Below are 55,612 nucleotides of genomic sequence, written 5' to 3' on the forward strand. Positions count from 1 at the left end.
GCCTGTGGGTCGGTAACGGCAGCCTCGCGCAAGTGGCCAGCCTGACTCAGCAGATCGCCGACCAGCATGCTGAGAATGAGGTATTGCTGGAGCGTAACCGTGTGCTGGATGCCGAGGTTCTGGAACTGAAAAAAGGTCTGGAAACCGTTGAAGAGCGCGCCCGGCATGAGCTGGGCATGGTCAAGGACGGCGAAACCCTCTACCAGCTCGCGCAATAACAACTCGTCCAATAAAACAATTCGCCCAATAACAAGCAGGTGCGATGAAAGACTTTCTTCCTGCCTTCTGGGCAGTGATTCCTGCAGCGGGCATCGGTGCTCGCATGGCAGCCGACCGTCCCAAGCAGTATCTGCAACTGGGCGGCCTGACCATTCTCGAACACAGCCTGCTTTGCTTTCTCGATCACCCCCGACTCAAGGGGCTGGTGATCAGCCTGGCGGTGGACGATCCGTACTGGGCGGATTTGCCTTGTGCGCATGATTCACGCATTCAGCGAGTGGATGGCGGTAGCGAACGTTCCGGGTCGGTGCTCAGCGCGCTGCTGCATCTGCACGCGCAAGGGGCCAGCGACAACGATTGGGTGCTGGTGCATGATGCGGCGCGTCCGAACCTGGCGCGCAGCGATCTGGACAACCTGCTCGGCGAACTGGCTGACGATCCGGTCGGTGGCCTGCTGGCGGTACCGGCGCGCGATACGCTCAAGCGCGCAGACAGCAGCGGCCGTGTGCTGGAAACCGTGGACCGGAGCCTGATCTGGCAAGCGTTCACGCCGCAGATGTTTCGTCTGGGCGCGTTGCATCGCGCGCTCGCGGACAGTCTGGTTTCGAATGTGAGCATTACCGACGAGGCGTCGGCCATCGAGTGGGCAGGGCAGTCGCCCCGGCTGATCGAAGGGCGCTCGGATAACATCAAGGTCACGCGTCCCGAAGACCTGGAATGGCTGCGTCAGCGCCGTAGCGAGTTCGGCCGCTAAACGTCTGTTACTGGCGATACTCATCGCGCATCGCCAGCGCTTCTTTCAGGTAATCCACCAGCTTGCGCACTTTGGGCGACAGGTGCCTTTGTTGCGGGTACAGCGCCCAGACGGCGGTGTTGGGCGGCTGATGCGCCTCCAGCAGGGACACCAGCGTGCCGTCCTTGAGATGTTTCTGCACGTAATAATCCGGTAACTGACACAGGCCTATGCCTTGCAACGCGGCGTCCAGCACCGCTTGCCCGCTGTTGCAACGCCAGTTGCCTTGCACCCGCTGCGAAAACTCGCGACCGTTCTGCTGCAAGAGCCAGGTATCACTTCCGCCGATCAGGCAGTTGTGCCGACTCAGTTCCGAGAGGCTGTGCGGCCGGCCATAACGCTGAATGTAGGAGGGCGATGCGCACAGGTACATCTGGCGCGGTGCAAGGCGCGTCGCGACCAGTCGAGAGTCTTGTAGCCGTCCCAGCCGAATCGCCAGATCCATGCCTTCGTGCACCAGATCAAGCGTGTCGTTGCTCAGCTCGATGTCCACGCGCAGGTGCGGATACAGGCCCATGAATCGCGTGACCAGCGGCGTGATGAAGCGCTCGCCGTAGGCCACCGCGCAGGTCATGCGCAACAAGCCTTTCGGCTCACTGGCCAGATCCCCCACCGCACGCAGCGCTTCTTCGCGCCCATCCTGCAGGCGCTGGCAGTGATGCAGAAAGGTCTGGCCGGCTTCGGTCAGCGCGACCTTGCGCGTGCTGCGGTAGAGGAGGCGGGTTTGCAGGCGTTCTTCAAGGCGTGCGATCTGGCGGCTGACGTGCGAAGACGACACGCCCAGGCGTTGCGCGGCGGCTGTGAACTGGCCGCACTCGGCAACGGCGACGAACTCATCCAGACCTTCCCAGCGATTGGTGTACATCGATTATCCCTGCACAGCATTAATGTTTTGCTTTTGGCTGTATTACTCGCCAATTCGCACTGTACTACACTGCAAACCTTGTTTTTACTCGCCGGAGAAGATTGATGATCAAGTCACGCGCTGCAGTGGCCTTTGAAGCCAAAAAGCCATTGGAAATCGTCGAAGTCGACGTCGCCATGCCCAAGGCTGGCGAAGTGCTGCTCAAGGTGGTGGCATCCGGTGTCTGCCATACCGACGCTTACACGCTGTCCGGCGCTGACCCTGAAGGCATTTTCCCGTCGATTCTCGGCCACGAAGGCGGTGCGATCGTCGAAGCGGTTGGTGAGGGCGTTACCTCGGTGGCGGTCGGCGATCACGTGATTCCGCTGTACACCCCGGAATGCCGCCAGTGCAAATTCTGCCGCTCGGGCAAGACCAACCTGTGTCAGGCGATTCGGTCTACTCAGGGCAAGGGCCTGATGCCGGATGGCACTACACGCTTTTCCTACAAGGGCGAGCCGATCTTTCATTACATGGGCACCTCGACCTTCTCTGAATACACCGTATTGCCTGAGATTTCCGTCGCCAAAATCGACAAGAAAGCGCCGCTGGAAAAGGTCTGCCTGCTCGGCTGTGGCGTCACCACCGGTATCGGTGCCGTGCTCAATACGGCCAAGGTCAAGCCAGGCGACACCGTGGCCATTTTCGGTCTGGGCGGTATCGGCCTGTCGGCGGTAATTGGCGCTGTAAAGGCCAAGGCTGCGCGAATCATCGCTATCGACATCAATCCGGCCAAGTTCGAGATCGCCAAGCAGCTAGGTGCCACCGATTGCGTCAACCCGAAGGATTTCGATCGTCCGATTCAGGAAGTCATCGTCGACATGACAGATGGCGGCGTTGACTTCTCGTTCGAATGCATCGGTAACGTGCAATTGATGCGCTCGGCGCTGGAGTCCTGCCACAAAGGCTGGGGCGAGTCGGTGATCATCGGCGTGGCCGGTGCAGGCCAGGAAATTGCCACCCGTCCTTTCCAGCTGGTAACCGGGCGCGTCTGGCGTGGTTCGGCGTTTGGCGGCGTGCGTGGACGTACCGAGCTGCCAAGCTATGTCGACATGGCGCAGACCGGCGAAATCCCGCTGGATACTTTCATCACCCACACCATGGGCCTGGAAGACATCAACAAGGCGTTCGACCTGATGCACGAAGGCAAAAGCATTCGCACCGTCATTCATTTTTGAGGAGCAGCTGGAGTAAACGACATGCCTTTGGAAAATATTTCCTGTCAGAAAAGCTTTGGTGGCTGGCATAAGCGTTACAGGCACCACTCGCAAGTGCTGGGCTGCGACATGGTGTTTGCGGTGTATTTGCCGCCGCAGGCTGAGCAGGGCGGCAAATTGCCAGTGCTGTACTGGTTGTCCGGGCTGACCTGCACGGATGAAAACTTCATGCAGAAAGCGGCGGCGCATCGGCTCGCGGCCGAGTTGGGCATCATTATCGTGGCGCCCGACACCAGCCCGCGCGGTGCCGATGTCGCCGATGACCCGGACGGTGCCTGGGATTTCGGTCAAGGCGCGGGTTTTTATCTGAATGCCACCGAAGCGCCGTATGCCCGGCATTATCAGATGCACGATTATGTGGTCAAAGAGCTGCCTGCGCTGATCGAAGGGCATTTCCCGGCGTCACAGGCCCGCAGCATCAGTGGCCACTCGATGGGTGGCCACGGCGCGCTGGTGTGTGCGTTACGCAATCCCGGCCGTTACAAGTCGGTGTCGGCGTTTTCGCCAATCAGCAACCCGATTGATTGCCCGTGGGGGCAGAAAGCCTTTTCTCGCTACTTGGGCGAAGACCGTTCGCGGTGGCGTGAGTGGGATGCCAGCGTGCTGATGTCCGACGCTGCAGAGAAGCTGCCGACCCTGGTCGATCAAGGCGATCGGGATGATTTCCTGGTCAATCAGCTCAAGCCCGAGGCTTTGCTTCAGGCCGCCAAAGCCGCCGACTATCCGCTGACCCTGCGGATGCAGCCAGGCTATGACCACAGCTACTTCTTCATTGCCAGTTTCATAGAAGACCATTTACGGCATCACGCCGAAGCCTTGAACAGCTAACCGGCGCCAAAGCAGGTAGAATCACGCCCTGTCTTTTTTCAGGGCGTTTTTCTATGCGTATTGGCCATGGCTACGATGTGCACCGTTTCGCTGAAGGCGATTTCATAACCTTGGGCGGGGTGCGGATTGCACACGGTTTCGGCCTGCTGGCCCACTCCGATGGCGATGTCCTGCTGCACGCCCTCAGTGATGCGCTGCTGGGCGCCGCTGCACTGGGCGACATCGGCAAGCATTTTCCCGACACCGATCCGCAATTCAAGGGCGCTGACAGCCGTGTGCTACTGCGCCATGTGCTCAAACAGGTCCACGACAAGGGCTGGAAGGTCGGTAATGTCGACGCCACGATCGTCGCCCAGGCGCCGAAGATGGCTCCGCACATCGACGCCATGCGTGCGTTGATCGCCGAGGACCTGAACGTAGAGCTGGATCAGGTGAACGTGAAAGCCACCACCACGGAAAAGCTCGGTTTTACCGGCCGTGAAGAAGGCATCGCGGTGCACGCCGTCGCGTTGTTGCTGCGCGCATGACCGAACTCGAACTGCTGGGCCCGAGGGCCTGGGGCGATGCGTTGGGTCGTGCTGTGCTCAAGGCTGTCGCCGAAGACTTTCAGGTTGATGAAGTGCTGGATATCCCGCTGTCCGGTGATGGCGAGCACCTGTGGCTGTGGGTCGAAAAACGCGGCCTGAACACCGAGGAAGCGGCCCGCCGGTTGGCACGTGCCGCGGGTGTTCCGTTGCGTACCGTCAGTTATGCAGGATTGAAAGACCGCCAGGCGCTGACCCGCCAATGGTTCAGCCTTCAGTTGCCAGGCAAGGCCGATCCTGATCTTTCGGCGGCCCAGGACGAAACGCTGCAGATTCTCGACAGCGGCCGCCACAAGCGCAAATTGCAGCGCGGTGCTCATGCGGCCAACGGTTTCACGCTCAGGCTGACGCAACTGGACGCCGACAAGGAAGCCTTGAACCAACGCCTTGAAATAATTGCCCGGCAGGGCATTCCCAACTACTTTGGCGCTCAGCGTTTCGGTTATCAGGGCGGCAACCTGGGTGAAGCTCGCGAATACGCAGCCCGTCAGGCGCTGCCGGAACAGCGAGCGGTGCGTTCGCGGCTGTTATCCACGGCGCGCAGTTATCTGTTCAATCGAGTGCTGGCGGCGCGTGTTGCCGACGGCAGTTGGCAGCAGGCCCAAGTAGGTGATCTGCTGGCATTCACCGACAGCCGCAGTTTTTTCCCGGCTGGTATCGCCGAGTGTAGCGATCCTCGCTTGGCGATTCTCGATCTTCATCCCACCGGCCCGCAATGGGGGGAAGGTCCTTCGCCAGCGACCGGCGCGACCGCAGCGCTTGAAAATGCGATCACCGCTGCTGAGTCCTCACTGCGTGACTGGCTGGTCAAAGCGGGCATGGAGCACGAACGGCGCATCCTGCGGCTGCCCATTGGGCGGCTGACGTGGCATTATCCCGAGCCTGACATTCTGCAACTGGAATTCGTCCTTCCGCCCGGATGCTTCGCCACTGTGTTAGTGCGCGAACTCGTTGATCTGGCGCCGGTTGGGCAGACGGACAGCTCATGCGTATTCTGATATCAAATGACGACGGGGTCACTGCACCCGGTCTTGCGGCGCTGCATGCGGCGCTGGCGGACTATGCCGAGTGCGTGGTGATCGCCCCTGACCAGGACAAAAGTGGTGCCAGCAGTTCGCTGACACTCGACCGGCCCCTGCACCCGCATACCCTCGATAACGGTTTCATCAGCGTCAACGGTACGCCGACCGATTGCGTGCATCTGGGCCTGCACGGGCTTCTGGAGCGTGAGCCGGACATGGTGGTGTCGGGGATCAACCTTGGCGCCAACCTGGGCGATGACGTGCTGTATTCCGGCACCGTTGCCGCCGCGCTCGAAGGCCGCTTCCTGCAGCGTCCCTCATTTGCCTTTTCGTTTCTGTCACGTCAGCCGGATAATCTGGCGACGGCGGCCCATTATGCGCGTTTGCTGGTAGAGGCCCACGAGCAACTCGATCTGCCACCGCGCACGGTACTGAACGTGAACATTCCGAATTTGCCGCTTGAACATATTCGGGGCATTCAACTGACCCGTCTGGGCCACCGTGCCCGCGCTGCCGCCCCGGTCAGAGTGGTTGATCCGCGTGGCCGGCCCGGTTACTGGATCGCTGCTGCCGGTGATGCCGAGGATGGCGGTGCCGGAACCGATTTTCATGCCGTCATGCAGGGCTACGTATCGATTACGCCGCTGCAACTGGACCGAACCTTTCAGGATGGTTTCAGCAGCCTGAACAACTGGCTGGAGGACCTGCGCTGATGTCGCGTGAGCAGGATGATCTATTGCGTCGCGGGATCGGGATGACCTCGCAACGAACACGCGAGCGCTTGATTCAGCGTCTCTGTGAGGAAGGCATTACCAACGATCGAGTGCTGGACGTCATTCGCAAGACGCCCCGGCACCTGTTCGTCGATGAAGCGCTGGCGCACCGCGCCTACGAAGACACCGCCTTGCCGATCGGCCACAACCAGACCATCTCCCAGCCTTATATGGTTGCGCGGATGAGTGAGCTGTTGCTGGCCGCTGGCCCGCTCGACAAGGTCATGGAAATCGGCACCGGTTCCGGCTACCAGACTGCAGTGCTGTCGCAGCTGGTCGAGCGGGTATTTTCGGTGGAGCGCATCAAGGTCCTTCAGGACCGGGCCAAGGAGCGGCTGGTCGAACTCAACCTGCGCAACGTGGTTTTTCGCTGGGGCGACGGCTGGGAAGGATGGCCGGCGCTGGCACCTTACAACGGCATCATCGTCACGGCGGTGGCGACCGACGTGCCGCAGGCGCTGCTCGATCAACTGGCCCCGGGAGGGCGGTTGGTCATCCCGGTGGGCTCGGGCGAAGTACAGCAATTGATGCTGATCATTCGCGAAGAAAACGGATTTTCCCGACACGTATTGGGTGCCGTGCGCTTCGTGCCTTTGCTCAACGGGCCGATCGCCTGAAGATTGTCCGCATCGATGAGTGAATTCTGGCGTCACTCATCGGTCTACAGCGGTCAGTCCACAATGATAAATAGCTAAATGGCATCATTTCACGTAGCTGACTGATCTATAACAGCGATTTCAGCAGTTAATCACTGGCTGCCCGCCGCGCTTGCGGCACAATAGGCATCTTTTTCGAATTCAGTCACCAGTAAAGGGAGTGGCGGGTGAGTCTCACAGTCATTCAGCAGCTCAGGTCCTCAAGAATTTATCAGCGTCTGGTGATTGGCATTGCTCTCGGTGTCCTTCTGGTCGGCTGTTCCAGCACGCCGCCAGGTGGCGTTCGCGTGGTCGATCGTAATGGCAACGTGGTCGCGCAACGGCCCACAGTGACCACCGGCCAATACGTCGTCAGGCGCGGCGATACGCTGTTTTCCATTGCGTTTCGTTACGGCTGGGACTGGAAAGCACTGGCTGCCCGTAATCAGATCCCAGAGCCGTTTACCATCAAACCAGGTCAGACAATTCGCTTTGACGGGCGCTCCTCTTCAACATCCGGTGTAGCGTCGACCCCTGTTGGAGGGCGTCCAAACACGACAACTTCTACGACGACCAGCAGCTCGGGCTCAGTGAAAACCACTGTCATGTCCAAGCCGGTGGCGGTTGTGCCGGTGGTGATACCGCCGTCGGCAACGACCGGCACAGGCCCGGCTGGCAAGTCTCCGTCGGGTTGGACGTGGCCTTCTAGTGGCATTTTGATAGGAAAGTTTTCCTCAAACGGCAGTTTGAATAAAGGAATTGATATCGCTGGTGATTTGGGACAGCCTGTTTTGGCAGCGTCTGATGGTTCGGTCGTCTACGCCGGAAGCGGATTACGTGGCTACGGCGAATTGATCATCATCAAACACAGCGATACCTACGTCAGTGCCTACGGTCATAATCGCAGGTTATTGGTTCGGGAAGGGCAGCAGGTCAAGGCAGGGCAGACAATTGCCGAAATGGGGTCAACAGGAACTGACCGGGTGAAACTGCATTTTGAGATTCGCCGCCAAGGGAAACCTGTAGATCCATTGGAATTTTTGCCACGTCGTTGATAGTTGCCAGCCTGTTCCTGGCGTAAATAGGAACAGGCTCAAGCGATGCCATGGAACCAGGCGCCGCTGGAGCTTGAGGTCGAACTCACCAAAGGACTAAAAACAATGGCTCTTGGCAACGAAGCGCCGGAGTTTGACATCGATGATGAAGTGCTCCTTATGGAAGCCGGCATTGTCCTGACGGAGGCGTCAAACGATAAGCAGCCAGCCGCTGCTGTGTCGGGACGCGTCAAGGCCAAGCATTCAACATCGCTCAAACAACACAAATACATCGACTACACCCGAGCGCTCGACGCTACCCAGCTGTATCTCAACGAGATCGGGTTCTCTCCTCTGTTGTCCCCGGAAGAAGAAGTGCATTTTGCACGTCTGTCGCAAAGTGGCGATCCGGCCGGACGCAAGCGCATGATTGAAAGCAATCTGCGACTGGTGGTTAAAATCGCCAGGCGCTATGTCAATCGTGGTCTGTCATTGCTGGACCTGATCGAAGAGGGCAACCTGGGGCTCATCCGGGCGGTCGAAAAATTCGATCCTGAACGTGGCTTCCGTTTCTCGACGTACGCCACCTGGTGGATCCGTCAGACCATTGAGCGCGCGATCATGAATCAGACCCGGACGATCCGGTTGCCGATTCACGTCGTCAAGGAACTGAACGTCTACCTGCGTGCGGCCAGAGAGCTGACCCAGAAGCTCGACCATGAGCCTTCCCCTGAAGAAATCGCCAACCTGCTGGAACGACCGGTCGGTGAGGTCAAGCGCATGCTTGGCTTGAACGAGCGAGTCTCTTCGGTGGATGTGTCATTGGGGCCTGACTCGGACAAGACCCTGCTCGATACCTTGACCGACGACCGTCCTACCGACCCGTGCGAATTGCTGCAGGACGATGATCTGTCCCAAAGCATCGACCAGTGGCTGTCCGAACTGACCGAGAAGCAGCGCGAGGTGGTGATACGCCGCTTTGGCCTGCGCGGGCATGAAAGCAGCACACTGGAAGACGTAGGGCTGGAAATCGGACTGACCCGTGAGCGTGTGCGTCAGATACAGGTTGAAGGACTCAAGCGCCTGCGCGAGATTCTTGAAAAGAACGGCCTGTCCAGCGAGTCACTCTTCCGATAAATCCCTTCCGCAAACCGCATCATCCCAAGGCCGATATAACACTTGATGTGTGTATCGGCTTTTTTATATGTCCTTCGTAATGTCACCGCTACTTTTGCAATGGGATAGCGATACGGTTGCTGTTCTTCAGCGCTCGTAAAATACGGCTGTGGGATCCCAGGTTGTGTAAGTCATTGCGTACAGATGCTGTAAGTCATCAAGGCATTACGGGTGAGTTTTTTTGCATTCCGTAAAAGGCTAAGCAGTCAACTAACTGATATTAAAGATTTTTCGTTCTTGATGCAGGTTGACCTGGAAATATTCTGCTGCGTTTCGGGTGTTGCTCTGCCGGGTTAAATCTCTAATATCGAAGCTGTGCCAACGGACAGGCGCAGGCCATCAAGGATGAAGGTCATGGACATCGCAGGATGCGATTCATCAGGATGATGACAAGGGAATACAGGGATTAGGGAGAAAATGTGGGCGGGTCAAACCGCCCCTTTTTTTGTCTGAAATTCGCCGAATTCAGCGTAATGAAAAGGCCCTCGCGAGGGCCTTTTGTCTGCCTGGAATCTAGCGTTCCAGTTCAGCGATCTTGCCAGGCTTGCCATCCCATTCTGCAGCGTCAGGCATGGCGTCTTTCTTCTCGGTGATATTGGGCCAGACTTCGGCAAGCTCAGCGTTCAGCTCGATGAAGTTTTCCATACCCGCAGGTATCTCGTCTTCCGAGTAAATAGCCACAGCAGGGCACTCAGGCTCGCAGAGCGCGCAGTCGATGCACTCGTCCGGGTGAATGACCAGAAAGTTCGGGCCTTCGTAGAAGCAGTCCACCGGACAGACTTCTACACAATCGGTGTATTTGCACTTGATGCAGTTGTCGGTGACGACGAAGGTCATTTCTAATTTTCTCCTCAGGCGGCTGCAGCAGAGCCCTTCCAGACAGGGTTGCCAGGTTCGGGAGGTTTCCCGGCCCTGTGAAAACACGTGCTTGTGGTGAGTGGCCTTGATGCAGTCCGACCGCATCGCTTGCCACACACCCTTGGTTCGCTGCGTTTTCACGCGGCTCGAAAACAACCCGGCCAGGCTAAAAGCCGGGAGCATCCCAAACCGCGCGGGATTCTAACAGCTTGTAACGGTTCGCGTCACAGACGTGTTTGCAATGTGTACAGCAAATCCAGAGCCTGCCGCGGGGTCATGTCGTCAACCTTGATCTTCGACAGTTCATCAAGCACCGGATGCGGCAGACTGGCGAACATATCGCTCTGTTGCGGAACCGCAGGTTTGCCGGGTTTGGCGCGCGGCTGTTCGTGGGGCAGGCTGGTAGTCTCCAGGCGCTGCAAGTGCTCCTTGGCGCGCGTGATGACTTTCGCTGGAACGCCCGCCAGTTGCGCCACGGCCAGGCCATAGCTCTGGCTGGCAGGCCCTGGCAGCACACGGTGCAGGAATACGATTCGCTCGTTGTGTTCGGTGGCGTTCAAATGCACGTTGGTAACCAGCGGCTCGCTTTCCGGCAGCACCGTCAGTTCGAAATAATGTGTCGCGAACAGCGTGTAGGCGCGCAGTTGCGCCAGGCATTCAGCGGCCGCCCAGGCGAGTGACAGGCCGTCGAAGGTGCTTGTCCCACGTCCGACCTCGTCCATCAGCACCAGGCTTTTGTCGCTGGCGTTATGCAGAATGTTGGCGGTCTCGCTCATTTCCACCATGAACGTCGAGCGTCCACCGGCAAGGTCGTCGCTGGAGCCGATCCGGGTGAAGATCCGGTCAACCAGCGACAGTTCGCACGTGGCGGCCGGCACGAAGCTGCCAATGTGGGCCAGCAGCACGATCAATGCCGTCTGGCGCATGTAAGTCGACTTACCGCCCATGTTCGGGCCAGTGATGACCAGCATCCGCGTGTTGTCGTCGAGGGCCAGGTCGTTGGCAACGAACGGTGTGCTCAACACCTGCTCGACCACCGGATGGCGACCCTGCTCGATGCGCATGCAGGGCTCGGCGACGAAGCGTGGGCAATTCAGGTCCAGATTCAGGGCGCGCTCTGCAAGATTGCTCAACACGTCCAGCTCGGCCAATGCCGCCGCAGTGTCCTGCAGCGGGGCCAGATGGCTGATAAGGTCTTCAAGCAAGGCCTCGTAGAGCATTTTTTCACGCGCCAGCGCACGGCTTTTCGCTGACAGCGCCTTGTCTTCGAACTCTTTGAGTTCCGGCGTGATGAAGCGCTCGGCGCCCTTGAGGGTCTGGCGGCGAATGTAGTCGGCCGGTGCCTGTTCAGCCTGCTTGCTCGGTAACTCGATGAAGTAGCCGTGCACGCGGTTGTAACCGACTTTCAGATGGCTCAGTCCGGTACGGGATTTTTCGCGCGCTTCCAGATCGATCAGGAACTGGCCGGCGTTTTCGCTCAGTGATTGCAGCTCGTCCAGCTCTGCGTCGTAGCCGGTCTTCAGTACGCCACCGTCACGAATCACGGCGGGCGGGTTGTCGTTGATCGCGCGTTGCAGCAGGTCGGCAAGCTCTGGGTATGTGCTGGCGGTCTGCGCAAGTTGCTGCAGGTGCGGCGCGTCAAGGTCGGTCATCGCCTGTTGCAGCTCGGGCAGTGCGCTCAGGGCATCGCGCAGTCGGGCGAGATCGCGCGGCCGAGCATTGCGCAGGCCGATCCGCGCCAGAATCCGCTCGATGTCACCGATTTCCTTGAGCTGCGGTTGCAGGTTCTCGAAACGATAGCGTTCCAGGAAGCAACCGATCGAGGTCTGACGTGCCTGCAACACGGCAAGGTCGCGCAGCGGGCGATTCAGCCAGCGAGTCAGCAAGCGCGTGCCCATCGCGGTCTGGCAGCGATCCATGACGGACTGCAGCGTGTTGTCGCGTCCGCCCGAGAGGTTGGTGTCCAGTTCCAGGTTGCGCCGACTGGCGGCGTCGAGGATCACGGTATCGTCGAGACGCTCGTGGCGCAGGCTACGCAAGTGCGGCAGGGCAGTGCGCTGTGTTTCCTTGGCGTAGCTCAGCAGGCAGCCTGCGGCGCCAATGGCCAGGGTCAGGTTTTCGCAGCCGAAACCCTTGAGGTCTTGGGTCGCAAACTGCTGACAGAGACTTTTGTGCGCGGAGTCGCGTTCGAAATCCCACGGCGCGCGACGTCTGGCACCGCGGCGCTTTTCCGCTGGCAAACCTTGTGGCCAATCGTCAGGAATCAACAGCTCGACCGGGTTGATGCGCTCAAGCTCGGCGAGCAGATTTTCCCAGCCCTTGATCTCCAGCACACTGAAGTTGCCACTGGTGATGTCCAGCACCGCGAGGCCGAACAGCCGCTCGTCCCCCAGCACGGCGGCGATCAGGTTGTCCCGGCGCTCATCGAGCAACGCTTCATCGCTGATGGTCCCGGGCGTGATGATGCGCACCACCTGACGGTCCACCGGGCCTTTGCTGGTGGCCGGATCGCCGATCTGTTCACAGATCACCACCGACTCGCCAAGCTTTACCAGTTTGGCCAGATAGCCCTCGGCCGCATGATAGGGAATCCCGCACATGGGAATGCTCTGGCCTGCCGACTGGCCGCGCGCAGTCAGGGTGATATCCAGCAATTTGGCGGCTTTCTTCGCATCTTCGTAGAAAATTTCGTAGAAGTCGCCCATGCGATAGAACATCAACTGGTCCGGGTGCTGATTTTTCAGCTTCCAGTACTGCTGCATCATGGGCGTGTGTGAGGAGAGATCGGAAATTGCTTTATTCATCAGAGGTTTAGGCAAGTTCTTTAGGGGGGGTGAGGCAAACTTCAGGCATGACACGCGTTCCCTCTTTGAATGGAGGGGCGTCTGCCAGTAGTTTGCGATGGGCATAAGGTTATCACGCACGACAGAGCGTTGCAGTGAGGACATGACACTTGCTGATTGGTGACCAAGCATTTCCCGGCGGCCATGGAGGTCGATTTGCCGTATAGACTTTCAGCGCTGCCACTCGATAGCCGAAGGGCACTCTAAAAAAAAGGACCTTTATATGAAAAATCACATGAAAAGCAAACGAGCGAGGGATTCTGTCAGCGGGCGCTTCATTCCTCTGGAGGAAGCCAGAAAAAGACCGAGAGAAACCACGGTGGAAACGGTCAAAAAGCCCGTACGCAAGAAAAGCGACTGATTATTCAGCAGGTGACGAACGGCCGTTCATCGGTCTTTGTGCCTCTGTAATCGGTTTCACAAGGTCATAACGTTTGAACAGGATGATCCCGTGGATGAAATAACCCGGCTTGCCGACACGCTCGGCGGCCTGCTCAAGGCCGTCGATGCTCAGGTCACGACTGCCGAATCCTGCACGGGCGGCGGCATCGCCGAAGCCATTACCCGCATCGGCGGCAGCTCCGCCTGGTTCGAAGCGGGTTACGTGACGTATTCCAATGCCCAGAAAACACGCCAACTCGGCGTGCCTGACGCGTTGTTCGAGCAATTTGGGGCGGTCAGTCAGCCGGTCGTGGAAGCCATGGTGCGGGGTGCGCTGCATGAAAGTGCTGCGCGCTTCGCAGTCGCAGTCAGCGGTGTTGCGGGGCCTGGCGGCGGTTCGGTCGACAAGCCCGTTGGTACAGTGTGGCTGTGCTGGGGCGATGGAGTCACGATCATCGCCCAGCGCCACTGGTTCGCGGGTAATCGGGATGAGGTCCGTCGGCAGACGGTACTGATCGCGCTGCAAGGGCTGATACAACTGGCTCGTGGAGAAATCCCGAAACAGGGGTAGGCGCGCGGCCGTTGCTGTGGAATAATACTGTCTACTTATACAGGTGTTGTGGCCATCAAGGCCCCTGATTGAATTTGATAACGTGAGGACTTCAATGGACGACAACAAGAAGAAAGCCTTGGCTGCGGCCTTGGGTCAGATCGAGCGTCAGTTCGGTAAAGGTGCCGTGATGCGCATGGGCGATCACGATCGCCAGGCGATTCCTGCCATCTCCACCGGTTCGCTGGGTCTGGACATCGCACTCGGTATTGGCGGTCTGCCTAAAGGCCGGATCGTGGAAATCTACGGTCCCGAGTCTTCCGGTAAAACCACGCTTACCCTGTCGGTCATCGCGCAAGCCCAGAAAATGGGCGCGACGTGCGCATTCGTCGATGCGGAACACGCACTCGATCCGGAATATGCAGGCAAGCTGGGCGTCAATGTCGACGACCTTTTGGTCTCGCAGCCGGACACCGGCGAGCAGGCGCTGGAAATCACCGACATGCTGGTGCGTTCCAATGCCATTGACGTCATCGTCGTCGACTCCGTTGCCGCGCTGGTGCCGAAGGCCGAGATCGAAGGCGAGATGGGTGACATGCACGTGGGTCTGCAGGCGCGCCTGATGTCGCAGGCACTGCGCAAGATCACCGGTAATATCAAGAACGCCAACTGCCTGGTCATCTTCATCAACCAGATCCGTATGAAGATCGGTGTGATGTTCGGTAGCCCGGAAACCACCACCGGTGGTAATGCACTGAAGTTCTACGCTTCGGTACGTCTGGACATCCGTCGTACCGGCGCCGTGAAAGAAGGCGACGAAGTGGTAGGCAGCGAAACCCGCGTCAAGGTCGTGAAGAACAAGGTAGCTCCGCCGTTCCGTCAGGCAGAGTTCCAGATTCTCTATGGCAAGGGTATCTACCTGAACGGCGAAATCGTCGACCTCGCCGTACTGCACGGTTTTGTCGAGAAATCCGGCGCATGGTACAGCTACCAGGGCAGCAAGATCGGTCAGGGTAAAGCCAACTCGGCCAAGTTCCTGGCGGACAACCCGGAAATCTGCAAAGCGCTTGAGAAGCAGATTCGCGACAAGTTGCTTACCCCGGGTGTCGACACCAAGGCTGTAGGCTCTCGTGAAGCAGTGGTTGCCGATGATGTGGCCGAAGCAGACGCCGATATCTGATAGCCATGTCTGCCGTGCTCGATACACCTGTCGCCGTACGGCGAGCTGCAATGGACCTGCTCGCACGCCGCGAGCATGGTCGAGTCGAGCTGACGCGCAAGCTGCGTCAGCGCGGCGCTCCCCCCGAGCTGATAGAGCCTGCACTCGACCGTCTGGTCGAGGAAGGCCTGCTCTCTGAATCGCGTTATCTCGAAAGCTTTGTTTCCTACCGCGCCCGTTCGGGTTACGGTCCTGTTCGTATCCGTGAAGAGCTGACTCAGCGCGGTCTGCAACGAGCCGATATCGAACAGGCGCTAAGAGAGTGCGGGGTTGATTGGCAAGAAAAACTCGAGGAAATCTGGCAGCGCAAGTTTGCCGGTGCGTTACCGATCGATTCTCGCGAGCGTGCAAAGCAGGGACGGTTTCTGAGCTACCGCGGGTATCCGCTGGACATGATCGGCCGCCTGTTGAGCGGCCGTAATCATCGGGACGATTGAAATCGGGGCGGTTTCATACCGCACCCCGTTTATCTTTTCGTTTTAAGCGCGTGTCCAGTTTTCTTGCAGATTGATGTAATCCACCAACTCCCGAAGTCGACCCTGATTGCGCCCGGTAAAGGTGAACGCCAGTCGTGTCAGGTGACTGAATTGCGCCTCATCGTGCTCTTCGCCCTGATAACCATGCTGATGAAAGTTTTCACTGATGCACAGGTCGGCGAAGGCTTCCTGCAGATGCTCAAGTGCCTGTTCACTCAGCGCGTGATGCATGCGGATCACGAACTTGTTCTTCAGCCAGCGGCTGGAGTGGAAGTTGCTGTAGAACTGATTGATCTCTTGCACTGCCTCGTCAGCGCTATAGACCAGCCGCATGAGCTTCATGTCCGCGGGCAGGATGTAATGGTTTTCCTGTAGCTGGTTCTTGATGAAGTCCAGCGCGCCTTGCCAGAAGCTGCCGCCAGGAGTGTCCAGCAATACGACCGGCACCAGTGGGCTTTTACCGGTTTGTATCAAGGTCAGCACTTCCAGCGCTTCATCCAGGGTGCCGAAACCGCCCGGGCAGAGCACCAGCGCATCGGCTTCCTTGACGAAGAACAGCTTGCGGGTGAAGAAGAAGTGGAAGGGCAGCAGGTTCTCGGTGCCGTCCACGGTCGGGTTGGCATGTTGCTCGAAGGGCAGGGTGATGTTGAACCCCAGGCTGTGTTTAAGGCCCGCACCGGCGTGTGCTGCGGCCATGATGCCGCCGCCGGCGCCGGTGATGACCATCATGTCGGATTGCGCCAGTTTCTCGCCAAGCTCCGTGGCCTGCGCGTAAAGCGGATGTTCCACGGGGGTACGAGCCGAACCGAATACGGTGACCTTACGGCGCCCCTTGAAGCGTTCCAGCACCCGAAAGGCTTTATCCAGCTCGCGCAGGGTCTGCAGCGTTATCTTGACGTCCCAGCGATTGCGGTCGTCCTGAGCCATGCGCAGGACGGTCAGGATCATGTCTCTATACAGCGGCAGATTTCGGGTATCGGGGGCAACCTGTTGAATATGCTCTTCGACCTTGCGGGTCAGGTCGAGGCCATCACTCTGGAAGTGTCGGGATAGAAGATCGTCAGGTACATACGGCATTCAGGATTTCTCCTCCTGCAAAATCAATGACCCGGTAGGGCGTGTCGAATCGATGATGTGCTGGTTTGCAGAGAAAGGCTATTGGTCCCTGTGGGTTTTCAAGGTTAATGAGTTGCTGAATGTCTAAAAGCCGAACGCGCCTGAAGGGCAGGCGCGTGGCGTATGGTGACGTTTGGAGCGGCTTACTTCTTGGGTTTTACAGTGCAGTCCGAAGCCTGAAAAGTCTGGGTCGCGACCGGGCGGTTGGTTTTGTACTCGGTGAACTGGTACTTGAGTACAGCGCCTTTGGTCATCAACTGGCGGAAACCGTTGTTGTGGCAAACGCTGTTACCCAGCTGGTTGCGCATCACGTCAGGGTTGGCGCGCATTTGCTGAGCCTGGCCTTCACGTACGCTGAGGTGGTTGATCAGTTCGTTGCCGCTGGCGGTATAACCCTGATCCAGAATGTCTTCGTTGATCGCCCGTGGGGTTCCGACACTGCTTTCCTTCGCGACTTTTTCCAGCATCTTGCTGAGTTCGAACTCCTGTTTCGACGCCGCCTGGGCGCACAACGGAGCAACGAGCAACAACGTAAGGGTAGGGGCGATAAGGCGCAGCATTAAACTCTCCTGATTAAGTAGCTGGCCGTTGGACCAGCGACTGCAACGTGCGTTCCGGTCAGCCCGCCGATAACGCGGGTTGCAATGGCGCGGGAGTATAGAGCAGGAGTCTGGCCCGGGCCTAGGCCGAAAGCAGGTTGAAGCGCCGGGGCTCTGATAAACTGCGCGCACTTTATTCCTGTCGAGTCTTCGTGGTGTCGATGTTTTTTCTCTGCTGGTGTGTCTTGCCATGAGTCACGCCGTCTCCCGTTTGCGCGACGAACGCCTGGCACGCGCCATCAAGCCTTTCACTGCGCGGGGTTCGCGCGCGCCGCGGTGCCCGGATTGCCGGGTCATTTCCAGCTATTGCCTGTGCGCGTGGCGCCCCACGGTTGCTGCCGAGTCGGGCATGTGCCTGTTGATGTACGACACCGAGCCATTGAAGCCGACCAACACGGGCTGGCTGATCGCCGATGTCATCGAAGACACGCACGCATTCGGCTGGTCGCGAGTGGATGTCGACGAGCGCTTGCTGGCTTTGCTGGACGATCCGCAATGGCAGCCGTACATCGTCTTCCCGGGCGAGTTCGTCGCCGAAGAGCGGGTGGTGACCACGGTGTCGCGCAAAAACGGCAAGCGTCCATTGTTCATCCTGCTCGACGCCACCTGGAATGAAGCGCGCAAGATGTTTCGCAAAAGCCCGTATCTGGAGCGGTTTCCGGTTCTCAGCCTGGAGCCCGAGCAGATCTCGCGTTATCGCCTGCGGCGTTCCAAGCGTGACGACCACTTCTGCACGGCGGAAGTTGCCGCGCTATGCCTGGAGCTGGCAGATGATTGTGCTGCCAGCGGCGTACTGGATGCGTATCTGGATGTTTTCAGCGCGCACTATCTGGGCGCGAAGTTTCAGAATCCGATTGATCCGGACGACGCGGCGCACACTCATTTGAAGGCTTTTCTTTAGCGATGTGGCTAATTGCTGTCTCTGCCCACGGACAGCGGCGCTTCGCGCTTGACCGTCATGGTGTTGCTGGGCATGCTTGGCGCCGCCTGGAAGCCGATTCATCTGGTCTGGCGTAGTGCTTGCTGCCGTTTTCCGGCGCCGTGCGAATTTGTCAGGCCTGGAGCGGCCGATTGTGTCGGCCCTCTCTATAAAAAACGGGATCACTACATGACCTACGACATCCTGATCGCTGATGATCATCCCCTGTTTCGCAGTGCGCTGCATCAGGCGTTGACCATCGGCCTGGGGCCTGCAGCACGGTTGGTCGAGGCAGAAAGCATTGCACAACTGGAATCGCGCCTGGCCGAAAAGGCCGACTGGGATCTGGTCTTGCTGGACCTGAACATGCCGGGCGCCTATGGCTTCTCCGGATTGGTCCTGCTGCGCGGGCAGTATCCGCAGATTCCGGTGGTGATGGTCTCGGCTCAGGAAGAGGCGTCGATTGTCGTGCGCTCCCGTGAGTTCGGGGCCAGCGGCTTCATTCCCAAATCCAGTTCGCTTGAGGTCATTCAGCAGGCGGTACGCACCGTGCTGGATGGCGACGTCTGGTGGCCGCCGCAAGTCAATGAGGTGATCAGCGTGTCGGACGAAGCGAAAGCGGCCAGCGCAGGGCTCGCCAGCCTGACGCCCCAGCAGTTTCGAGTGTTGACCATGGTCTGCGAGGGGCTGTTGAACAAGCAGATCGCCTCCGAGCTCAGTGTGTCCGAGGCAACCATCAAAGCTCACGTGACTGCCATTTTCCGCAAGCTCGGGGTGCGCACGCGTACTCAGGCTGCGTTGCTGTTGCAGCAGCTGGAGTCGATTTCCTCCCATTGAAGCAAGTCAGCCAAGCGTATTCACGCTTTTTTGACCTTTGGTGCCTTAGCTTTCCTCATCTTTTTTTGCACGGCAGCCCTCTATGTCGCCCTTCAAAGGCCAGACCGGTCTTAAACGTATTCTCAACGCTGCAGGTTATTCCCTTGACGGTCTGTCCGCTGCCTTCAAAGGTGAAGCTGCGTTCCGTCAGTTGGTGCTGCTCAATGTCGTGCTGATCCCGCTTTCGTTCTTTCTGAACGTCAGCAAAGGCGAGCACGCCTTGCTGGTTGCCGTGTGCCTGCTGGCGCTCATCGTCGAACTGCTCAACTCGGCGGTCGAGGCAGCCATTGACCGAATTTCCCTGGACCTGCATCCGCTGTCCAAGAACGCCAAAGACATGGGCAGCGCCGCGCAATTCATTGCCCTGAGCATGATCGCGCTGGTATGGGGCATCGTTCTGCTGTGCTGATCGCGCTCAGTACAGACTGGGCAGCACGATTTCGTCGCTGCGCTGTGCACCGGCCGTGAAGGCGCGACACAGGTCGAGAAACTCGCGCATGGCGGAAGTCTGGTACTTCTGTTTATGCCAGATGAAGTAGAACTGCCGCGCCAGGTCCAGCTCGGGCGTGGCCAGCTCTACCAGATTGCCGCGGCGAAAGGCATCGCGCAGTGCCAGTCTGGAAATGCAGCCAATCCCCAGTCCGGACTCCACCGCACGCTTGATCGCCTCGGTGTGTTCCAGTTCCAGCCGCACATTCAACCCGTTGCGGTGATGACGCATGGCCTGATCGAAGGTCAGCCGTGTGCCAGAACCCTGTTCGCGCAAGATCCAGGCTTCGTGGGTCAGCTCTTCCAGCGACGCCTTTCCGCTTTTCGCCAGCGGATGTTGTGGCGCGCAGAACACCACCAGCTCATCCTTTACCCAGGGCTGCACCTCGATGTCCGGGTGGCTGCAATCGCCTTCGATCAGGCCCAGGTCGATTTCGTAGTGCGCCACTTGCTGCACGATGTTCGCGGTGTTCTGGACATGAAGCTTGACCTGGCTTTCCGGGTGGCGCTGCATGTAGCCGCCGATCAGCAGGGTTGCCAGATAATTGCCGATGGTCAGCGTTGCGCCTACCGCCAGCGAGCCGAAACCGGATTTGCCGTTGAGCAGGTCTTCGATTTCCTTGGCTTGATCGAGCAGCGCTACGGCCTGCGGCAACAGCTGCCTGCCGGTCGCATTGAGGCTCAGGCGTTTGCCGGCGCGATCGAATAGCTGGCAGCTCGACTGACGTTCCAGTTCGGTAATGGAGGTGCTGGCCGCCGACTGCGAAAGGGACAGCAGCACGGCGGCTCTGGAGACGCTTTCCTGCTGGGCAACGGCGACAAACACTTGAAGCTGACGGAGAGTAAATCGCATATCTATATAACCGATAACCTATATCTTGATAATTCATTTAACAGATATTGTGTCTGCCACTAGAATGGCGCGCAATAGCGCAATGCCCCTGCGCGCATGAATTTTTCAGGAGTTCCTACGTACATGAGCAACATGAACCACGAGCGTGTCCTCAGCGTCCACCACTGGAACGACACCCTCTTCAGTTTCAAGTGCACCCGCGACCCTGGCTTGCGCTTCGAGAACGGTCAGTTCGTCATGATCGGTCTGCAGCAGCCCAATGGTCGTCCGCTCATGCGCGCCTACTCGATTGCCAGCCCGAACTGGGAAGAGCATCTGGAGTTCTTCAGCATCAAGGTGCCGGACGGCCCGCTGACCTCGCAGCTGCAACACCTGAAGGAAGGCGATGAGATCATCATCAGCAAGAAGCCTACCGGTACGCTGGTGCTGGACGACCTCAAGCCAGGCAAGCATCTTTACCTGCTCAGCACCGGCACCGGTCTGGCGCCGTTCATGAGCGTGATCCAGGACCCCGAAACCTACGAGCGTTTCGAAAAAGTGATCCTCTGCCACGGCGTGCGTTATGTGAACGAAGTCGCGTACCGCGAATTCATCACCGAGCATCTGCCGCAGAACGAGTTTTTCGGTGAAGCGCTGCGTGACAAGCTGATCTACTACCCGACAGTCACCCGTGAGCCGTTCGAGAATGAAGGTCGCCTGACCGATCTGATGCGCAGCGGCAAGCTGTTCAGCGACATCGGTCTGCCGCCGATTAACCCTCAGGATGACCGCGCCATGCTGTGCGGCAGCCCGAGCATGCTCGACGAAACCAGTGAAGTGCTCAACAGCTTCGGCCTGACCGTTTCGCCACGGATGCGCGAGCCGGGCGATTACCTGATCGAGCGGGCATTCGTCGAGAAGTAAATCGATTCACAGAAACCCGCCTCATCCTTGAAAGGATCAGGCGGGTTTTTTAATGCGCGGGATTTGTTGCCAGCATGACTTCAAGCACGCAGATGACGCCGGCCTGCGGGTAATGCCAGCGAACGTTCAGATCCCAGAACCGGGCACCGTAGCGACGCTCCGGCGTGGGCAGCTGGTAGGCCGGGCGCGGGTCTTGCGCTAGGCACTGTTCGATCAGCTCGATCAATGGCTCGTTCAGGCGCAGTGCGTGTTCACGTGCCTGCACCAGTGCACTGTCCTGCCAGTGCACTGGGATTAGCTCGGGTGCCGCGCTGGCAATGTCGTTGCGGGCGTCGCTGACTGCATCGGCGTAAGGCACGTAAGGCTTGATGTCCAGCACCGGCGTGCCGTCCAGCAGATCGATACCCGACAGCCAGAGACGGCCGGGTTCGACCTTGTCCAGTTTGACCACCGATTGCCCGATGCCGTTGGGGCGATGTGTCGCGCGTGTAGCGAACACGCCCATCGACTGATTGCCGCCAAGGCGGGGCGGGCGCACTTTGAGGCGCGGCTTGTCTTCCAGCGCCAGGTGAAAAAGAAACAGCAGCCAGACATGGCTGACCTGCTCCAGACCCTGAACAGCGTCGCCCTGATCGAAAGGTGCCACCAGCTCCAGCACCCCGCGTGCTGCTGGCGCCAGCTGCGGCTGGCGCGGTATGGCGAACTTCTCCTTGAAGCAGGAACGCACGAAACCTACAGGGGAGACGTCGTAACTCATGGTCTCAACCGGTTCAGCCACGAACGCGCAGGGTCAGACCCTTGAGGAAGTTGCGCAGCAGTTGATCGCCGCACGCGCGGTAATTGGTATGCCCGACCTTGCGGAACAGCGCACTCAATTCCGGCTTGGAGACCGGAAAGTCAGCGGACTTGAGGATGGCGTGCATGTCGTCTTCTTTCAGCTCGAACGCGACGCGCAGTTTTTTCAAAACAATGTTGTTGGTGATCGGCAGTTCGATCGGCTGCGGCGGACGGCTGTCGTCCTTGCCACGCTTGAAATAGACCAGGCCGTCAAGAAAGTGCGCCATGATTTCATCGCTGCAATCGAGGTAGCCTTCTTCTTCCTCTTTTTTCATGAAGGCGATGACGTCGCTTTTCGACACTTCATAGCCAGTCAGAGCGGTGATTTCGACGATCTTGCTGTCGCTGATATCGAGCATGTAGCGCACGCTGCGCAATACATCGTTGTTCATCATGAGGCGTGAGTCCTGGTAGTCGTATGGCGGCGCGGGAAGATGATCACGCGCGCTGTAATGAGGTGGTGTGCGGCGGTCAGAACTTTTCCTTGCTCGTCATGTAGCGCCATTGACCTTCTGGCAACTTGCCCATGGACACACCGCCAATGCGGATGCGCCGGATAGAGACGATCTTCAATCCGACGGCTTCGCACAATTGCGCGATAATGCCGGGCTGCGGGTTTTTCATGGCAAAGCGCAGGCGGTTTTCGTTCTGCCAGCTGGCCTTGACGGCCGGCAATTCCTTGCCTTTGTACGTCAGACCATGGTTAAGGCGATTCAGGCCGTGGGCAACCATGTCGCCCGTGATTTCCACCACGTATTCCTGCTCGATCTTGCTACGGTCGTCGGTGAGCTTGCGCAGGATTTTCCAGTCCTGGCTGAACACCATCAGGCCGCTGGCATCGGCCTGCAGGCTCGAAATCGGCTCGAGACGCATGAAGTGGCCTTTGAGCGGGCGCTTGCTGTAGCTGTGCTCTTCGGACAGGGTGCCAGGCGTGATCATCTGCAAGGCGCTTTCGGCACTGGCGGAGGCCGGCTTGTGCAGGATGATCGTCACCGGTTCCGGAGAATCGGCCTTGGCGTCCGGGCTCAGCTCGACTTTCTGAGTGCTGACCTTGAAATGCGGCTCTTCGATAACCACGCCATCCACAGTGACCCAGCCACCTTCGATAAACAGTTCGGCCTCCCGGCGGGAGCAGCCCACCAGTTCGATAAGGCGTTTGGAGAGGCGAATGGGGTCTGTCATGACAAAAAAGCCGCTTACTGATGAGAAAGGCACCATTGTAACCGCCTGCGCCCGGTTAATCGCGGCAACATTGCAATTGTGCCGCAATCGGCCTCAATCCCGGCCGTCGAGGCGCATCCGGAGCATGGGGTAGGGGTTTCCAAGACCATCCATTGCCGAGCGACCGACGATTTTGAAACCATGCTTGCAATAGAAGCCGAACGCCCGCGGATTCTGCTCGTTGACGTCCAGCTCGACGATGCCGAAGTGCCGTATGGCGTGCTGCAGCAGGTACGTCCCGAGGCCCTGACGCCGATGCTCCGGAGCGATGAACAACATGTCCAGCTTGTCTTTGTTGACGCCCGCAAAGCCGGTGATGCTCGAGTTATCATCGCGGGTGCAGAACAGCGTCACGCTGTCCAGATACTGGCTCAACAAGCCTTTTAGCCTGACGATGTACGCTTCCGGCATGAAGTCATGGGTGGCGCGTACCGAGCGCTCCCAGACGTCAGTCAGTTCCGGATAATCCTCTTGGCGCGGTGCATATAGTCGCATCTCGGTAGCTCCTTGTTGCCGATTCTGCATAGACAACAGCCGCGCACAAAAAAGCCCTGCCATTTCAGAGGGCAGGGCTTTTTCAGGCAGCGCTTTTCAGCCATATATGCGCGAGCTTAAAGCACCTCGGCCCACAGGTCGTATTCGTCGGCATCGGTCACGCGGCACATGATCTTGTCGCCGGGCTGGACAGTGCTGCCATCTTCCAGACCGATAAAAACGTTGCCGTCGATTTCCGGCGCGTCGAAGAAGCAACGGCCCACCGCGCCGCGCTCGTCCACTTCGTCGATCAGCACTTCGATTTCCTTGCCGATCTTCATTTGCAGGCGGGCGGCACTGATTGCCTGTTGATGGGCCATGAAGCGGTCCCAGCGATCCTGTTTGACATCATCCGGCACGATGGCCGCGTCCAGCAGGTTGGCGGGCGCGCCCTCGACCGGCGAGTACTGGAAGCAGCCGACGCGGTCCAGCTGGGCTTCGGTCAGCCAGTCCAGCAGGTACTGGAAATCTTCTTCGGTTTCGCCGGGAAAGCCGACAATGAACGTCGAACGGATGATCAGATCAGGGCACTGCTCGCGCCAGTTCTTGATCCGCGCCAGGGTCTTGTCTTCGAAGGCCGGGCGCTTCATCAGCTTGAGGATCTTCGGGCTGGCGTGCTGGAACGGGATGTCCAGGTACGGCAGGATCTTGCCGGCGGCCATCAGCGGGATCAGTTCGTCGACGTGCGGGTACGGGTAGACATAGTGCAAGCGAACCCAGACGCCCATCGAACCGAGCGCCTGACACAGCTCGGTCATGCGGGTCTTGATCGGCTGACCGTCCCAGAAACCGGTGCGGTATTTGACATCGACGCCATAGGCGCTGGTGTCCTGAGAAATCACCAACAGCTCTTTTACGCCGGATTTGACCAAGCGCTTGGCTTCGTCCAGCACATCACCGACCGGGCGGCTGACCAGCTTGCCGCGCATCGACGGGATGATGCAGAAACTGCAACTGTGGTTGCAGCCTTCGGAGATTTTCAGGTAAGCGTAATGGCGCGGCGTCAGCTTGATGCCCTGCGGCGGCACCAGGTCGATCAGCGGATTGTGATCATGGCGTGGCGGCACTACGTCGTGGACCGCATTGACCACCTGCTCGTATTGCTGCGGGCCGGTCACCGACAGCACGCTTGGGTGCACATTGCGAATGACACTCGCATCGACGCCCATGCAGCCGGTGACGATCACCTTGCCGTTCTCCTTGATCGCTTCACCGATCACTTCCAGCGACTCGGCCTTGGCCGTGTCGATGAAGCCACAGGTATTGACCACGACCACGTCGGCGTCCTCGTAGGTCGCCACGACTTCGTAACCTTCCATGCGCAGTTGGGTCAGGATGCGTTCGGAATCAACGAGCGCCTTCGGGCAACCCAGAGAAACGAATCCGACCTTGGGGGCGGACGGCGTGGTAACGGTGGACATGGCAAACCTCGGCGTGAAGGGCGCTCGTGCGCAAAGCGCAGGCACCGACTGGGCGCTGGGTGCGCCTCTGATCAAAAAGTGCGCAATTCTAGCGGTGAGTGGGCGCGATGACCAGCGTTTGGGTGAGAATTGCGATGGGTGTGGGGCAGGAAAATCAGAAGCAAGCGAATTTATCGGGTTCCTGATGCTTTTGACGCTCAGTCGCCCTCGCCATTACTGACCCGCACGTCACCTCACGTATTCTTTTTTCGTTAATGCTCGGAGGTGCTGCGTGCGGCGGAACAGGAGAATACAAGTGGAGCCCCGGTCAGTTTAGGTGCCCTGTTTCTCCGTACTCCTCGCCGCCGAAGCTCAGTGCTGCAAGAACATGCTTTGGGTCATTATGTATCGCGCGAAGTAGAGCGCGTTGGCCCCTCAGGTTCGCGTCGGCCTTGTTCCCAATTACGAAGAGTTCCGACTGCTACATCGATGCGCTTGGCAAAGGTTGCCTGAGAGAGGCCCGTCGCTTGTCGAATTTTTTTACCACGCAAGCCGTCCGGGTTCGCGTTCAGGTCCACAGTCTTTCCAGTCAGTGCGACCAGCTCTGCGGAGACCGGGACGACACTCCGGACTGCCGGGTAGTCGCGCACCTTCCACGCCGATCAGTTTGATGGCGAGCCCGCGCGGTGTTGAGACCTTGTCGTCGAGCATGTCGCCGGGGTTGGTCGAGAATCGCATGACGAGCGGAAGGCTGCCGGGCGTCGATGCGGTTCTGATGACCCTGAGAGCGGCAGGCTTATCCAGATGACCGGGCGCTGCGGGCGCCGTTCATTAAAAGTCGTCCGTGAGACGTGTGGGCAGGCCTGGTCACACGCTTGACTTGCGTTTCACCAAGAATTACATCCAGTGCTGCGTTATGCTTCGCGCCTTCGAGGTCAGGCGTGTCAATGTCTGGCGCAATCTGAATTGTTACGCGTTGTGATGTTCACAGTTTGCTGAACCTCATGTCTGGTTTCCGGGAGTAGTGGATGAGTCAAACAAACAGTCATGCCGAGGCCGGAGGCACTGCGAAGCCCATCGGGCTGCTGATCGCGGCAGTCGGGGTCGTTTATGGCGACATCGGCACCAGCCCGCTGTACACCCTCAAAGAGGTGTTTCAAGGTGGTTACGGGGTGGAAGTGACCCACGATGCAATACTTGGCGTGCTGTCGCTGATCTTCTGGTCGCTGATCTGGGTGGTGTCCTTCAAGTACATGGCGTTTGTGCTGCGTGCCGATAACCAGGGCGAGGGCGGCATCATGGCGTTGATGGCGCTGGCGCGGCGGGCATCTGCGAAACATCCCAAACTGCAAATGATGATGGTGGTGTTCGGGCTGTTCGGTGCGGCGTTGTTCTACGGCGACAGCATGATCACCCCGGCCGTCTCGGTACTCTCGGCGATGGAAGGGCTGGAGCTGGCCTTCGACGGCCTTGATCACTGGATCGTGCCCATGGCGCTGATCGTGCTGGTCGGGCTGTTTCTGATTCAGCGCCATGGCACGGCGCGCATCGGAGTGCTGTTCGGGCCGGTGATGGTGGTCTGGTTTCTGGTGCTGGGTGCGCTGGGCGTATACGGCATCATGCAGTCGCCCGAAGTGCTGAAAGCAGTCAATCCGGCATGGGGTCTGAATTTTTTCATCATCCATCCGGGGATCGGCGTTGCCATTCTGGGCGCCGTGGTTCTGGCGCTGACCGGCGCCGAAGCGCTTTATGCCGATATGGGGCACTTTGGTCGCAAGCCGATCTCGCGCGCCTGGTTCATCCTCGTATTGCCCGCGCTGCTGCTCAACTATTTCGGGCAGGGCGCGCTGGTGCTGGGCAATCCTGAAGCGGTACGTAACCCGTTCTACCTGCTCGCGCCGGGCTGGGCGCTGCTGCCGCTGATCGGGCTGTCGACGATGGCGACGATCATTGCGTCTCAGGCGGTGATCTCTGGCGCGTTCTCGATGACGTTGCAGGCGATTCAATTGGGTTACATCCCGCGCATGCACATTCAGCACACCTCAAGTGACGCGCAAGGGCAGATCTATATCGGTGCCGTGAACTGGGCGCTGATGGCCGGTGTGATCATGCTGGTGATCGGTTTCGAGTCGTCTGGGGCGCTGGCCTCCGCCTATGGCGTGGCGGTTACCGGGACCATGCTCTGCACCACGATTCTGGTGTCGACGGTCATGCTGATGCTCTGGAAATGGCCACCGCTGCTGGCCGTACCGCTGTTGATCTGCCTGTTGCTGGTGGACGGTCTGTTCTTCGCCGCCAACGTGCCGAAAATCTTTCAAGGCGGGGCGTTTCCGGTGCTGGCGGGTGCGGTGCTGTTTATCCTCATGACCACCTGGAAGCGTGGCAAGCAGCTGCTGGCCGAGCGAATCGACGAAGGCGGGCTGCCATTGCCGATCTTCATCGGTAGCATTCGCGTGCAGCCGCCGCATCGTGTGCAGGGCACGGCAGTGTTTCTGACCGCACGCTCGGACGCTGTTCCCCATGCGCTGCTGCACAACATGCTGCATAACCAGGTACTGCATGAGCAGGTGGTGTTGCTGACCGTGGTGTATGAAGACTCCCCGCGGGTGCCTGCCGCACAGCGCTTCGAAGTGGAATCCTATGGCGAAGGCTTCTATCGGGTGATCCTGCACTTCGGCTTCATCGACGAGCCGGATGTGCCTGCTGCGCTGGCACTGTGTCACTTGGCCGAGCTGGACTTCAGTCCGATGCGCACCACGTACTTCCTCAGTCGCGAGACAGTCATCCCGTCGAAAATGGATGGCATGGCGCGCTGGCGCGAAGCGTTGTTCGCCTTCATGCTCAAGAACGCCAATGGCAACCTGCGCTTCTTCAAGCTGCCTTTCAACCGGGTGATCGAACTGGGTACGCAGGTCGAGATGTAAACGTGCAGGCATGAGCCCTGACGCATAAAAAAATCCCGGCAACCTTACGGTGCCGGGATTTTTTTTGCCTTCAGATGTGCCCAGCCATACGCTTATTGGGCAGTGGCTTTGCCCTGACGCTTGTTGATGGCGTCAATCAGGCGTTTGGCCAGCGCCGGGTAGTCTTCATCGAAATGATGACCGCCTGGCAACTGTAAGGCCTCGCCGACTGCGGTGGTATCGGTGCAGCCGCTGTCCTTCTTCTCTTCGAGGCCGTAGACGCAGAACACCTTGGCGGCTGGCAGCTTGGCCATTTCCTGTCCGGTAGTGGCTTCTTTACCCGCGTTGCCGAGCCAGCCGTCAACGTGAATCTCGAAGCTGCCGGTGCGGGCGAAGGCCAGCAGAATGATCGCGTCGACCCGGTTCTGGTCTTCCGCCGCCAGGCGGTTATAGATCGCCGGCATTACGTCCGCGCCGAATGAGTAACCGGCCAGGATGAAGCGCTTGGTGCCCCATTTCTGCCGATAGTGGTTCATCAGATCGGTGAGGTCGACGGCGGTCTGCTCCGGGGTCTTGTGTTCCCAGTAGTAGCGCAGCACGTCGATGCCGACGACCGGATAGCCCATTTTGGCCATGTCACCCGCGACGACCTTGTCCAGGTCGCGCCAGCCGCCGTCGCCGGACATGAACAGTGTCACGGTATCGGATGGTTGGCTGGCCGGGACTTCAACGACCGGAATACCCAGGCCGCCGCTGTCGTTCTCGCCCAGCAGCAGATGGCGCAGTTCAGTGTTGAGAACCTGCGGCAGGGGAATATCGTAGTCACTGATGCTGGTGTCGGCGTTGGTCTGATCGCGCACGAAGGCCGCACTCGGATCATCCGGAGCGTCGTTCCACGCCGCCAGCCAGTGCCCATGAGGCGCTTTCTGTGGCAGTGGCACGTCGCAGATCTGTGGCGGTTTCTCGTCTTCCTCCAGAACAGGTGGAGGATTGGAGACGTGCTCAAGCTCGAAACCTACCGAAATGGCCTGCGCCTTGTCATCGGTCTGCGCGGCCAGCCAGCGCCATGCCAGGGTTGCGCCAGGGCCTATACCGCCGACCACCTTTGCCGGTCCGTCGAGTTTCTGCAGCGCGGCCTGAAAGGTCTTCTGTTGCAGAACGCAATCGTCTTTGGGCAGCACCACCTGAATGATGTGCGCCGACGCGTCTTTGCTGATCGCCAGCAATTGCTTGTCGGTGAGCATTTCTTCAGCGGTGACGGCCAGGACGATGCGAGTCTTGACGGTGGTCGCCGGAGTCACGCTGGTCAGCGGCGCTCCGCCTTCCAGGTTCAGGTGTTCCAGCGATGCAGGTGGAGCGGGGCGGTTCCAGATCCATATTCCCAAAGCTACGGCTAAAAGAACAATTACCAGTGCTGCAAGCAACAGGCGCCAGGAGCGTCGAATCATCAGCGTTTCACCAATCCAGTCAGGCCGCCCGCAATCAGGGCGGCGGTGTCAGTCAGTGCCACAAGCGGATCGAGTCCGGCAGGCACGGCCATATAACGAGGTTCCCAATCGGGCTGAAACTTGTCCTTGAAGCGGCGCAGCCCCTGGAAATTGTAGAGCTGTTCGCCACGACGGAAGATCATCGAGCCCAAGCGCTGGGTGATCGGCGCGCCCCGTCGTGGTTGCAGGCCGGATAACGGCACCATGCCCAGGCTGAAGCGGGCATAGCCCTGGGCTTTATAATGCAGAATCAGGCCGACCATCATGAATTCCATGGTCAGTTTCGGCGCGTCCGGGTGAGAGCGCATCAGGTCCAGGCTGGCCAGTTCCAGGCTTGTGGTTTCCAGCAGGTTGGAAAAGGCGACCGGCTTGCCCTGAAAGTGGACGATGGCAATGCGGAAATATTTCAGGTACTCGGGGCTGAAGCGACCCAGCGAAAAGCCTTTTTCGCGCACATTCTTGCCGGTCAGCCAGGCATCGGAAATCACTTTCAGTTCGTCGATGGGCGCCTGGCCCGGTTCGTAGATTTCCAGCGAAAGACCGTCACGCCCACCCCGATTCCAGGTGTAGCGCAGGTCTTTCATTTCCTTGCCCTTGGCTTCCATGTCGAAGCGTCGCAAATCCACACGCGCTTCTTCGCCGAGCTTAATCGCCGTCAGGCCAATGTCCATATAGAACGGCAGGTTTTCCGCGCGCACCTGGTAGAACACCGGGCGAGCATGGTGCACATCGCACAGGTCACGGAACTGCCAGATCAGCTCGGCGCGCTGCTGGGTCGGGCCGATCGGGTCGTAAAGCGCAACCAGACTGCGTCCGCGATGCGAGTACATCAGAAACGCGTTGCCCGCCGGGTGAAACAGGATGGCCTTGTCGCCGGTCAGCACCAGCCCGCCATCGGGCTGGCTGGAGGCCTTGAGAATTTCGGCGGCCTTGTCCAGATCGGCCGCGTCGGGCAGCTTGATCACCGGCCTTGCGGTGCGCAGCAGCCAGGTCAGCGAGACCACCACCAGCAGCACCGCGCTGCCCAGCGCCGAGCGCAGGCCACGTGGCGCGTCGGCATCGAGGGTGAACTGCCACCAGAGCTGATGGCTGTAGGGCACGTCTTGATAGGCGAACAACAGCAACCAGATCGAGGCACCGACGACGCAGATGCTGGCGATCAGATAGAGCGGCGAGAACGGCAATTCCAGCAGGCGACTTGGACGGTAGAACGAACGGCGGAAGGTCAGCAGCAGGCAGGCAGTCAGCAGCAGCATACTGGCTTCTTCCCAGTCGAAGCCCTTGAGCATCGACAGCACTGCACCCACCAGCAGCAAAATAGACGTCAGCATCCAGGCGGCAGACAGCCTGCGGCGCAAGCCTTGGGCGAGCAACAGGCACAGCACGCCGACCAGACTGGCACCAAAGTGCGAGGCATCGATCAGTCGATGCGGAATCATGAAGCCGACGTTTTCCAGCCGGGTATCGATTTCAGGGGTGGCACCAGAGAAGAGCAGCACCACCCCCGACAAGAAAACCAGCAGTGCCAGAATCGGCGCTGCCAACCCGGACGCGACGCGCATGGCCTGCTTGGTGGGCAACAGGCGCTGGGCTTCGGTGAACAACAGGGTCAGACAGGCCAGCAGCAGCGGCAGTACCACGTAAATCAAGCGATACAGCAGCAGCGCAGCGGCCAGAGGTGCAGCGCCCAGTTCGTTGGCAAACGCGGCCAGCAGGATCGCCTCGAACACGCCGACGCCGCCCGGTACATGGCTGAGCACCCCCGCAGCGAGGGCCAGCAGGTAGATCAGGATGAACGCGCCGAGCGGTGGCGCATGCGGCAGCAACAAATAAAGCACCATGGCTGCGGCGGCGACGTCCAGCGCGGTGATCAACAACTGGATCAACGTCAGCTTGAGGTCCGGCAGACGCAGGGTGCGGCGCCCGAGGCGGACCAGAATGTTGTGCGGGATATCCTGTTCCGGCAAGCGGCGGCGATAGATGAAAAGCGCCAGCATCAGGCTGCCAGCCAGTACCGCTGTGGCGACGACTGCCAGTACTTCCACCGGAAGCTTGAGCGCCAGGGAAGCGCCGGACAGGTTGCTCAACGTGGCCAGTGCAGCCAGCGGCGGCAGAGCGCAGCCCAGTGAAAGGCTGGCAAATACCGTCATCCTGGCAATTTCGATCGCGCCCACGCCATAGCGTGAATAGAGGCGGTAACGCACCGATCCGCCAGACAGCATCGAGAGGCCGACCGCATTGCCGATGGCAAATGAGGTGAAACCGCCGAGAAGCAGGGTTTTGACGGGCAGATCGACGTTGGCATAGCGACTGGCGGACAGTTCATAGCCCATCAGGATGATGTAACCGATCACTGCAGCAAGCAGTGCGCCGCCCAGAGCGGGCAGGGGGACTGCGAACAGCGAGTCGTGCAGCGCGTACCAGTCCATTTCGACCAGCATGTGGCGGCAGGCGATCAGGGCCAGACCGAACAACAGCAACATCACCGCCAGCCCGATAGGCTGTCGGTATTTGCTTAGCAGCTCCCGCCAGTGCAGGCGCGGTGGGGTGCTGGATTGTTCGGCATCAACTGCTTTATGGGAATCTGACGTGTTGTCGCGCATCAATCACTCCTTGGATCGTGCGCGACAGGATGGAGGTATACAGCCAAGTTACCAATCCCTACGCAAAAAATATTTCAGGATGTTAGCGCGTCAACGTCTAACGAGCGAATAACGATTCAAGCCGGGTGAAGCTGTTCAGCTGTGGTTCAGTAGTGATTCAGCTTAGTAACAGCCTATCGGCAGCGCCTGCAAAAACTGTCGTCGCCGAGCACATTACGTTACAGCTGTGATGACAGGGTTTCAAAGGGCGTAGCAAAAAGTCTTTTTTGTCAGACAGTTAGCTGTCGCCTGGAGAGGTTTTCGACCGGAAACAAAAAAGGCCACTCTTTCGAGTAGCCTTTCTTGATGTTTGGTTGCGGGAGCCGGATTTGAACCGACGACCTTCGGGTTATGAGCCCGACGAGCTACCAGACTGCTCCATCCCGCGTCTGTGTGGCGGCATTCTACAGCCGAACGCCGAAGTGTCAACCCTTAATACAAAAAACAGATAAATGAGAGGGTTGGCGAGAGCAGTGCAGCGCAGTCATGGTCACACGCTCCGTATCCCAAATTTTCGCTGCGCCGCGAAGTCAGTGCAGCAAAACAAATACGGAGCGGTGCTTTTCAGGCGTTGTCTAGTCCTGAAATAGGTTTACACCTGTTTCACGCTCAAAAACGCCCGATGCACCGCATCGGGCGTTTTGTATTTCAGGGATAAGTGTGGTCGCTCCCCATTGTAGATCTGCACCGATTCATCCACCATTTTCACTGCATCTGCCAAGTCTTTAGGCCGATGGAGTAGAAACTCGGTCTTCAAAATCCCGTTTATTCGCTCGGCCATAGCGTTCTGGTAACAGTCATAGCCATCAGTCATCGAGCACCGGATTTCATGCCTGGTATGCAGCCGCTGATAGAGGTCGGAACAGTACTGGGCACCGCGATCTGAATGATGAATCAGCATCTGATCGGTTTTTCGCTCTCCTACCGCTTTTTCCAGTGCCTTCATCACCGACTGGGTATGCAGGCTTTCATGCACATGATGACCAACGATCTTGCGTGAGTACGCATCTGTCACAAGGCTCACGTAGGCCACGCTTTCCTGTGTAGGCAGATAGGTTATGTCTGCAACCCAGACCTGTTCGGGTCCATTGGCCACGACTTGTTCAGGACCTGCTTTGAGCAGGTTGGGGTGGCGGCGAAAGCGATGATGACTATGAGTGGTCTTGTGATAAGCCCGTTTGCGCGAAACCAGCTCGCGCGCATCACGAAGGATGCTAAACAGACGGTCTCTACCCACGCACAACGACGCAGGAGCTTCGACGCTCATCAAGTAGTGCAGCTTGCGCGTTCCCAGCCTCGGCTGGCGCCGACGCTTTTCCAGAACGAAGTCCACCACCTCTTGGTCTTGGCGGACTTTCGCGTCAAAAGCGCGATTGCGCTTGTAATATGCTTGGCGCGAAATACCCATGAACAGGCAAGCCCTGGTAATGCTCAGGTCTTGGATTTGCCCTTGCGAGAGGACTTGCCGGGTCGCTTTTTTACGATGGAAACACCGTAGTCATTTTTCAAGACGTTCACGACAGCTTCAAAGAACTGGGCCTTCTGATTGCTCAGTACCAGCTGTTCTTCAAGCTCTTTAATCCGCTGCTCAGGTGTTGGCGGGAGTGTTGGCTCGGTCATGGACCTGCTCCTCGGCTCTCGAATTGATGCGCCTTGGCTCCAATCCTGTCGACCGTGCTTTCGTAACCAGACCAGCACCGTCGACCGGCCTTGGATGCCATAGCGTCGCTGGGCTTCTTTATAACTCAACTCGCCTTTTTCAACCTGATCTACGACCGATAATTTAAAGGCTAGCGTGTAATCGCGCTGGCTGCGCCTTTTGCCCGAATCCATTGAGTCCTCCTGAGGAAAGGTCAGAAGGTGTAAACCTTATTCAGGACGGGANTCTGTGTGGCGGCATTCTACAGAGAGATGGCGGAGTGTCAATGGTTAGTTTTAAAAAAGTGCTTTTTCTTCAATCGGTTAGCATACGGTTAGCCGGGCGGCCCAGCGTGTCGATAAGGGTTTGACGCCCGTATGACGGGATCATCCCGCCCTGTGCAGGGCGTCGACCGGCGGATAACACACTTTTTCAGCGGCCTTTCGCATCATTAAGTGTTACTTGGCGATACGGGTGAGATACTGCGCGACCATGGATTTCCGAAACGCATCAGGTCATGACGCAGCGCAAGATCATCCACATCGACTGTGACTGCTTTTATGCAGCCATTGAAATGCGCGACGAGCCCGATCTCGCGGGCAAGCCTCTGGCAGTGGGCGGCTCGGCAGATCGACGCGGGGTGGTCGCCACCTGCAATTATGAGGCGCGCGCTTACGGCGTGCGGTCGGCCATGTCCTCCCGGCATGCGCTCAAGCTCTGCCCGGACCTGACTATCGTCAAGCCACGCATGGACGCCTATAAAGAAGCATCGCGTGAAATCCATACCATCTTTCGTGATTACACCGATCTGATCGAGCCATTGTCGCTGGACGAGGCGTTCCTGGATGTATCGGATGCCAGCCACTTTTCCGGCAGTGCGACGCGCATTGCTCAGGACATCCGCCGTCGCGTCTCGAATCAGCTGCATATCACGGTCTCGGCGGGCGTGGCGCCCAACAAGTTTCTGGCCAAGATCGCCAGTGACTGGAAGAAACCCAACGGGTTGTTTGTGATTACCCCGGATCAGGTCGAGGATTTTGTCGCTTCGCTGCCGGTCACCAAATTGCATGGCGTGGGCAAGGTCACCGCAGACAAGCTGGGTCGCCTGGGGATCGTTGACTGCGCCGACCTGCGCAGCCGCAGCAAACTGGCCCTGGTGCGCGAGTTCGGCAGTTTTGGCGAGCGTCTCTGGAGTCTGGCGCACGGGATTGATGACCGTCCGGTGCAGAACGACAGTCGTCGTCAGTCAGTCAGCGTGGAAAATACCTACGATAACGACCTGCCCGATCTGGCTGCCTGCCTCGAAAAGCTGCCCGTCTTGCTGGAAACCCTGACCACGCGCATGGAGCGAATGGAAGGCCAGTACCGGCCTGGCAAACCGTTCGTCAAAGTGAAATTTCATGATTTCACGCAGACGACGCTGGAGCAGTCCGGAGCCGGCAGGGATCTTGGCAGTTACGAGCAACTGCTGACCCAGGCATTCGCCCGAGGCGGCAAGCCGGTCCGACTGCTGGGGGTCGGGGTGCGTCTGCACGATCTGCGTGCAGCGCATGAGCAACTGGAGTTGTTTTCGCGTTAGTGGCCGACCGCGCCAGGCGTTGCACAGCCAGACGCATTATTCGCTTTGAGCAGGAACAGCGACCAGTCGGCCCGCGTCTCTAGCCAGTGACTTGAGAAACTCGCGTTGCAACTGGGGATCGTTGCGCGTCAGCTCGATCAGGCTTTGTTCAAGCTCACTGGCTTCCTCTTCCAGACCCATGTCGGAAAGGCGTTTGACCCGATGCACCCACTGACTGACCTCATCATCTTCCAGATCGTCATAAATCAGTGCGTGAGCTTCCAGCAACTTGCCACGCAACGAGTGGCTGATCGGCAAGCTGGCGCTGGCATGCGCGCTGTCCTGATCGTCCTCGACACTGATGTACAGGCGGGTGATGCGGCTCAGGTCCTGCTCGGCGAACGGGCTGTCCAGCAGATTCAGACGCAATACGCCGTTGCGGTCCGTGCTCAGCTCATGGGTTTCAGCCCCGGCCTTGACGATCACCGGTCGCTCGTTCCAGGGCAGGTCCGAGTTTTCGATGCGTTTGTCTTTCTGGACTTCGTCGATGCTCGCCAGGTTCTGCTCGGCGCGCCCGTGCGAAGGTGCATTCATGAACGGGTTGAGGCCGGCAACGCCATAGTGAATCCAGTCCTTGGTCATGCTTTCCGGCAAATTACCCAGTGCAACGACATTGACGACGTTCGCGCCGACTCCGGCGACCACTGCTACCGCGCCAAGGGGGATTTCGTAGATTTCCCGCCACGGCTGATAAGGCGTGTAACGGTCATAGTGACGCGTAACCTCGAAGTCGGTGACCTCAAAGGATTTATGTTCGTGTATGCGGATACGGCGTTGTGGCAATTCCAGCGTTTTTGGTTCGCCGATGTCGACCTGCAGCGTATGTTCGAGCAGTTTGCGCTCGACGCGCTCTTCGTGTTCGTTGCGTTGCGACAACTGGTTGGCACAGCCGCCGACGAGAAAAGTGCCGCACAGTACGACACTGCCGAGGCTTAAGGTGCTTCGTTTGAACATGATATCTCGGATGTGGAGTGGGCGAGTGATGAGCGGCGCACCCTGTGCAGCAAGGATGCGCCTTTAGGCTCAGCGTTTCACGCGACCCTGGATGAACGACAGTACATCCGCCACAGCAATGGCTTGCGGTTGCGACTCGGTACGGCTCTTGTATTCCAGATTGCCTTCGGCCAGCCCGCGATCACTGACCACGATGCGATGCGGAATACCGATCAGCTCCATGTCGGCGAACTTGATGCCCGGGCTGGTTTTCTTGTCGCGATCATCGAGCAGCACTTCGAAGCCTGCGGCAGTCAGCTCGGCATACAGCCGGTCGGTCGCTTCGCGGACGGCGTCTGTCTCGTAACGCAGCGGGATCAGTGCGACCTGGAAAGGGGCCAGTGTATCGTTCCAGATGATGCCGTTCTCATCGCTGTTCTGCTCGATGGCAGCAGCAACCACGCGGGAAACACCGATGCCGTAGCAACCCATTGCCAGATTGACCGGTTTGCCGTTCTCGCCCAGTACCTGACACTTCATTGCTTCGCTGTATTTGGTGCCCAGCTGGAAAATGTGCCCGACTTCGATGCCGCGCTTGATTTCCAGCGTTCCCTTGCCATCCGGGCTTGGATCGCCGGCCACCACGTTGCGCAGGTCGGCAACGGTCGGTACTGGCAGATCGCGCTCCCAGTTGACGCCGAAATAGTGCTTGTCATCGATATTGGCACCGACGCTGAAGTCACTCATCAGCTCGACAGAACGGTCGATGATGCAAGGCAGCGGCAGATTCAGCGGGCCCAGCGAGCCTGCGCCCGCGCCGATCGCATCACGCAGCTCGGCTTCGGAAGCCATGACCAGCGGGCTGGCGACCAATTCTTGCTGGCTTGCCTTGATTTCGTTTAGCTCGTGATCGCCACGAATGATCAGCGCGATCAGCTTGCCTTCTTCGGCTGCGTGGACCACCAGCGTTTTGACAGTTTTTTCAATCGGCAGACCAAAGCCTTCGACCAGTTGCGCAATGGTCTTGGCATTTGGCGTGTCGACCAGGCGCAGCTCTTCGGTCGCGGCCGGGCGGGAGGTCTCGCGTGGGACCGCTTCGGCTTTTTCGATATTGGCCGCGTAATCGGAGCCATTGCTGAACACGATATCGTCTTCGCCGGATTCGGCCAGTACGTGAAACTCGTGAGAACCCGCACCGCCAATCGAACCGTTGTCAGCTTCGACCGGGCGGAATTTCAGGCCCAGGCGACTGAAAATATTGCTGTACGCGAGGTGCATGCGGTCGTAAGTGATCTGCAGCGATGCGTTGTCGGCATGGAACGAGTAGGCGTCTTTCATGACGAACTCGCGGCCACGCATCAGGCCGAAACGCGGGCGGATTTCGTCACGGAATTTGGTCTGGATCTGGTACATGTTGATCGGCAGCTGTTTATAGCTGTTGAGCTCGTTACGGGCCAGATCTGTAATGACTTCTTCGTGGGTCGGGCCCAGGCAGAATTCACGGTTGTGGCGGTCGACCAGGCGCATCAGCTCGGGGCCGTACTGCTCCCAGCGTCCGGATTCCTGCCACAACTCCGCAGGCTGGATGCCGGGCATCAGAATTTCGAGTGCTCCAGCGGCGTCCATTTCTTCACGCACGATGGCTTCGACCTTGCGCAGTACACGCAGGCCCATGGGCAGCCAGGTATAAAGACCGGATGCCAGTTTGCGAATCATGCCGGCACGCAGCATCAGCTGATGGCTGACCACGACCGCATCGGAAGGAGTTTCTTTCTGTGTGGCGAGCAAAAATTGACTGGTGCGCATGGTAGGCCGTTGTCGGTTGCTGAGACTGAATAAGACTTGGCATTGTACGGCGCTGATCCAGTGGCGTACAGGGCAGGGCGGGCTTGCAGGGGGTTGCAAGCAGGCTTTGAAGGCTTGAATGAAAAAGCCCGGCGTGTGCCGGGCTTCTTCTATTAACGAGTACTGAGTTGCGATTACAGGATCGAAATCGGGTAATCGACGATCAGACGGAACTCGTTGACGTCGCCTTCGCCCTCGTCGGCATTGGCGCGGTGCCATGCTTGACGAGCGCGGAAGGACAAGTCCTTGGCCGGGCCGTTTTGCACAACGTACTTGGCTTCAAGGTTGGTCTCGTGGTGTTCACCATCAGCACCGTACAGGCCAGCATAAGCACTATTGACCGGAGTGTTGGTGCCGTCGATGTCAGTACCCTTGATGTAGCGGGTCATGAAGCTCAGACCAGGAATACCATAAGGCGTCATGTTCAGGTCGTAACGAACTTGCCAGGATTTCTCGCCCGGACCGTTGAAGTCGGAGTACTGGATCGAGTTGTTCAGGAAGATCGAGTCGCCACCGCGGTTGTTGTCACCGATACCGATGTAGTCAAACGGGGTGTCGCCGTTGATCTTCTGGAACGCCAGGGTCACGGTATGTGCAGCGAGGAACGAATAGGCTGCGGAACCCGAGAACGCGGTGTTGCTGATCGAGCCGGCTTTGGCGCTGCCTTCATCAACGGTGCGGTAGATGTTCGCATCGAATGCCAGAGACTGGTCGTTGCCCAGCGGCAATGCGTAGTTCACGTTACCGTAGTATTGATCCCAGATGTCTTCGAGCTTGGCGGCATAGAATGCAACGCCCAGGCTGTCGTTGATAGCGTATTTGCCGCCTGCGAAATCAGCGGTTTTGGCTTCTACGCCAGCATAAGTTGCAAAGATGCCACCGCTGTGGCTGGTGTCATCCTGGCTGGTGCCCGAGTAGAAATGACCGGCTTCAACATCGAGGCCGGTAATTTCGCTGCTTTGCAGGCTCAGACCACTGGCTGTCTGAGGCAGCAGACGCGAACCGCCAACGGCGAAGACCGGGCTGGTGGGCTGCATGTCGCCGACTTTCAGTTCGGTTTTCGAAACGCGGAACTTGACTGCGCCGCCCAGTTTGCCTTGAGTGTTTTCGTTGTCGCCGCTCGAGTCGGTGACAAGGTTGCCAGAGCCCGAATATTTGTCAGGACCCCAGAGTTTCACACCGCCGTAACCGAAAGCTTCAACACCGACGCCGACGGTGCCTTGAGTGTAACCGCTGCTGAAATTGGCCCAGATACCCTGGGTCCAGTCGCGATCATCAACAGCGCCATCTTTCTTGTCGCGGTTGTAGTAATAGTTGCGCAATTTCAGGTCAAAGGTGCTGCCTTCAACAAAGCCTTTGGCATCAGCCTGATCGCTGACGAAAGGTGCCGCTGTTGCCAGTTGGGCGCTGGCTGCAGTAACGGCCAGTGCGATTGCGCTCCACTTCATCACTCTCATCGTGATTGCTCCTTTGGTTTTTAGAAGATTTTTTGCCGTCCCACCTGGTTTTTTATCTGGGCGGCTCTTTCTATTTTTTGGTCCGCGAAATCTACATTACGCTGACTTTGCTTGCGATAGGTACCGCTCTATCCTTTCAGAATCTTTACGGTGTTACTCGTGGCGAACCGTCCATGATGCAGCAGTAACGTTGCACTCAGGCTTTCCAGGCTTCTGTATCGACCGTATGCGCCTGACCGGATCGGTCCGTGCGCAGCCTGCCAGAAACTTTCCCCGGGGTCGCGAGACGTTTTCCCTTGATCCTGCCGCCGCTGTTTTCCGCCAGAGGCATCGTGATCATATGGGTAATAAAGCAACAAGCGTGCACAAAGGTCCTGAAAATGAAAAAAATTTGTGAAAAATCAGAATCAGCATCGAGTTTTGTTCGCAAGCTTTTGTTTTTTAGAGATTTTATTCAATTTGCGTAATCCAGCCAGCGTAGGGGTACGTTCCGCCAAGCTCAAGGCTTTTTTTCAAAAGCGTTACCCGTAGCCGCATCCAGTGTGTAAAAAACGAACCCGCAGTGTTGCTGTCGCAACATCAGTGTGTTGTTTTGGTGCAACCTGCGCCGCGAATGCCTGAACCTGGAGCATTGCGTGCGCGCTGGCCTATGGTGAGCATCGGGTTGTTTCATTTTCATGTACTTGAGCCATCTTTTCCCGGATGGGCTATCTGCCAGCGCATTTTTTGCGGCTCCGCGATTGCACAATCTGGCGTCAAGTCGGTGCGTTTGCAGTCGGTCCGGCTGCATGCTGGTGCGCGGAACGGTTTGGGGGTGAAGCGGCCTTTGATCACGCGTATCCTTCAAGTGTTGCGCTACGGCCCGCCAATGGTGGGCTGGCCGACATTCATTTGGAATCAGGAGCTATTTATCGTGTTCGTTCTGGATTCACGTCTTCAACAAGACACCCTGCCGATTGGCGACTTCCCGCTGTGCCGGCTGCTGCTGTCCAACGATGCGAATTATCCATGGTTCATCCTGGTGCCGCGTCGCGCCGATATCAGTGAAATCTTTCAGCTTGAGGATGCTGATCAGCTGAAGCTGTGGCAAGAGACAACCGAGCTGTCGAGGGTGCTGAAAGAGGCGTTTGCCGCGGATAAACTCAACGTCGCGGCATTGGGTAACGTGGTCAGCCAACTGCATATGCATGTCATCGTGCGCAAGCGCTCGGATGTCGCCTGGCCCGCGCCGGTGTGGGGCAAGCATCCTGCGCTTGCCTATACTGATGAGCAGTTCGCCGAAATCCGGCGGCAGCTCAAGCCATTGTTGACTACTGATTTTCGATTCGAGGAGGAATGATCATGAACCTTGATGAGCGAGTCATGGAGCTGGAAAGCCGCATGGCGTTTCAGGATGACACCATTCAGGCACTCAATGATGTGCTGGTGACGCAACGTCGTGAGCTGGACCATCTGCAATTGCAAATGACTGCGATGCTCAAGCGTCAAGAGGAGATGGGCAGTCAGTTTGAAACATTCGAAGAAGAGGCACCGCCACCTCACTATTGATCTGGCCCAAAAAAAATCGCGACGTCCGTGAGGGCGTCGCGATTTTTTTATATCGGCTGGTTCCAACGGCGAATGTGCCTCAGACGAATCAGCGGCGCGGCAGCGCTGCAATGACGTCTTCGGCCTGCAGGCCTTTGTCTCGGTTCATCACGGAGAATTCGACACGCTGGCCTTCGACCAGTACACGATGACCTTCACCGCGAATGGCACGAAAATGCACAAAAATATCGTCGCCCGAATCCCGGGAAATAAAGCCGAAGCCTTTGGACGTGTTGAACCACTTCACGGTGCCTGTATCGCGATTGCCCATGTCATGGCTTTGAGTAGCAGGTGCTGGTGAGTAAGACCTGTAAAAACTGACTGCGAGGTGCAATGCAACGGCCACAACCGCAATAATCAGGCTCACCATAATGGCCGGCTGGCCTGCGATGAATGGCAGTGGAACGAGCAACACCAGGGTTTGTATGACGACAGCAATGACGAGTAGAGCGCTGACCAGATTTTGCAGATTATGCCGTGGGCCTCGGTTCCAGTAGGGAATCACCGGAGCGAGTACCAGGTTGAGCAACCCGAAAAAAGCCAGACCAAGTGCATCGGGCTGTTGCAGGTAGGGAGACAGGGTTTCACTGCGCAGGCTAGGTATGAAAGAAAGCAGCAAGGCCGCCGCTCCCGTTACCAAATGGACGATTTTCAACATTTTAAAAAGCTCACATGCAAGAAGGATTACAAGAAATAGCGGGTAACGCCCGGTACGCTTCAGAACAAGAGGAGGCGTGATGCACGAACGTTTGGCCAGCCTATGCGCCAACGCTGGATGGCAACTCATTGGCGACACGGCGTGTATTTAACAGCAAAGCCTGATGCTACTCAAATCAGCAATTGATGACGACCGGAGTGTTTCGCTGCTGTCAGCGTTCACTTTATCGACGCTGACTCTGTAGCCGCCGCGCCAGAGCACTCCAGCCATGGATCGGGGTTTTCCTCACGAGGTGCGCGGAATGTGCATCCAGGTGGGGTGCGCCCAGGTCGGGCCATTGCGCTGCCAGATTTTCATCCGGCAGTACCCGCCTGTAGCCTGGCGCGACGGAAAGCTGCGCGGTTGCGGTTCTCTTGATAGAGTAGGGGTCGTCAGTAATTTTCAATCCTCACCAAAAGGGCATGAAACATGGCAATCGATATCGGTATCAGTGAAGAAGATCGCAAATCGATCGTGGACGGTCTTTCGCATCTGCTCTCGGATACTTATGTGCTTTACCTCAAGACTCATAACTTTCACTGGAACGTCAGTGGGCCAATGTTTCGCACACTGCATCTGATGTTTGAAGAGCAATACAACGAGCTGGCACTTGCAGTCGACTCTATTGCCGAACGTATCCGTGCGTTGGGCTTTCCGGCCCCGGGTACTTATTCGACCTATGCTCGCCTGTCTTCCATCAAGGAAGAAGAGGGTGTGCCCAGCGCTGAAGATATGATCAGAAGTCTGGTTCAGGGTCAAGAGGCCGTAGTCCGCACTGCTCGTAGTATCTTTCCTCTTCTTGATAAGGTTAGTGATGAGCCGACCGCCGACCTGTTGACGCAACGCATGCAGGTGCATGAAAAAACAGCCTGGATGCTGCGTTCGATGCTCGAGTCCAAGTAACGTTCAGGGCGAGTGACCGCAACGGTCGCTCGCCTGTTTTCAGGTGTCCGCGTTGCCCGCCCGTGCGCAGGCCTTGCCAGGCTGTCGGTTGGCGCCGCTGGCTTCAGGTGCACCTCAGTCAGGTTGCATACCGCTTTCTGCTTTAGTCGCTGAATGGTCCGCTGTACAGTAATTCCCTGGCGCTGATATCCACTATCTCTTCAATAAGAAACTCTATTCCGCTCAGTTCTGTAGCCATATCCTACAGTGTCAAGGTGCGCGCCCTGCTGGATATAAGATCCCGGATACGGTTTTATAGATAGCGTATTTATTTGTTTTTGAATATTTCTTTTGTGGATCTTAAATTCATTAATTCAAGGGTGGCTACTGTGATGGTTCGAGACATTGATCATGAGGTGAGAGCCTTAAGTCGGGAGGTGGAAATACGCCACGATCCCTTTGTCGAAGATTTCAATATGATGCTGGCGGAGCCTCATTCCAAATCGGTCAGGCTAAATGGCCTGGCCACGTGCCTGCGTCTGGAAAAAGTGTACTGGAATATTCTTTCCGGTATAGCGAGCTCCAATGAGTGCTCCGTTAATACCGTGCTGTCCCATATAGACAGAGAGGTCCACCTGCGCTATGGCGGGGTGAAGAACTTCAGTGGTCTGATTCGTGTGGTCTGTGTCGCGCATTTGCTCAAGGCTGACCCGGTGGGTATTGTCCACGCCTAGGTCCTTGCCTATCTCATTCAGGCAGGCATGCCCTGGAGGCTTTTCCCGTTTCAACGCGGCGCGCGATGAAACGTGAACAGACCCTGGCGTGCCTGCGGTTTTTTGCCCGCAAGCTGATCGCTTTGATGCAGGTCAGTGGCGAACTTATCCGGGCCGGATAGGTTCTCTCGGCTGCACGGTGTCAATTTACTCTATATAATCTCCCGTCTTGCTGAAGGGCGTGACGCTGCGCGAGCCAAGGCTGGCCTTGGCTTCTTGCCAATGCCTTGCACTGCCGGGCGCAAGCCAGGAGCGAAACCCCCCACCGAATTTCGAATTACGAGAAGTGAAAACACCATCATGATGCGCAGCCATTATTGCGGCCAACTGAACGAGAGTCTGGAAGGCCAGGAAATTACCCTTTGCGGATGGGTCCACCGTCGTCGTGACCACGGGGGCGTGATTTTCCTCGATATCCGTGACCGTGAAGGCATGGCTCAGGTAGTGTTCGACCCTGATCGCGCAGACAGCTTTGCTGCGGCTGACCGTGTTCGTAGCGAGTACGTCGTCAAGGTCGTCGGCAAGGTCCGTGCCCGTCCTGCTGGTGCTGTGAACGCCAATATGGCGTCAGGCGCCATCGAAGTTCTGGGTTATGAACTCGAAGTCCTGAACGAGTCCGAGACCCCGCCGTTCCCGCTGAACGAATATTCCGACGTAGGCGAAGAAACCCGTCTGCGCTATCGCTTCATCGACCTGCGTCGTCCGGAAATGGCTGAAAAGCTGCGTCTGCGCTCGCGCATCACGACCAGCATCCGTCGCTACCTGGATGACAACGGCTTCCTTGATGTCGAGACGCCGATCCTGACCCGTGCCACACCGGAAGGCGCTCGTGACTATCTGGTCCCTAGCCGCACACACCCGGGCAGTTTCTTCGCACTGCCGCAATCGCCGCAGTTGTTCAAGCAACTGCTGATGGTGGCCGGCTTCGACCGTTACTATCAGATCGCCAAGTGCTTCCGCGATGAAGACCTGCGTGCCGACCGCCAGCCGGAATTCACCCAGATCGACATCGAGACCAGCTTCCTCAACGAAGAAGACATCATCGGCCTGACCGAGAAGATGGTTCGTCAGTTGTTCAAGGAAGTCCTGGACCTGGAGTTCGACGAATTCCCGCACATGACCTTCGAAGAGGCCATGCGCCGCTACGGCTCCGACAAGCCAGACCTGCGCAACCCGCTGGAACTGGTCGACGTCGCCGATCAGCTCACTGGCGTCGAATTCAAGGTGTTCAGCGGCCCGGCCAACGATCCGAAAGGGCGTGTTGCCGCGCTCCGTGTGCCGGGCGCTGCGAGCATGGCGCGCAGCCAGATCGACGACTACACCAGGTTCGTCAGCATCTACGGCGCCAAAGGCCTGGCCTATATCAAGGTCAACGAGCGTGCGAAAGGGCCGGAAGGCTTGCAGTCGCCGATCGTCAAGTTCATCCCTGAAGAAAACCTCAACGTCATTCTCGACCGCGTGGGTGCCGTCGACGGCGATATCGTGTTCTTCGGCGCCGACAAGTTCAAGATCGTCAGCGAGGCCCTCGGCGCGCTGCGTATCAAAATCGGTAACGACCTCAAACTGCACACGTGCGAATGGGCTCCGATGTGGGTCGTCGACTTCCCGATGTTCGAAGAGAACGACGACGGCAGCTTCACCGCGTTGCACCACCCCTTCACCGCACCCAAGTGCACGCCTGAAGAGCTGGAGGCCAACCCGGCAACGGCGCTTTCCCGTGCCTACGACATGGTGCTCAACGGCACCGAGCTGGGTGGCGGTTCGATCCGTATCCACCGCAAGGAAATGCAACAGGCGGTATTCCGTCTGCTGGGCATCGCCGAAGACGAGCAGCAGGAGAAGTTCGGCTTCCTGCTCGATGCCTTGAAGTACGGTGCACCGCCGCACGGTGGCCTGGCATTCGGTCTCGACCGTCTGGTCATGCTGATGACCGGCGCGCAGTCGATCCGTGAAGTGATTGCGTTCCCGAAAACCCAGAGCGCGGCCGATGTCATGACCCAGGCGCCTGGTGTTGTCGATGCCAAGGCTTTGCGTGAATTGCACATCCGTCTGCGCGAGCAGCCAAAGGCCGAGTGATGTCGGGCAGGGCGTGTCAGTGATACGCCCTGCATTTATCCCTTATTGAGTGAGGCTTTTTGCCATGCTGGTCATCGGCGAAAGGTGAAAGTGTTTCAAAAGAATCCGGAGCGAAAAATGGCAGGTCATTCTAAGTGGGCGAACATCAAGCACCGCAAAGAGCGTCAGGATGCCAAAAAAGGCAAGATTTTCACCAAGTGGATTCGTGAGCTGACTGTTGCTGCCCGTCAGGGCGGTGGCGATCCGGGTTCTAACCCGCGTCTGCGACTGGCGCTGGACAAGGCATTGGGCGCCAACATGACCCGCGATACCATCGATCGCGCAGTGGCGCGTGGCGTGGGTGCGTCCGACGGCGATGACGTCGAAGAGCTGGGTTACGAAGGTTATGGCCCTGGCGGCGTGGCAATCATGGTTGAAACCATGACGGACAACCGCAACCGTACCGCCGCAGCGGTCCGTCATGCGTTCACCAAGTGTGGTGGCAATCTTGGCACTGATGGCTCGGTTGCCTATCTGTTCGATCGCAAGGGGCAGATTTCCTTTGCCGCAGGTGTCGACGAAGATGCGTTGATCGAAGCCGCCATGGAAGCCGATGCCGACGACGTCGTGACCAACGAAGACGGCTCGATTGATGTGTTTACGTCGTTCTCCGGGTTCTATGCGGTGCGTAACGCGCTGGAAACCGCGGGCTTCAAGGCCGCAGATGCGGAAATCGTCATGTTGCCGACGACCAGCGCTGTGCTCGATCTGGAAACCGCTGAAAAGGTGCTCAAGCTGATCGACATGCTCGAAGACCTGGATGACGTGCAGAACGTCTATTCGAACGCAGAAATCCCTGACGAAGTCATGGAGCAACTGGGCTGACAGCCGACAGGCAGTATCGTGTCAGAAGCCGGAGGAACGAGGCCGTGGTCATCACGCAGCTATCGGCCTCCGGCTTCTGCCTTTATGCTGCATACATCGTTTTTGCATGATCTCCTCAAGCTGCAGGCGTTATGACTCTTATTCTTGGTATCGACCCCGGTTCACGAATTACCGGCTATGGCGTGGTGCGTGACACCGGGCGTGGCTGCGTTTACGTGGCCTCGGGGTGTATTCGCACCGGTAGCGGCGAGCTGCATGAGCGTCTGCAGATTGTCTATCGTGGTGTCAGAGAGGTCATCAAGACCTACGGTCCCGTCACCATGGGTATCGAAAAGGTGTTCATGGCGCGCAACGCCGATTCTGCCTTGAAGCTGGGGCAGGCAAGGGGGGCGGCCATCGTGGCCGGTGCCGAGGAGGCGCTGGAGATCGCCGAGTACACGGCAACTCAGGTCAAGCAGGCTGTCGCAGGAACCGGCGGTGCCAACAAAGAGCAGGTCATGATGATGGTGATGCACTTGCTCAAATTGACTCAAAAGCCACAGATCGACGCGTCCGATGCGCTGGCCATTGCACTGTGTCACGCGCACACACGCTCCAGCCTGATTCCGCACGGGCTAGGTACAGCGCGCAGTCGTGGCGGACGGTTGCGTCTCTGATGGCATCACTTTTACGCATATTTTTACTTGCAGGTCGGTTGGCTGTTGTGATGTCTGTATCCCACTTCTTTGCGCAAGCGACTGGCAACACGAAAGGATTTACAACGTGATTGGACGTTTACGCGGTTTTCTGGCTGAAAAACAGCCTCCGCATCTGGTTTTGGACGTTAATGGTGTCGGCTATGAGCTGGAAGTGCCGATGACGACGCTTTACCGGCTGCCGCATGTTGGCGAGCCTGTGACGTTGCATACCCATCTGGTGGTCCGCGAAGATGCGCATCTGCTATATGGCTTTTATGAAAAACGCGAGCGCGAGCTGTTTCGCGAGCTGATCCGCTTGAACGGTGTCGGGCCCAAGCTGGCGCTGGCGCTGATGTCCGGCCTGGAAGTCGATGAGCTGGTGCGTTGTGTTCAGGCGCAGGATACTTCAGCGCTGACCCGCATTCCCGGTGTTGGCAAGAAGACCGCCGAGCGGCTGCTGGTCGAGCTCAAAGACCGTTTCAAGGCCTGGGAGAGCTTGCCAGGCACTTTTACATTGGTTTCCAATGGTCCGAATCACGCAGAGCCTGTGGCGTCGGCCGAGTCCGACGCGGTCAGTGCGCTGATTTCGTTGGGCTACAAACCTCAGGAGGCCAGCAAGGCGGTCTCCGCCATCAAGGAAAAAGACTTGAGCAGTGCAGATCTGATTCGTCGTGCGTTGAAGGGGATGGGTTAAGTGATAGATGCCGACCGCCTGATAACCGCCGTTGGTGGCCGTGATCGCGATGAGCAAATGGATCGCGCCATTCGCCCGCTGAGCCTGGCGGACTACATCGGCCAGCCGACCGTGCGCGAACAGATGGAGTTGTTCATTCAGGCTGCACGTGGCCGTAGCGAGGCGCTGGACCATACGCTGATCTTCGGTCCGCCCGGCCTGGGCAAGACCACGCTGGCCAACATCATCGCTCAGGAAATGGGCGTGTCGATCAAAAGCACCTCGGGCCCGGTGCTCGAGCGGCCCGGAGATCTGGCTGCCATCCTGACCAATCTTGAACCCAACGATGTGCTGTTCATCGACGAAATTCACAGACTTTCACCGATCGTCGAAGAAGTTCTGTATCCGGCCATGGAAGACTTTCAGCTCGACATCATGATCGGTGAAGGTCCCGCAGCGCGCTCGATCAAGCTCGATCTGCCGCCATTCACGCTGGTGGGCGCGACCACTCGTGCCGGCATGTTGACCAATCCGTTGCGTGACCGATTCGGCATCGTGCAGCGTCTCGAGTTCTACAACATCGCTGATCTGTCGACCATCGTCTCGCGTTCGGCAGGTATTCTCGGTCTGGTCATCGAGCCCAAAGGCGCTTTCGAGATTGCCCGGCGTGCGCGTGGCACGCCACGAATTGCCAATCGTTTGTTGCGCCGCGTGCGGGATTTCGCTGAAGTGCGTGGCAATGGTCAGATTACCCGGCAGACGGCTGACAAGGCGTTGAACCTGCTGGATGTCGATGAGCATGGCTTCGATCATCAGGATCGACGTCTGCTGCTGACCATGATCGAGAAGTTCGATGGAGGCCCTGTGGGTGTCGACAGCCTGGCGGCGGCCATCAGCGAAGAGCGTCACACAATTGAAGACGTGCTGGAGCCCTATTTGATCCAGCAAGGCTATATCATGCGCACGCCTCGCGGGCGTGTGGTCACCCGTCATGCGTATCTGCATTTCGGGCTGAACATTCCCGCAAGAATGGGCGAGATGCCTGTCGCGGATGATTTTGCCGATGATCCTGCGGATTTATAGCAATGGTTTGCAATTTATTCCTGTCTGGCGTGGTCACAATGCCAGTCTTGCGGCCGATACCGGTAAACAAGTGGCAATACGTTGAAAAACAGTTGCCTGACCCGATTGGCAACCTGAGGAGTAAGCACTAGAGTATGCGCGCGCAAAACGGGGTTCAGTCGTTTGCACATCGCTGTCGCGTTTATTACGAGGACACCGATGCTGGCGGCATCGTCTACTACGTCAATTATCTGAAATTCATGGAGCGGGCTCGTACCGAGCGGCTACGGGATCTGGGGTTTGCCCAGTCCGAACTGGCGCAGGAAAACCTTTTATTTGTCGTGCACTCCAGTGAGGCGCGTTATCACAAGCCGGCGCGGCTGGATGACGAGCTGGTTGTCAGTGCAGAAGTAACCGAATTGAACCGCGTCAGCCTGCGTTTTGCACAGCAGATCAGGCGGGCGTCAGATGCAACGCTGCTCTGCGAAGGGCAGTTCCTGGTGGCGTGTGTACGCGCCGATAGTTTTAAACCCCGGGCCATTCCCGAAGCTTTGCGAGCGGCCTTTGCCGACCAGAGCGGCGCGGGCATACATTCAGAGCAGGAGATAAAGCGTGGAAGCTAACGTCGTCGACCATTCCTCCATGTGGAGTTTGGTCAGCAATGCCAGCATTGTTGTTCAGTTGGTGATGCTGATTCTGGTGGCCGCTTCGGTCACCTCGTGGATCGTGATTTTTCAGCGCAGCAACATGCTGCGTGCAGGTCGGCGTGCACTGGACAGCTTTGAAGAGCGCTTCTGGTCCGGTATCGACCTGTCGAAACTGTACCGTCAGGCAGGCAGCAATCCTGATCCGGACTCGGGCGTCGAGCAGATCTTCCGTGCCGGTTTCAAGGAATTCTCCCGTCTGCGTCAGCAGTCCGGCGTCGATCCTGATGCCGTCATGGAAGGTGTGGCGCGCGCCATGCGTGTTGCCATTTCTCGTGAGGAAGAGAAGCTCGAAGCCGGCCTGTCTTACCTGGCAACCGTCGGTTCTACCAGCCCGTATGTCGGTCTGTTCGGTACTGTGTGGGGGATCATGAATTCCTTCCGCGGCCTCGCAACTGCCCAGCAAGCGACACTGGCTACTGTTGCGCCGGGTATCGCCGAGGCACTGATTGCAACGGCTATCGGCCTGTTCGCAGCTATCCCGGCCGTTATTGCCTACAACCGTTTCGCCGCGCGCAGTGAGACCTTGATCAGCCGTTACTACACGTTTGCTGACGAGTTCCAGGCCATCCTGCACCGTAAAGTGCACACCAGCGAAGAGTGAGCAGGTAATTCCCCATGGCTTTAATCGCTCGAGATCGTCGCAGGAAACGCAAGCCGGTTGCCGAAATGAACGTAGTGCCCTACATCGACGTGATGCTGGTGTTGCTCGTGATTTTCATGGTCACGGCTCCCATGATCAACCAGGGCGTGAAGGTCGACTTGCCCAAGGTCTCCAGCGAGGCTTTGCCGCAGGACAACAACAATCAGGTCCTGACCATTTCGATCAAGGCTGACAAGACCTATTACTGGAATCTTGGCAGCGAAGTCGATACCGACAAGCAGATGGACAAGGCAATGACCCTGCCGCAATTGACTGCGGCGGTGACCAAGATCGTCGCTGCCGGTCGTGATGCAGGCAAGCAGACGCAGGTTTTCATTCGTGGTGACAAGACCGTCGATTACGGTTCGGTCATGGGCACGATGGGTGGGCTGCAGAAAGCCGGGGTCGGGAATGTTGGCTTGATTACCGAGGCACCCTGATGCAGCCGATTCGAGAGCCGTCCGCCTCGGAAAGCTACTTCTGGCCCAGTGTCTGGGCCGTGGCATTGCACATCCTGATTTTCGGCATGCTGTTCGTCAGCTTTGCCATGACTCCGGATTTGCCCGAAGCCAAGCCTATCGTTCAGGCAACGCTCTACCAGCTCAAGTCCAAGAGCCAGGCCACAACCCAGACCAACCAGAAGATTGCCGGTGAGGCGAAGAAAACTGCTGCGCGACAGACTGAAGTCGAACAGCTGGAGCAGAAAAAAATCGAGCAGCTCAAACAGGAAGCTGTAAAAGCTGCGGAACAAAAGAAAGAAGAGTCGGCTCAAAAAGCCGAAGAGCAGAAGGCCGCCGACGAAGCCAAAAAGTCCGAGCAGAAAGCAGAAGAGGCCAAAAAGGCTGACGATGCCAAGAAAGCCGACGAGGCCAAGAAGGTCGCTGACGCCAAGAAGGTTGAAGAGAAACAATTGGCTGACATAGCCAAGAAGAAGGCCGAAGACGAGGCGAAGAAAAAAGCCGAGGAAGACGCCAAAAAAGCTGCTGCCGAGGAAGCCAAGAAACAGGCTGCTGATGAGGCCAAGAAGAAGGCCGCAGAAGACGCCAAGAAAAAGGCTGCCGAGGACGCCAAGAAAAAAGCCGCTGCCGATTCCGCCAAGAAGGCGCAGGAAGCAGCTCGCAAGTCCGCCGAAGACAAGAAGGCGCAAGCACTGGCCGATCTGCTCTCCGACAAACCGGAGCGGCAGCAGGCTCTGGCAGACGAGCGGGGCGACGAGACGGCTGGCAGTTTCGATGACCTGATTCGTGTTCGAGCATCCGAAGGCTGGAGTCGTCCCCCATCGGCGCGTAACAACATGTCGGTAACGTTGCAGATCGGGATGTTGCCCGACGGCACCATTGCCTCTGTATCGATTGCCAAGTCCAGTGGCGACGGGCCGTTCGACAGCTCTGCGGTTGCAGCGGTGAAGAACATTGGACGTTTGACAGAAATGCAGGGTCTGAAGCCGGCTGACTTCGCTCCCTATCGTTCATTCAAGATGACATTCACACCTGGAGATCTAGCCTTGTGATCAACCTTTTTCGAGGACTGCTGGTCGTTCTCTGTTTCGCGTCCGGAATGGTCGCGGCAGAAGAGAAGAACATTCTGGTCACCAGCGGCAGTGACCGCGCCGCGCCAATCGCTGTTGTGCCATTCGGTTGGCAGGGCGGCAGCGTATTGCCGGAAGACATGGCGGAGATCGTGAGCAACGACCTGCGCAACTCTGGCTATTACGCGCCGATTCCAAAGCAGAACATGATCAGCTTGCCGACCCAGGCCAGCGAAGTCATTTTCCGTGACTGGAAAGCGTTGGGTGCCCAATACGTCATGGTCGGCAACATCACGCCTGCCGGCGGACGTCTGCAGATTCAATACGCATTGTTCAACGTTGCCACCGAGCAGCAGGTACTGACCGGCAACGTGTCGGGCACCAATGATCAGCTGCGTGACATGGCGCATTACATCGCCGATCAGTCGTTCGAGAAACTCACCGGCATCAAGGGCGCGTTCTCTACCCGTATGCTGTACGTGACCGCCGAACGTTTCTCGGAGAGCAATACGCGTTACACCCTGCAGCGTTCGGATTACGACGGTGCCCGGGCAGTTACTCTGTTGCAATCGCGTGAGCCGATTCTGTCGCCACGTTTCGCACCGGATGGCAAGCGTATCGCTTACGTATCGTTTGAACAGAGACGCCCACGCATCTTCGTTCAGCATATCGATACCGGTCGTCGTGAGCAGATCACCAACTTCGAAGGCCTGAACGGCGCACCTGCGTGGTCCCCGGATGGCAGCAAGCTCGCCTTCGTGCTGTCCAAGGACGGCAACCCGGAAATCTACGTGATGAACCTGGCTTCGCGTCAGCTGAGCCGTGTCACCAATGATTCTTCGATTGATACCGAACCTTTCTTCGGCAAGGACGGGTCTACGCTATACTTCACGTCGGACCGTGGCGGCAAGCCACAAATCTACAAGACGAATATCAATGGCGGCGGTGCCGAACGTGTCACGTTCGTGGGTAACTACAACGCCAATCCGAAATTGTCAGCCGATGAAAAGACGCTGGTAATGATTCACCGGCAGGACGGCTTCACGAATTTCAAGGTCGCAGTGCAGGATTTGGCCCGCGGTAGCGTAAAAATCCTCACAGATAGCAACCTAGATGAGTCGCCTACTGTTGCGCCCAACGGCACCATGGTAATCTACGCCACCCGCCAGCAGGGCCGGGGAGTCTTGATGCTCGTGTCCATCAATGGACGCGTAAGGCTCCCGCTTCCTACCGCTCAAGGCGAAGTCAGAGAACCTTCCTGGTCCCCTTACCTGAACTGACGCGGCGCTACACGATTTGCTTAACACACTGGGGTTCATTAGGAGTTTCAAGATGGAAATGCTGAAGTTTGGTAAATTTGCTGCGCTGGCTCTGGCCATGGCTGTAGCTGTAGGTTGCTCGTCCAAAGGCGGCGACAATGCCGGTGCAGGCGGTGCTGCTGTTGATCCTAACGCTGGTTACGGCGCCAACTCGGGTGCTGTTGACGGCTCCCTGAGCGAAGAAGCTGCTCTGCGCGCAATCACCACCTTCTACTTCGAATACGACAGTTCGGACCTGAAGCCAGAAGCCATGCGCTCCCTGGACGTGCACGCCAAAGACCTGAAAGCTAACGGCGCTCGCGTTGTTCTGGAAGGCAACACCGACGAACGTGGTACTCGCGAGTACAACATGGCACTGGGCGAGCGTCGTGCGAAAGCCGTTCAACGCTACCTGGTTCTGCAAGGTGTTTCCCCAGCTCAGCTGGAACTGGTTTCCTACGGCGAAGAGCGTCCAGTTGCTACCGGCAACGACGAGCAGTCCTGGGCTCAAAACCGTCGCGTCGAACTGCGTAAGTAATTTGACATGCGAACGTGCCGACGTGCTCTAACCGTTTTGGCCCTCGCCCTTCCGCTTTCTGCGTTGGGTGCGGCACCTGTGGTCGATAACAATTCTGGCTCTGGCAGCAGCAGTTATCCGCCAGCGGGTTATGGCACGTCCGGCGCCTATGCCGGGGGAGGGGTTACGGCCCCTGCCTCGGCACAAGGTCAGCTGTTCATGCAACTGCAGCAGATGCAAGAAGAAATCGCGCGTTTGCGCGGTGTTGTCGAGGTCCAGCAAAATGATATCCAGCGCATGAAGCAGGAAGCTCTGGAGCGTTATCAGGAACTCGATCAACGTATAGCCAGTGGCGCTGCCGCTCCGGCTACCAATAATTCTCAACCTTCTGGTGGCGCAATCGACGCCAGTGGGGCGCCTTCCGCATCAGCGGCTCAGGCACCGGCAGCAGGCACCGAGCCTCCTGATCCGGCGAAGGAGAAGCTTTATTACGAAGCTGCCTTCGATTTGATCAAGGCAAAGGATTTCGACAAGGCCAGTCAGGCTTTTACCGCTTTCCTGCGCAAGTACCCGAACAGCTCGTATGCGGGCAATGCCCAATACTGGTTGGGCGAGGTGAACCTGGCCAAGGGCGACCTCCAGGGTGCCGGTCAGGCATTCGCCAAAGTCAGTCAGCAATACCCGAAACATGCCAAAGTGCCTGATTCGCTGTATAAGCTGGCCGATGTAGAGCGCCGTCTTGGTCACACTGACAAGGTCAAAGGCATATTGCAGCAGGTTGTGGCCCAATATCCGGGGACTTCCGCCGCACAATTGGCGCAACGAGACCTTCAGCGCCTTTGAAGGCTTGACCCGCTAATCAAGAAAGCCGCGCCAGTCGCGGCTTTTTTCGTTAGAATCTCGCACCCGAAATTCCGGTACACCTTACGCTTTTGCGGATTCTGCGCTTGCAGTGTCCTTTGAAGTGCCTGACGGAGGCGGACGGCCTGTTTAGCTGTTACGCCCGTGGCTGATATGCAAGACACATTACGCATCACCGAAATATTTCACTCGTTGCAGGGTGAAACCCGTACGGCGGGTTTGCCCACCGTATTCGTCCGCCTGACTGGCTGCCCCCTGCGCTGTCAGTATTGCGACAGCGCTTATGCGTTCAGTGGCGGCACCGTTCAGGCTCTGGACGACATTATCGAACAAGTGGCCTCCTACCGACCTCGCTACGTTTGCGTGACCGGGGGCGAGCCGCTGGCCCAGCCCAATGCCATCCCTTTGCTCAAGCGTCTTTGTGATGCAGGCTACGAAGTGTCGTTGGAAACCAGTGGCGCGCTGGACATCTCCGCAGTGGACCCTCGTGTCAGTCGCGTCGTCGACCTCAAGACCCCTGGGTCGAAAGAAGTGGCACGCAATCGCTACGAGAATATCGAGCTACTGACGCCGAACGATCAGGTCAAATTCGTGCTGTGTTCGCGCGAAGACTACGATTGGGCGGTTTCCAAGCTGATTCAGTACGGTCTTGATCGTCGTGCGGGTGAGGTTCTGTTTTCGGCCAGTCATCACGAGCTTAAAGGTCGTGACCTCGCTGACTGGATCGTGGCTGATAACCTGCCGGTACGCTTGCAGATGCAATTGCATAAAATTCTTTGGGATGACGAGCCGGGGCGCTGATATGAGTGAATTGACCATGACTGAAAAAAGAGCGGTGATTCTGCTCTCCGGTGGCCTGGATTCCGCGACAGTGGTTGCCATGGCTCGCGCCGAGGGTTATGCCTGCTACACCATGAGCTTCGATTATGGTCAGCGTCACCGTGCCGAGCTGGATGCTGCTGCGCGCGTCGCGCGCGACCTGGGTGC

General features: G+C 58.0%; 57 protein-coding genes, 1 tRNA gene and 2 pseudogenes (2 of these 60 cut by a window edge). 39 read left to right on the forward strand and 21 right to left on the reverse strand.

All coding sequences use genetic code 11. The features are described 5' to 3' along the window. A protein-coding gene (gene ftsB, locus ABJ99_RS20255) for a cell division protein FtsB (RefSeq protein WP_007250165.1) crosses the window boundary here: on the forward strand, positions 1-218 show its 3' portion. The gene continues 61 nt to the left of window position 1, outside the view; the window shows 218 of its 279 coding nt (coding positions 62-279); its start codon lies beyond the left edge, outside the window; its stop codon occupies positions 216-218. 44 nt (positions 219-262) lie between these two features. Beyond that, positions 263-973: a 2-C-methyl-D-erythritol 4-phosphate cytidylyltransferase gene (gene ispD / locus ABJ99_RS20260; protein WP_054087330.1), complete on the forward strand. Its 711-nt coding sequence runs from the start codon at positions 263-265 to the stop codon at positions 971-973. 7 nt (positions 974-980) lie between these two features. Here the strand turns inward: ispD and ABJ99_RS20265 are convergent, their stop codons facing one another. Further along, positions 981-1,877 (reverse strand): LysR substrate-binding domain-containing protein, encoded by an 897-nt coding sequence (locus tag ABJ99_RS20265; protein WP_054087331.1) that lies wholly within the window; start codon positions 1,875-1,877, stop codon positions 981-983. A 104-nt stretch (positions 1,878-1,981) separates the two neighbouring features. On the opposite strand from ABJ99_RS20265, the gene ABJ99_RS20270 reads away from it, so the two are divergent. From ABJ99_RS20270 to rpoS, 8 genes are all read left to right on the forward strand, one after another. Next, positions 1,982-3,094 (forward strand): S-(hydroxymethyl)glutathione dehydrogenase/class III alcohol dehydrogenase, encoded by a 1,113-nt coding sequence (locus ABJ99_RS20270; protein ID WP_054087332.1) that lies wholly within the window; start codon positions 1,982-1,984, stop codon positions 3,092-3,094. Positions 3,095-3,115: 21 nt separating this feature from the next. Beyond that, positions 3,116-3,961 (forward strand): S-formylglutathione hydrolase, encoded by an 846-nt coding sequence (gene fghA, locus ABJ99_RS20275; protein ID WP_054087333.1) that lies wholly within the window; start codon positions 3,116-3,118, stop codon positions 3,959-3,961. 53 nt (positions 3,962-4,014) lie between these two features. Beyond that, positions 4,015-4,488, forward strand: a complete 474-nt coding sequence (gene ispF, locus ABJ99_RS20280; RefSeq protein ID WP_054087334.1) for a 2-C-methyl-D-erythritol 2,4-cyclodiphosphate synthase — start codon at positions 4,015-4,017, stop codon at positions 4,486-4,488. Beyond that, positions 4,485-5,543, forward strand: coding sequence for a tRNA pseudouridine(13) synthase TruD (gene truD, locus ABJ99_RS20285; protein ID WP_054087335.1), 1,059 nt, complete (start codon positions 4,485-4,487; stop codon positions 5,541-5,543). Before ispF ends, truD begins: the two co-directional genes overlap by 4 nt. After that, a complete protein-coding gene (gene surE / locus ABJ99_RS20290) occupies positions 5,531-6,280 on the forward strand; it encodes a 5'/3'-nucleotidase SurE (RefSeq protein WP_054087336.1) in 750 nt (249 codons plus the stop codon). The genes truD and surE overlap by 13 nt, the downstream gene beginning before the upstream one ends. Positions 6,281-6,321: 41 nt before the next feature. Further along, positions 6,322-6,957, forward strand: coding sequence for a protein-L-isoaspartate(D-aspartate) O-methyltransferase (locus tag ABJ99_RS20295; protein ID WP_007250173.1), 636 nt, complete (start codon positions 6,322-6,324; stop codon positions 6,955-6,957). Between the two features lie 206 nt (positions 6,958-7,163). Then, positions 7,164-8,030, forward strand: coding sequence for a peptidoglycan DD-metalloendopeptidase family protein (locus ABJ99_RS20300; protein WP_054087337.1), 867 nt, complete (start codon positions 7,164-7,166; stop codon positions 8,028-8,030). Positions 8,031-8,135: 105 nt separating this feature from the next. After that, entirely contained in the window at positions 8,136-9,146 is a 1,011-nt protein-coding gene (gene rpoS, locus ABJ99_RS20305; RefSeq protein WP_007250175.1) for an RNA polymerase sigma factor RpoS, read from the forward strand. A gap of 552 nt (positions 9,147-9,698) precedes the next feature. Here rpoS and fdxA read toward each other — a convergent pair. Continuing rightward, positions 9,699-10,022, reverse strand: coding sequence for a ferredoxin FdxA (gene fdxA / locus ABJ99_RS20310; RefSeq protein WP_054087338.1), 324 nt, complete (start codon positions 10,020-10,022; stop codon positions 9,699-9,701). A 245-nt stretch (positions 10,023-10,267) separates the two neighbouring features. After that, entirely contained in the window at positions 10,268-12,835 is a 2,568-nt protein-coding gene (gene mutS, locus ABJ99_RS20315) for a DNA mismatch repair protein MutS (RefSeq protein ID WP_174518430.1), read from the reverse strand. A 274-nt stretch (positions 12,836-13,109) separates the two neighbouring features. Here mutS and ABJ99_RS28405 point away from each other — a divergent pair, with 274 nt between their 5' ends. The 4 genes from ABJ99_RS28405 to recX all read left to right on the forward strand — a co-directional run bounded on the left by ABJ99_RS28405 (position 13,110) and on the right by recX (position 15,473). Further along, positions 13,110-13,247 carry a hypothetical protein gene (locus ABJ99_RS28405; protein ID WP_154864471.1) on the forward strand — a complete coding sequence of 46 codons (138 nt, stop codon included), beginning with the start codon at positions 13,110-13,112 and terminating at the stop codon, positions 13,245-13,247. 90 nt (positions 13,248-13,337) lie between these two features. Continuing rightward, positions 13,338-13,838 (forward strand): CinA family protein, encoded by a 501-nt coding sequence (locus tag ABJ99_RS20320; RefSeq protein WP_054087340.1) that lies wholly within the window; start codon positions 13,338-13,340, stop codon positions 13,836-13,838. A 94-nt stretch (positions 13,839-13,932) separates the two neighbouring features. Further along, positions 13,933-14,997, forward strand: a complete 1,065-nt coding sequence (recA, locus tag ABJ99_RS20325; protein WP_024644417.1) for a recombinase RecA — start codon at positions 13,933-13,935, stop codon at positions 14,995-14,997. Positions 14,998-15,002: 5 nt separating this feature from the next. Further along, complete coding sequence (recX, locus tag ABJ99_RS20330) at positions 15,003-15,473, forward strand: recombination regulator RecX (protein WP_054087341.1); 471 nt, start codon at positions 15,003-15,005, stop codon at positions 15,471-15,473. A 42-nt stretch (positions 15,474-15,515) separates the two neighbouring features. On the opposite strand, the gene ABJ99_RS20335 is transcribed toward recX, so the two are convergent. Further along, entirely contained in the window at positions 15,516-16,589 is a 1,074-nt protein-coding gene (locus ABJ99_RS20335) for an LOG family protein (protein WP_054087342.1), read from the reverse strand. 182 nt (positions 16,590-16,771) lie between these two features. After that, positions 16,772-17,188 (reverse strand): quorum-sensing-regulated virulence factor family protein, encoded by a 417-nt coding sequence (locus tag ABJ99_RS20340; protein ID WP_054087343.1) that lies wholly within the window; start codon positions 17,186-17,188, stop codon positions 16,772-16,774. 229 nt (positions 17,189-17,417) lie between these two features. Here ABJ99_RS20340 and ABJ99_RS20345 point away from each other — a divergent pair, with 229 nt between their 5' ends. The 3 genes from ABJ99_RS20345 (at position 17,418) to ABJ99_RS20355 (ending at position 19,431) form a co-directional block, all read left to right on the forward strand. Beyond that, positions 17,418-18,128 carry a tRNA-uridine aminocarboxypropyltransferase gene (locus ABJ99_RS20345; protein ID WP_054087344.1) on the forward strand — a complete coding sequence of 237 codons (711 nt, stop codon included), beginning with the start codon at positions 17,418-17,420 and terminating at the stop codon, positions 18,126-18,128. A gap of 207 nt (positions 18,129-18,335) precedes the next feature. Further along, positions 18,336-18,983 carry a response regulator transcription factor ErdR gene (gene erdR / locus ABJ99_RS20350; RefSeq protein ID WP_054087371.1) on the forward strand — a complete coding sequence of 216 codons (648 nt, stop codon included), beginning with the start codon at positions 18,336-18,338 and terminating at the stop codon, positions 18,981-18,983. Between the two features lie 82 nt (positions 18,984-19,065). Then, on the forward strand, positions 19,066-19,431 hold the full coding sequence (locus tag ABJ99_RS20355) for a diacylglycerol kinase (RefSeq protein ID WP_054087345.1): 366 nt from the start codon (positions 19,066-19,068) through the stop codon (positions 19,429-19,431). A 6-nt stretch (positions 19,432-19,437) separates the two neighbouring features. Here the strand turns inward: ABJ99_RS20355 and ABJ99_RS20360 are convergent, their stop codons facing one another. Then, the gene (locus ABJ99_RS20360) at positions 19,438-20,364 is read right to left on the reverse strand and encodes a LysR family transcriptional regulator (RefSeq protein ID WP_054087346.1); all 927 of its coding nucleotides are present in this window, start codon (positions 20,362-20,364) and stop codon (positions 19,438-19,440) included. Positions 20,365-20,487: 123 nt separating this feature from the next. On the opposite strand from ABJ99_RS20360, the gene fpr reads away from it, so the two are divergent. Beyond that, on the forward strand, positions 20,488-21,267 hold the full coding sequence (gene fpr / locus ABJ99_RS20365; protein ID WP_002554680.1) for a ferredoxin-NADP reductase: 780 nt from the start codon (positions 20,488-20,490) through the stop codon (positions 21,265-21,267). A 49-nt stretch (positions 21,268-21,316) separates the two neighbouring features. On the opposite strand, the gene tsaA is transcribed toward fpr, so the two are convergent. From tsaA to ABJ99_RS28410, 7 genes and pseudogenes are all read right to left on the reverse strand, one after another. Continuing rightward, positions 21,317-22,024 carry a tRNA (N6-threonylcarbamoyladenosine(37)-N6)-methyltransferase TrmO gene (gene tsaA / locus ABJ99_RS20370; protein WP_054087372.1) on the reverse strand — a complete coding sequence of 236 codons (708 nt, stop codon included), beginning with the start codon at positions 22,022-22,024 and terminating at the stop codon, positions 21,317-21,319. A 13-nt stretch (positions 22,025-22,037) separates the two neighbouring features. After that, complete coding sequence (locus ABJ99_RS20375) at positions 22,038-22,499, reverse strand: YehS family protein (protein ID WP_007250188.1); 462 nt, start codon at positions 22,497-22,499, stop codon at positions 22,038-22,040. A gap of 76 nt (positions 22,500-22,575) precedes the next feature. Next, positions 22,576-23,286, reverse strand: coding sequence for an rRNA pseudouridine synthase (locus ABJ99_RS20380; RefSeq protein WP_054087373.1), 711 nt, complete (start codon positions 23,284-23,286; stop codon positions 22,576-22,578). Between the two features lie 93 nt (positions 23,287-23,379). Next, the gene (locus ABJ99_RS20385) at positions 23,380-23,820 is read right to left on the reverse strand and encodes a GNAT family N-acetyltransferase (protein ID WP_054087347.1); all 441 of its coding nucleotides are present in this window, start codon (positions 23,818-23,820) and stop codon (positions 23,380-23,382) included. A 116-nt stretch (positions 23,821-23,936) separates the two neighbouring features. Further along, the gene (gene rimO / locus ABJ99_RS20390) at positions 23,937-25,280 is read right to left on the reverse strand and encodes a 30S ribosomal protein S12 methylthiotransferase RimO (protein ID WP_007250191.1); all 1,344 of its coding nucleotides are present in this window, start codon (positions 25,278-25,280) and stop codon (positions 23,937-23,939) included. A 307-nt stretch (positions 25,281-25,587) separates the two neighbouring features. Beyond that, positions 25,588-25,816, reverse strand: a pseudogene (locus tag ABJ99_RS27535) (helix-turn-helix domain-containing protein); the annotation flags it as partial. Positions 25,817-25,883: 67 nt separating this feature from the next. Next, positions 25,884-26,024: pseudogene (locus ABJ99_RS28410) on the reverse strand (catalase); the annotation flags it as partial. A 263-nt stretch (positions 26,025-26,287) separates the two neighbouring features. Between ABJ99_RS28410 and ABJ99_RS20395 the strand changes: the two are divergent. Continuing rightward, complete coding sequence (locus ABJ99_RS20395; protein ID WP_054087348.1) at positions 26,288-28,183, forward strand: potassium transporter Kup; 1,896 nt, start codon at positions 26,288-26,290, stop codon at positions 28,181-28,183. A gap of 92 nt (positions 28,184-28,275) precedes the next feature. On the opposite strand, the gene ABJ99_RS20400 is transcribed toward ABJ99_RS20395, so the two are convergent. The 4 genes from ABJ99_RS20400 to ABJ99_RS20415 form a co-directional block, all read right to left on the reverse strand. Further along, positions 28,276-29,610, reverse strand: a complete 1,335-nt coding sequence (locus tag ABJ99_RS20400; protein WP_054087349.1) for a virulence factor family protein — start codon at positions 29,608-29,610, stop codon at positions 28,276-28,278. Further along, positions 29,610-32,252: a bifunctional lysylphosphatidylglycerol flippase/synthetase MprF gene (gene mprF / locus ABJ99_RS20405; RefSeq protein ID WP_054087350.1), complete on the reverse strand. Its 2,643-nt coding sequence runs from the start codon at positions 32,250-32,252 to the stop codon at positions 29,610-29,612. Before mprF ends, ABJ99_RS20400 begins: the two co-directional genes overlap by 1 nt. A 350-nt stretch (positions 32,253-32,602) precedes the next feature. Continuing rightward, positions 32,603-32,679: transfer RNA gene (locus ABJ99_RS20410), tRNA-Met, on the reverse strand. A 204-nt stretch (positions 32,680-32,883) separates the two neighbouring features. Further along, positions 32,884-34,124 (reverse strand): IS3 family transposase gene (locus ABJ99_RS20415; RefSeq protein WP_230081069.1). Its coding sequence is split into 2 segments (ribosomal slippage): positions 32,884-33,773 and positions 33,773-34,124, totalling 1,242 coding nucleotides; the frame shifts between segments, so codons are not numbered across the junction. A 323-nt stretch (positions 34,125-34,447) separates the two neighbouring features. On the opposite strand from ABJ99_RS20415, the gene dinB reads away from it, so the two are divergent. Then, the gene (gene dinB / locus ABJ99_RS20425) at positions 34,448-35,509 is read left to right on the forward strand and encodes a DNA polymerase IV (protein WP_054087353.1); all 1,062 of its coding nucleotides are present in this window, start codon (positions 34,448-34,450) and stop codon (positions 35,507-35,509) included. Between the two features lie 36 nt (positions 35,510-35,545). On the opposite strand, the gene ABJ99_RS20430 is transcribed toward dinB, so the two are convergent. The 3 genes from ABJ99_RS20430 to ABJ99_RS20440 form a co-directional block, all read right to left on the reverse strand. After that, a complete protein-coding gene (locus tag ABJ99_RS20430; RefSeq protein WP_054087354.1) occupies positions 35,546-36,502 on the reverse strand; it encodes a hypothetical protein in 957 nt (318 codons plus the stop codon). A gap of 69 nt (positions 36,503-36,571) precedes the next feature. Continuing rightward, the gene (locus ABJ99_RS20435; RefSeq protein ID WP_054087355.1) at positions 36,572-38,287 is read right to left on the reverse strand and encodes a proline--tRNA ligase; all 1,716 of its coding nucleotides are present in this window, start codon (positions 38,285-38,287) and stop codon (positions 36,572-36,574) included. Between the two features lie 173 nt (positions 38,288-38,460). Then, the gene (locus tag ABJ99_RS20440) at positions 38,461-39,783 is read right to left on the reverse strand and encodes an OprD family porin (protein WP_054087356.1); all 1,323 of its coding nucleotides are present in this window, start codon (positions 39,781-39,783) and stop codon (positions 38,461-38,463) included. 248 nt (positions 39,784-40,031) lie between these two features. Here ABJ99_RS20440 and ABJ99_RS28415 point away from each other — a divergent pair, with 248 nt between their 5' ends. From ABJ99_RS28415 to ABJ99_RS20450, 3 genes are all read left to right on the forward strand, one after another. Continuing rightward, on the forward strand, positions 40,032-40,250 hold the full coding sequence (locus tag ABJ99_RS28415) for a hypothetical protein (RefSeq protein WP_154864473.1): 219 nt from the start codon (positions 40,032-40,034) through the stop codon (positions 40,248-40,250). 446 nt (positions 40,251-40,696) lie between these two features. Then, on the forward strand, positions 40,697-41,122 hold the full coding sequence (locus ABJ99_RS20445; protein WP_054087374.1) for an HIT family protein: 426 nt from the start codon (positions 40,697-40,699) through the stop codon (positions 41,120-41,122). 2 nt (positions 41,123-41,124) lie between these two features. After that, a complete protein-coding gene (locus ABJ99_RS20450; RefSeq protein WP_054087357.1) occupies positions 41,125-41,331 on the forward strand; it encodes a SlyX family protein in 207 nt (68 codons plus the stop codon). Between the two features lie 88 nt (positions 41,332-41,419). Here ABJ99_RS20450 and ABJ99_RS29635 read toward each other — a convergent pair whose 3' ends face one another. Continuing rightward, the gene (locus ABJ99_RS29635) at positions 41,420-42,028 is read right to left on the reverse strand and encodes a cold-shock protein (protein ID WP_054087358.1); all 609 of its coding nucleotides are present in this window, start codon (positions 42,026-42,028) and stop codon (positions 41,420-41,422) included. Between the two features lie 468 nt (positions 42,029-42,496). On the opposite strand from ABJ99_RS29635, the gene ABJ99_RS20460 reads away from it, so the two are divergent. The 16 genes from ABJ99_RS20460 to queC form a co-directional block, all read left to right on the forward strand. Continuing rightward, positions 42,497-42,970: a Dps family protein gene (locus ABJ99_RS20460; RefSeq protein WP_024644441.1), complete on the forward strand. Its 474-nt coding sequence runs from the start codon at positions 42,497-42,499 to the stop codon at positions 42,968-42,970. Between the two features lie 371 nt (positions 42,971-43,341). Continuing rightward, positions 43,342-43,683, forward strand: coding sequence for a ribbon-helix-helix domain-containing protein (locus ABJ99_RS20465; protein WP_054087359.1), 342 nt, complete (start codon positions 43,342-43,344; stop codon positions 43,681-43,683). Positions 43,684-44,022: 339 nt separating this feature from the next. Further along, positions 44,023-45,798 (forward strand): aspartate--tRNA ligase, encoded by a 1,776-nt coding sequence (gene aspS / locus ABJ99_RS20470; RefSeq protein ID WP_054087360.1) that lies wholly within the window; start codon positions 44,023-44,025, stop codon positions 45,796-45,798. 117 nt (positions 45,799-45,915) lie between these two features. Next, a complete protein-coding gene (locus ABJ99_RS20475; RefSeq protein ID WP_054087361.1) occupies positions 45,916-46,662 on the forward strand; it encodes a YebC/PmpR family DNA-binding transcriptional regulator in 747 nt (248 codons plus the stop codon). A gap of 131 nt (positions 46,663-46,793) precedes the next feature. Next, positions 46,794-47,318, forward strand: coding sequence for a crossover junction endodeoxyribonuclease RuvC (ruvC, locus tag ABJ99_RS20480; protein ID WP_003364732.1), 525 nt, complete (start codon positions 46,794-46,796; stop codon positions 47,316-47,318). Between the two features lie 106 nt (positions 47,319-47,424). After that, on the forward strand, positions 47,425-48,033 hold the full coding sequence (gene ruvA / locus ABJ99_RS20485) for a Holliday junction branch migration protein RuvA (protein WP_054087362.1): 609 nt from the start codon (positions 47,425-47,427) through the stop codon (positions 48,031-48,033). Beyond that, entirely contained in the window at positions 48,034-49,095 is a 1,062-nt protein-coding gene (ruvB, locus tag ABJ99_RS20490) for a Holliday junction branch migration DNA helicase RuvB (RefSeq protein WP_054087363.1), read from the forward strand. A gap of 134 nt (positions 49,096-49,229) precedes the next feature. Further along, a complete protein-coding gene (gene ybgC, locus ABJ99_RS20495) occupies positions 49,230-49,697 on the forward strand; it encodes a tol-pal system-associated acyl-CoA thioesterase (RefSeq protein ID WP_054087364.1) in 468 nt (155 codons plus the stop codon). Next, positions 49,687-50,382: a protein TolQ gene (tolQ, locus tag ABJ99_RS20500; protein WP_054087365.1), complete on the forward strand. Its 696-nt coding sequence runs from the start codon at positions 49,687-49,689 to the stop codon at positions 50,380-50,382. The genes ybgC and tolQ overlap by 11 nt, the downstream gene beginning before the upstream one ends. A 14-nt stretch (positions 50,383-50,396) precedes the next feature. Then, the gene (tolR, locus tag ABJ99_RS20505) at positions 50,397-50,861 is read left to right on the forward strand and encodes a protein TolR (protein WP_002554654.1); all 465 of its coding nucleotides are present in this window, start codon (positions 50,397-50,399) and stop codon (positions 50,859-50,861) included. Then, the gene (gene tolA, locus ABJ99_RS20510) at positions 50,861-51,931 is read left to right on the forward strand and encodes a cell envelope integrity protein TolA (protein WP_024672417.1); all 1,071 of its coding nucleotides are present in this window, start codon (positions 50,861-50,863) and stop codon (positions 51,929-51,931) included. Before tolR ends, tolA begins: the two co-directional genes overlap by 1 nt. Positions 51,932-51,978: 47 nt before the next feature. Next, positions 51,979-53,229 carry a Tol-Pal system beta propeller repeat protein TolB gene (gene tolB / locus ABJ99_RS20515; protein ID WP_223862785.1) on the forward strand — a complete coding sequence of 417 codons (1,251 nt, stop codon included), beginning with the start codon at positions 51,979-51,981 and terminating at the stop codon, positions 53,227-53,229. Positions 53,230-53,281: 52 nt separating this feature from the next. Then, positions 53,282-53,785 (forward strand): peptidoglycan-associated lipoprotein Pal, encoded by a 504-nt coding sequence (gene pal / locus ABJ99_RS20520; RefSeq protein ID WP_003314369.1) that lies wholly within the window; start codon positions 53,282-53,284, stop codon positions 53,783-53,785. A gap of 6 nt (positions 53,786-53,791) precedes the next feature. After that, positions 53,792-54,607 carry a tol-pal system protein YbgF gene (gene ybgF, locus ABJ99_RS20525; RefSeq protein WP_054087366.1) on the forward strand — a complete coding sequence of 272 codons (816 nt, stop codon included), beginning with the start codon at positions 53,792-53,794 and terminating at the stop codon, positions 54,605-54,607. Positions 54,608-54,778: 171 nt separating this feature from the next. Then, positions 54,779-55,426 carry a 7-carboxy-7-deazaguanine synthase QueE gene (queE, locus tag ABJ99_RS20530; RefSeq protein ID WP_007250215.1) on the forward strand — a complete coding sequence of 216 codons (648 nt, stop codon included), beginning with the start codon at positions 54,779-54,781 and terminating at the stop codon, positions 55,424-55,426. Between the two features lie 16 nt (positions 55,427-55,442). Next, positions 55,443-55,612, forward strand: partial view of a 7-cyano-7-deazaguanine synthase QueC gene (gene queC / locus ABJ99_RS20535; protein WP_054087375.1) — the beginning only. Its footprint extends 505 nt past the window's final position; only the first 170 of its 675 coding nucleotides appear in the window; it begins with the start codon at positions 55,443-55,445; its stop codon lies beyond the right edge, outside the window.

The sequence above is a fragment of the Pseudomonas syringae pv. cilantro genome, from assembly GCF_001293775.1.
Classification (GTDB): domain Bacteria; phylum Pseudomonadota; class Gammaproteobacteria; order Pseudomonadales; family Pseudomonadaceae; genus Aquipseudomonas; species Aquipseudomonas syringae_P.

What these genes read in the sequence shown, in the direction of transcription:
- ispD (WP_054087330.1), top strand. Translation starts at nt 263, where the DNA reads ATGAAAGACTTTCTTCCTGCCTTCTGGGCAGTGATTCCTGCAGCGGGC.
- ABJ99_RS20265 (WP_054087331.1), bottom strand. Translation starts at nt 1,877, where the DNA reads ATGTACACCAATCGCTGGGAAGGTCTGGATGAGTTCGTCGCCGTTGCC.
- ABJ99_RS20270 (WP_054087332.1), top strand. Translation starts at nt 1,982, where the DNA reads ATGATCAAGTCACGCGCTGCAGTGGCCTTTGAAGCCAAAAAGCCATTG.
- fghA (WP_054087333.1), top strand. Translation starts at nt 3,116, where the DNA reads ATGCCTTTGGAAAATATTTCCTGTCAGAAAAGCTTTGGTGGCTGGCAT.
- ispF (WP_054087334.1), top strand. Translation starts at nt 4,015, where the DNA reads ATGCGTATTGGCCATGGCTACGATGTGCACCGTTTCGCTGAAGGCGAT.
- truD (WP_054087335.1), top strand. Translation starts at nt 4,485, where the DNA reads ATGACCGAACTCGAACTGCTGGGCCCGAGGGCCTGGGGCGATGCGTTG.
- surE (WP_054087336.1), top strand. Translation starts at nt 5,531, where the DNA reads ATGCGTATTCTGATATCAAATGACGACGGGGTCACTGCACCCGGTCTT.
- ABJ99_RS20295 (WP_007250173.1), top strand. Translation starts at nt 6,322, where the DNA reads ATGACCTCGCAACGAACACGCGAGCGCTTGATTCAGCGTCTCTGTGAG.
- rpoS (WP_007250175.1), top strand. Translation starts at nt 8,136, where the DNA reads ATGGCTCTTGGCAACGAAGCGCCGGAGTTTGACATCGATGATGAAGTG.
- fdxA (WP_054087338.1), bottom strand. Translation starts at nt 10,022, where the DNA reads ATGACCTTCGTCGTCACCGACAACTGCATCAAGTGCAAATACACCGAT.
- ABJ99_RS28405 (WP_154864471.1), top strand. Translation starts at nt 13,110, where the DNA reads ATGAAAAATCACATGAAAAGCAAACGAGCGAGGGATTCTGTCAGCGGG.
- recA (WP_024644417.1), top strand. Translation starts at nt 13,933, where the DNA reads ATGGACGACAACAAGAAGAAAGCCTTGGCTGCGGCCTTGGGTCAGATC.
- recX (WP_054087341.1), top strand. Translation starts at nt 15,003, where the DNA reads ATGTCTGCCGTGCTCGATACACCTGTCGCCGTACGGCGAGCTGCAATG.
- ABJ99_RS20335 (WP_054087342.1), bottom strand. Translation starts at nt 16,589, where the DNA reads ATGCCGTATGTACCTGACGATCTTCTATCCCGACACTTCCAGAGTGAT.
- ABJ99_RS20340 (WP_054087343.1), bottom strand. Translation starts at nt 17,188, where the DNA reads ATGCTGCGCCTTATCGCCCCTACCCTTACGTTGTTGCTCGTTGCTCCG.
- ABJ99_RS20345 (WP_054087344.1), top strand. Translation starts at nt 17,418, where the DNA reads ATGAGTCACGCCGTCTCCCGTTTGCGCGACGAACGCCTGGCACGCGCC.
- erdR (WP_054087371.1), top strand. Translation starts at nt 18,336, where the DNA reads ATGACCTACGACATCCTGATCGCTGATGATCATCCCCTGTTTCGCAGT.
- ABJ99_RS20355 (WP_054087345.1), top strand. Translation starts at nt 19,066, where the DNA reads ATGTCGCCCTTCAAAGGCCAGACCGGTCTTAAACGTATTCTCAACGCT.
- ABJ99_RS20360 (WP_054087346.1), bottom strand. Translation starts at nt 20,364, where the DNA reads ATGCGATTTACTCTCCGTCAGCTTCAAGTGTTTGTCGCCGTTGCCCAG.
- fpr (WP_002554680.1), top strand. Translation starts at nt 20,488, where the DNA reads ATGAGCAACATGAACCACGAGCGTGTCCTCAGCGTCCACCACTGGAAC.
- tsaA (WP_054087372.1), bottom strand. Translation starts at nt 22,024, where the DNA reads ATGAGTTACGACGTCTCCCCTGTAGGTTTCGTGCGTTCCTGCTTCAAG.
- ABJ99_RS20375 (WP_007250188.1), bottom strand. Translation starts at nt 22,499, where the DNA reads ATGATGAACAACGATGTATTGCGCAGCGTGCGCTACATGCTCGATATC.
- ABJ99_RS20380 (WP_054087373.1), bottom strand. Translation starts at nt 23,286, where the DNA reads ATGACAGACCCCATTCGCCTCTCCAAACGCCTTATCGAACTGGTGGGC.
- ABJ99_RS20385 (WP_054087347.1), bottom strand. Translation starts at nt 23,820, where the DNA reads ATGCGACTATATGCACCGCGCCAAGAGGATTATCCGGAACTGACTGAC.
- rimO (WP_007250191.1), bottom strand. Translation starts at nt 25,280, where the DNA reads ATGTCCACCGTTACCACGCCGTCCGCCCCCAAGGTCGGATTCGTTTCT.
- ABJ99_RS20395 (WP_054087348.1), top strand. Translation starts at nt 26,288, where the DNA reads ATGAGTCAAACAAACAGTCATGCCGAGGCCGGAGGCACTGCGAAGCCC.
- ABJ99_RS20400 (WP_054087349.1), bottom strand. Translation starts at nt 29,610, where the DNA reads ATGATTCGACGCTCCTGGCGCCTGTTGCTTGCAGCACTGGTAATTGTT.
- mprF (WP_054087350.1), bottom strand. Translation starts at nt 32,252, where the DNA reads ATGCGCGACAACACGTCAGATTCCCATAAAGCAGTTGATGCCGAACAA.
- dinB (WP_054087353.1), top strand. Translation starts at nt 34,448, where the DNA reads ATGACGCAGCGCAAGATCATCCACATCGACTGTGACTGCTTTTATGCA.
- ABJ99_RS20430 (WP_054087354.1), bottom strand. Translation starts at nt 36,502, where the DNA reads ATGTTCAAACGAAGCACCTTAAGCCTCGGCAGTGTCGTACTGTGCGGC.
- ABJ99_RS20435 (WP_054087355.1), bottom strand. Translation starts at nt 38,287, where the DNA reads ATGCGCACCAGTCAATTTTTGCTCGCCACACAGAAAGAAACTCCTTCC.
- ABJ99_RS20440 (WP_054087356.1), bottom strand. Translation starts at nt 39,783, where the DNA reads ATGAGAGTGATGAAGTGGAGCGCAATCGCACTGGCCGTTACTGCAGCC.
- ABJ99_RS20450 (WP_054087357.1), top strand. Translation starts at nt 41,125, where the DNA reads ATGAACCTTGATGAGCGAGTCATGGAGCTGGAAAGCCGCATGGCGTTT.
- ABJ99_RS29635 (WP_054087358.1), bottom strand. Translation starts at nt 42,028, where the DNA reads ATGTTGAAAATCGTCCATTTGGTAACGGGAGCGGCGGCCTTGCTGCTT.
- ABJ99_RS20460 (WP_024644441.1), top strand. Translation starts at nt 42,497, where the DNA reads ATGGCAATCGATATCGGTATCAGTGAAGAAGATCGCAAATCGATCGTG.
- ABJ99_RS20465 (WP_054087359.1), top strand. Translation starts at nt 43,342, where the DNA reads ATGGTTCGAGACATTGATCATGAGGTGAGAGCCTTAAGTCGGGAGGTG.
- aspS (WP_054087360.1), top strand. Translation starts at nt 44,023, where the DNA reads ATGATGCGCAGCCATTATTGCGGCCAACTGAACGAGAGTCTGGAAGGC.
- ABJ99_RS20475 (WP_054087361.1), top strand. Translation starts at nt 45,916, where the DNA reads ATGGCAGGTCATTCTAAGTGGGCGAACATCAAGCACCGCAAAGAGCGT.
- ruvC (WP_003364732.1), top strand. Translation starts at nt 46,794, where the DNA reads ATGACTCTTATTCTTGGTATCGACCCCGGTTCACGAATTACCGGCTAT.
- ybgC (WP_054087364.1), top strand. Translation starts at nt 49,230, where the DNA reads ATGCGCGCGCAAAACGGGGTTCAGTCGTTTGCACATCGCTGTCGCGTT.
- tolR (WP_002554654.1), top strand. Translation starts at nt 50,397, where the DNA reads ATGGCTTTAATCGCTCGAGATCGTCGCAGGAAACGCAAGCCGGTTGCC.
- tolA (WP_024672417.1), top strand. Translation starts at nt 50,861, where the DNA reads ATGCAGCCGATTCGAGAGCCGTCCGCCTCGGAAAGCTACTTCTGGCCC.
- tolB (WP_223862785.1), top strand. Translation starts at nt 51,979, where the DNA reads ATGGTCGCGGCAGAAGAGAAGAACATTCTGGTCACCAGCGGCAGTGAC.
- pal (WP_003314369.1), top strand. Translation starts at nt 53,282, where the DNA reads ATGGAAATGCTGAAGTTTGGTAAATTTGCTGCGCTGGCTCTGGCCATG.
- ybgF (WP_054087366.1), top strand. Translation starts at nt 53,792, where the DNA reads ATGCGAACGTGCCGACGTGCTCTAACCGTTTTGGCCCTCGCCCTTCCG.
- queE (WP_007250215.1), top strand. Translation starts at nt 54,779, where the DNA reads ATGCAAGACACATTACGCATCACCGAAATATTTCACTCGTTGCAGGGT.